Origin of the sequence: Rhizobium sp. Rhizsp82, from assembly GCF_047325115.1 — a bacterium.
Lineage (GTDB): Bacteria > Pseudomonadota > Alphaproteobacteria > Rhizobiales > Rhizobiaceae > Rhizobium.
The window spans coordinates 3,347,149-3,403,291 of sequence record NZ_CP168570.1; the positions used below are offsets into that span (position 1 = coordinate 3,347,149).

The window sequence follows — 56,143 nt, forward strand, 5'->3', positions numbered from 1 at the left end:
GCGGATCGCCGGAGCGAGCACCTCCTCGAATGTCCTGATGACGCCGAGCCCGGCAACGGCCGCCCCCACCTCCATCTCGATCGAATTTGCCACCAACGGCCCCGTCACCGAAAGCAATAGGCTCTCCTCGCCGCGGTCGAACTCCCAGGCAAACGGCGCCCGGCTGAGGAAGCGATGCCGGATGCAGTCATGATCGAGAAGATCGCGGGGATGCGACGGCATCCCGCACCTTTGGAGATAAGCCGGTGCAGCGGCGGTGATATAGCGCTGCCGCCGCGGACCGATCGGCACGGCGATCATGTCGCGTTCCAGCCGCTCGTCATAGCGGATCCCGGCATCATATCCGGCCGCCACCACGTCGATAAAATCGTCTTCGCCAAGCACTTCCAGTTTGATCTGCGGATAAAGCGCCAGAAACCGGCTGACGAGATCAGGCATGAACAGCCGCGCGGCGATCGTCGGCACATTGAGCCGCAGCGTGCCGGCCGGGCTGTCCTTGAAACTGTCGAGCTGGCCGAGCGCCGAAACCACCTCGCCGAGCGCCGGCGCCAGTCTCTCCAGCAACCGCTCGCCCGCTTCCGTCGGGGTCACACTGCGGGTCGTGCGGTTGAGCAGGCGTACGCCGAGCCGCTCCTCCAGCCGCCGCAGCGAGTCGCTCAGCGACGACGGCGAGACACCGCGCTTGCGGGCCGCAGCGCGAAAGCTCCGTTCCCTTGCAATGGCCGTGAAGGCATCCAGATCACTGAGGGGAAGATCGTCCATTGTGCGCTTTTCCGTACGGGCCGTTCGCAATCATCCGGATTATCGCACAGAGAGGCAAGGAATAGAAAGGGGCTGAAGACGCCGCTCCGGCGTCGGCAAGGAGACGAAGATGCAAACCTACCGCTTGGGAAAGACCGGCCCTGACGTATCCGCCATCGGCCTCGGCTGCATGGGCATGTCAGGCATGTATGGCCCCGCCGACCGCGCCGAAAGCATTGCCACCATCCACGCCGCCCTCGACGCAGGCATCAACCTGCTCGATACCGGCGATTTCTACGGCATGGGGCATAACGAGATGCTGATCGGCGAGGCCCTGAAGACCTGCAAGCGCGAGGAGCTGATCATCAGCGTCAAGACCGGTGCGCTGCGCGATCCGCTCGGCGCCTGGAACGGCTACGATTCCCGTCCGGCAGCGCTGAAAAATTTCATCGCCTATTCGCTCCAGCGCCTCGGCACCGATTATATCGACATCTACCGCCCTGCCCGCCTCGATCCCAATGTGCCGATCGAGGAAACCGTCGGCGCCATCGCCGACATGATCAAGGCCGGCTATGTCCGCCATATCGGCCTCTCCGAAGTCGGCGCCGAAACCATCCGCCGCGCCGCCGCCGTTCATCCGATCGCCGACCTGCAGATCGAATATTCGCTGATCTCCCGCGGCATCGAGGACGCGATCCTGCCCACCTGCCGCGCGCTCGGCATTTCGATCACCGCCTATGGCGTGCTGTCGCGCGGCCTCATCAGCGGACACTGGCAAAAAGGTCAGGACGGCGGCAAGGGCGATTTCCGCAGCGTCAGCCCGCGCTTCCAGGCCGCCAATATCGACCAGAACCTCGCCCTCGTCGAAGAGCTTCGCAAGATCGCCGCCGAGAAGCAGGCGAGCGTCGCACAGATCGCCATCGCCTGGGTCGCAGCTCAGGGCAAGGATATCGTCCCGCTCATCGGCGCCCGCCGCCGCGACCGGCTGACCGAAGCGCTGGGCTCAAGCGCCGTGCAGCTCAGCGCCGGGGATATGGCGGCAATCGAGCGCGCCGTCCCGAAGGATGCGGCGGCGGGTGCGCGTTATCCGGAAGCACAGCTGAAACATATGGACAGTGAACACTGAGGATAAGGCTCCGCTGCCGCACGGCGGCGGAGCTTTTTGATCAGACCGGGCCGCTGAAGGTATCGCAGGCCGAAACCTTGCCGGTATCGAAGCCCTGCTTGAACCATTTCACGCGCTGGGCGGAGGTGCCGTGGTTGAAGCTGTCAGGCACAACATAGCCCTGGCTGCGCTTCTGCAGCGTGTCGTCGCCGATCTGCTGGGCGGCATTCAGCGCATCCTCGAGATCGTCGGGATTGATATAGCCCTTGCGCTGCTCGAACTTGGCGAACACCCCGGCGAAGCAATCGGCCTGCAGCTCGACGCGCACCGACATCTTGTTGGCATCGACCTCGCTCATCCGCTGGCGGGCCTCGTTGAACTTCGGCAGCACGCCGAGAATGTTCTGGACGTGATGGCCGACCTCGTGGGCGATCACATAGGCCTCGGCGAATTCGCCCTTGGCGCCGAACTGCTGGCTGAGCTGGCGGAAGAAATCGGTGTCGAGATAGACCTTGCGGTCGACAGGGCAATAGAACGGCCCGGTCGCCGCCGATGCGGCACCGCAGCCCGAGCGCGTCGAGCCGGAGAACAGCACCAGCGCCGGCTTCTCGTAGGTCTGGCCGGAGGCCTGGAAGATCCCGGTCCAGGTATCCTCGGTATCGGCGAGCACGGTGCGCACGAAGGCGGTCATGTCGTCATTGGCAGGCGTACCGCGGCTCTGGGAATCGCTCTGCTCGTAGCCCGAGCCGCCGCTCATCGTGCCGTCCATCACCTGCATCAGGTCGATGCCCATCGCCTTGAAGATGAAATAGATGACGACGAGGAAGATGATCGTGCCGATCGACAGGCCGCCACCACCACGGCGCACGCCGCCGGACGGAAAGCTGAAACCGCCTCCGCGCCCGAAGGGATTTTGCCCGAGACCACCGCTCGAAGGGTCTCCGCGGCGATCCTCGATATTGTCCGACTGGCGGCGTCCCTTCCATTCCATCTGAACTCTCCCCGGCAACGCCGAACGCGTCTCTTTCGTTTGAGATTATATATCCGGCGCTTGGCCGAATTCCAGCGGCATCATGCAGCCCGCTGCACCCGCGCCGAAAGCACGATCGCCGCCGCCGCCGCAGCCACCAGCAGGCCGAAAACCAGCGCCACCATGTCATGCCCCGAGAATACCACCTCATTCATGATCCGGCCGGGGACCAGCGTGAATCCGCCCGCAATGATGATGCCGCCGAAATAGATCGACCGGACGATCCGCCGGTGTGTCGCGACGTCATGACGCCGCGCCGCCGCAATCGCCTGCCAGGCGCCGAAGATCGTCGCGGCCGAGAGCAGGTGAATGGGGCTGAAGCCGAAGAACATCTTGATCTCGTGAATGAAGAAGCTTGTCGCAGCCGTCACCACCATCAGCGCCATCCAGATCTTGCCGAGCAGCCGGTGAAGCGGCGTGCCCTTCCGGTGCAGCAGGATAAAGGCGCCGAGCAGCGCTGCCGGAATGACGGTCGCCACATGGATCTGAATGGCAGGCGATGCATCGAGCAAGGGTTCAAGGGTCATGCCTGGCTCCTCCTCCTGAATGGCCGATTGTCCCGAGCAATATCCACGGACGCAAGAGGCAAAACACCAGCGGCTTGACGGCCCCGCGCTTTTTGTCCCTGATGCCGGGTGGAGCGAGGAGAAGATCATGAAAGCGCTGCGTCTTGAAGCGACCGGCCGGCTGGCGGTCTGCGAGACCGGAAAACCGGTTCCCGGCCCCGGCGATGTCCTGGTGAAGGTCGAAGCCTGCGGCATCTGCGGCACCGACCGGCATCTCTATCACGGCGAGTTTCCGGCCCGCCCGCCGGTGATCCTCGGCCACGAATTCACCGGCATCGTCGAGGCGGTCGGCGCCGACGTCACCGGCTTCCGGCCCGGCATGCGCATCACCGGCGATCCCAACATCTCCTGCGGCCGCTGCCCGGAATGCCAGCGCGGCCGCGTCAATCTCTGCCGCAATCTCGAAGCGATCGGCATTCATCGCGATGGCGGCTTTGCCGATTACGTCTGTATCCCGGAGACTCAGGCCTTCGCCCTGCCCGACGCGCTCGATCCGCTCCACGGCGCCTTCTGCGAACCGCTCGCCTGCTGCATCCACGGCATCGACATGGCGGAGATCAAAACCGGAGATTCGGTCGTCGTCCTCGGCGGCGGCGTCATCGGCCTGCTCGCCGTGCAACTGGCGCGGCTGGCAGGTGCGACGCGCGTCGTGCTCGTCACCCGCAATGCGGACAAGCGCCGGATCGCCGAAGAACTCGGCGCCACCGCGACCGTCGATCCCTCCTCCGGCGATGTCATCGAGCTGATCGCCGGCGCTTCGGGCCTTCTTCCTGGCGGAGCCGACGTGGTGATCGAATGCGCCGGCGTGGCCGAGACGGTCGAGCAGACACCGCGACTCGCGAAAAAAGGCGGCACGGCACTCATTCTCGGCGTCATGCCGCAGGGCACCAAGGTCGCGATCGAGCCCTTCGACCTGCTGTTTCGCGAGATCCGGCTGCTGAGCTCCTTCGTCAACCCCTTCACCCATGCCCGCGCCGCCGATCTGATCGCCACCGGCGCCATCAAGGTAGAGCCGCTGATCACCCGCAAGATCGGCCTGGAGGAAGCCCTCGAGACCATCATCAACCCGGCCCCGAACGGCGAGATTCGAGCCCTCGTGATACCCGGTCTGTGAAGGCTTTCCGGAGAGACTGCGGATTCCTGTCGATTCCTTGAATTATGGGGTTCCGTTTCGGTTTCGCTTTGCCTATAAGCCGCTTCTAGCCTGAAAAGACCCTCAATGCGCGACCCGACCCGGTGATCTCCCACCCTGGCCGGTTTTTTGCGCAGCTAGAAAGTGGAAAAGCCGATGCCGAAGCGCCAAGATATCAAATCGATCCTCATCATCGGCGCGGGTCCGATCGTCATCGGCCAGGCATGCGAATTCGACTATTCCGGTACCCAGGCCTGCAAGGCGCTGAAGGAGGAAGGCTACCGCGTCATCCTCGTCAATTCCAATCCGGCAACGATCATGACCGACCCGGGTCTCGCCGACGCCACCTACGTCGAGCCGATCACCCCCGAAGTCGTCGCCAAGATCATCGCCAAGGAACGCCCGGACGCCCTGCTGCCGACCATGGGCGGCCAGACGGCGCTCAACACCGCGCTCTCCCTGAAGCGCATGGGCGTTCTCGACCGCTACAATGTCGAGATGATCGGCGCCAAGCCGGCCGCCATCGACAAGGCTGAAGACCGCGCCCTTTTCCGCGAAGCGATGGAGAAGATCGGCCTCGAAACCCCGCGCTCGATGCTGGCAAACGCCACCGACATCAAGGATGCCGACCGCAAGACGCATGAAGCCGAGCGCGCCAAGCTGCGCGAGAGCCTTTCCGGCCCCGATCTCGACAAGGCGCTCGACGAGCTGGAAAACCACTGGAACCTCGGCGAGACCGACCGCAAGCAGCGCTACATCAGCCACGCCATGGCGATTGCCGCCCAGGCGATCGACGTCGTCGGCCTGCCCGCCATCATCCGCCCGTCCTTTACCATGGGCGGCACCGGCGGCGGCATTGCCTACAACCGCTCGGAATTCTTCGAAATCATCGGCGGCGGCCTCGATGCCTCGCCGACCACCGAAGTGCTGATCGAGGAATCGGTTCTCGGCTGGAAGGAATATGAAATGGAAGTCGTCCGCGACAAGGCGGACAACTGCATCATCATCTGCTCGATCGAAAACATCGACCCGATGGGCGTCCACACCGGCGATTCGATCACCGTCGCCCCGGCGCTGACGCTGACCGACAAAGAATACCAGATGATGCGCAACGCCTCGATCGCGGTTCTCCGCGAGATCGGCGTCGAGACCGGCGGCTCGAACGTCCAGTTCGCCGTCAACCCGAAGGACGGACGCCTCGTCGTCATCGAAATGAACCCGCGCGTTTCGCGCTCGTCGGCGCTGGCTTCCAAGGCCACCGGCTTCCCGATCGCCAAGGTCGCCGCCAAGCTCGCCGTCGGCTACACGCTCGACGAACTCGACAACGACATCACCGGCGGTGCGACGCCGGCCTCGTTCGAACCGTCGATCGACTACGTCGTCACCAAGATCCCGCGCTTTGCCTTCGAAAAGTTCCCGGGCGCCTCGCCGATCCTGACGACGGCGATGAAGTCCGTCGGTGAAGTCATGGCGATCGGCCGCACCTTCGCAGAATCGCTGCAGAAGGCGCTACGCGGTCTCGAAACCGGCCTGACCGGCCTCGACGAAATCGAGATCCCCGGCGTTGAAGAAGGCGAATCGAGCCAGAACGCCGTGCGCGCCGCGATCGGCACTCCGACGCCCGACCGCCTGCGCATGGTCGCCCAGGCGCTGCGCCAGGGCATGAGCCCGGAAGACGTCCACGAAGGCTGCAAGATCGACCCGTGGTTCATCGCCCAGTTCAAGGCGATCGTCGACACCGAAGCCCGTATCCGCGAGCACGGCCTGCCGCAGGATGCCGCAAACCTGCGCAGCCTGAAGGCCATGGGCTTCTCCGACGCCCGCCTCGCAACGCTATCAGGCAAGCGCCCGAAGGAAGTTGCCGAGCTGCGCAACAGCCTGAATGTCCGCCCGGTCTTCAAGCGCATCGACACCTGCGCCGCCGAATTCGCCTCGCCGACCGCCTACATGTATTCGAGCTACGAAACGCCCTTCGTCGGCGCCGCGCGCTCCGAAGCCGAAGTCTCCGACCGCAAGAAGGTCGTCATTCTCGGCGGCGGTCCGAACCGTATCGGCCAGGGCATCGAGTTCGATTACTGCTGCTGCCATGCCGCGTTTGCTCTGCGCGACGCCGGCTATGAAGCGATCATGATCAACTGCAACCCGGAAACCGTGTCGACCGACTACGACACCTCCGATCGCCTCTACTTCGAGCCGCTGACAGCAGAAGACGTCATCGAGATCCTGCGCGCTGAGCAGGAAAAGGGCGAAGTCGTCGGCGTCATCGTCCAGTTCGGCGGCCAGACCCCGCTGAAGCTCGCCGAAGCGCTCGAAAAGAACGGCATCCCGATCCTCGGCACCGCGCCTGATATGATCGACCTTGCCGAAGACCGCGACCGCTTCCAGAAGCTGCTGATGAAGCTCGATCTCAACCAGCCGAACAACGGCATCGCCTACTCAGTCGAGCAGGCTCGCCTGGTCGCCACCGAAATCGGCTTCCCGCTGGTCGTCCGCCCGTCCTATGTTCTCGGCGGCCGCGCGATGCAGATCATCCACGCCGAAAGCCAGCTGCAGACCTACCTGCTGGATACGGTGCCGGAACTGGTGCCTGAAGACATCAAGCAGCGCTACCCGAACGACAAGACCGGCCAGATCAATACCCTGCTCGGCAAGAACCCGCTGCTCTTCGACAGCTACCTGTCGAACGCCATCGAAGTCGACGTCGATTGCCTCTCCGACGGCACCGACGCCTATGTCGCGGGCATCATGGAGCATATCGAGGAAGCCGGCATCCACTCCGGCGACTCTGCCTGCTCGCTGCCGCCACGCACGCTGTCGGCGGAAATGCTCGACGAGCTCGAGCGTCAGGCAAAGGCGATGGCCAAGGCGCTCAACGTCGTCGGCCTGATGAACGTGCAGTTCGCCATCAAGGACGGCACCGTCTACGTGCTCGAAGTCAACCCGCGCGCCTCGCGCACGGTGCCCTTCGTCGCCAAGACCATCGGCGCGCCAATCGCCAAGATCGCCGCCCGCGCCATGGCCGGCGAAAAGCTGGATGCGACCTTCGCCGCCTACGGCGAAAAGCCGGATCCGCGCAACCTTAAGCACATCGCCGTCAAGGAAGCCGTCTTCCCCTTCGCCCGCTTCCCGGGCGTCGATACGCTTCTCGGCCCGGAAATGCGCTCGACCGGCGAAGTCATCGGCCTCGACACTGATTTCGCGCTGGCCTTCGCCAAGTCGCAGCTCGGCGCCAGTGTCGAACTGCCGCGTGACGGCACGGTCTTCGTCTCGGTGCGCGATGCCGACAAGCAGCGCGTCCTGCCGGCGATCCGCATCCTGGTCGGTGAAGGCTTCAAGGTTCTGGCAACCGGCGGAACCGCCCGCTTCCTCGGCGAAAACGGCATCGAGGCGACGAAGATCAACAAGGTTCTTGAAGGACGTCCGCATATCGAGGACGCCATCCGCAACCGCCAGGTCCAGCTCGTCATCAACACGACCGACGGCAACAAGGCGATCTCGGATTCGAAGTCGCTTCGCCGCGCCACGCTGATGCAGAAGGTGCCCTACTACACGACGATGGCCGGCGCCGAAGCCGCCGCCCTCGCCATCAAGGCGCTCCGCGCCGGCAACCTCGAAGTCCGCCCGCTGCAGAGCTATTTCGCATAAGCATCACGGCCCGAAATTCTTAACGGGCTTTCTGCTATTCCTCGCCGCAGATAACATTGCGGCGGGGGAGCGCGCATGAGAAGCATAGCCATCCGGATCGTCAAAATCCTCGCCGGCGTCGCCGGTGCGCTGATCGGCGTGGCACTTCTTGTCTTCGCCGGCTTCTACGCCGCCTCGATCTGGCGCGAGAGCCTGCCGCCGGGCCGCAATGGCCAGGCCGGGCAATATCTTCAGGCCGATGGCCTCGACCTCCACTACAAGCAATGGGGACCACAGAGCGGTCCGGCGATCCTGTTAATCCCGGGCGCCATGGCATGGTCCGAAACCTGGGCGCCGATCGCCGAGCGGCTAGGCGCCAGTGGCTTCCGCGTCATCGCCCCCGACCTGCCGCCCTTCGGCTATTCCGAACGCCCCGCTTCCGGCGATTATTCGCGGCAGGCGCAGGCACGCCGCATCCTGGCCTTTGCCGATGCCGCAGGCCTCCAGCAATTCGTGCTGCTCGGCCATTCCTTCGGCGGCGGCGCGACGATGGAGACGGCGCTGATCGCGCCGGATCGCATTTCCGGTCTCGTTCTCCTGGATGTCGCCCTCGGCCTTGGCCGCCCGCCATCCAAACCGCCGCTGGCACCGCTCTTTGCCGCCCCCGGACTGCGGGAAGCGATCATGGCTGCGACCTTCACCAATCCGCTGATGATCGGTAAGGGGCTGCGCGATTTCGTGGCCGATGACGATGCCGTCGCGACGGCGGAACGGATCGAGGTCTACCGCCGCCCGCTCGTCGTCAAAGGCACGAGCCACGCCATTGCCGACTGGTTCGTCACCGGTCTCTTCGGTAACGAGGAAGCCTCCCGCGCCTTCAAGCCGGAGAATTACCAAAGCTTCCAGAAACCGGCCTTGCTGGTCTGGGGCAAGGAAGACAGCGTCACGCCGCTGGCGCAGGGCGAAGAGATCGCCCGCCTGCTGCCGAAGGCGCAACTCTCCGTTCTCGACGGCGTCAATCACATCCCGCAGATCGAGGCGCCGGAAAAGACCGCCAGCCTGATTGCCGCCTTCGTCTCCTCGCTACAGGCACCAGGCAGCAACTAAGGGCGCTTCAGCTCAGCCGAGTTCTTCGGCAAGCCCGATCAGCAGGCCTTCCGGCCCTCTGATATAGCAGAGCTTGTAGACGTCCTGATAGCGAACCACCTCGCCTACGAGCTCCGCACCGCGTGCGCGCAACCGCGTAAGCGTGTCATCGATATCATCGACGGTGAACATGGCGCGCAGATAGCCGAGTGCATTGACGGGCGCATTCCGGTGATCGGCGATCACCGCGGGCCGGATAAAGCGGGAAAGCTCGAGCCGGCTGTGGCCGTCAGGCGTGCGCATCATGGCAATCTCGACATGCTGATCGCCGAGCCCGGTGACCCGCCCCGCCCATTCGCCTTCGATCGTCGCCCGCCCTTCGAGATCGAGCCCGAGTTCGCGAAAGAAATCGATCGCCACATCGAGGTCCTCGACGACGATCCCGATATTGTCCATCCGCTTGAGCGCCATGCTTCCTGTCTCCTGATATGGTTGCAATCGAGAGGATATGCCTCGCCGGCCAGAGGACGTTTCAGATGCCCCTTAGCCGACAGCGGCAGCGACTTTTCCGCCACCCATCGATCGGAGCTACCATTGAATCAAAGATTCAGGCAGCGGAATCATTTTGCGAAATCCGGCGCATAAGCGACTGAATCTCCACCATATCCTGCTGGAACAGCGCCAGCTGCTCAGCCCTATCCCGCTCGTCCGAAAGCCGCAGCAGGTAGGACGGATGCACGGTGACGAAAAGCAGCCGTCCATTGGGCATCCGCATCGCCTGCCCCCTGATGTCGGTCAGCCGGTGCTTCGTCTCGGTCAGCGCCGCCAGCGCCGTCGCCCCCATCGCCACCATGATCTTCGGCTTTATGAGATCGATCTCCAACTTCAGCCACCAGCGGCAATGCTGTACCTCGCCCATATTCGGGCGCTGATGGATGCGCCGCTTGCCGCGCGGCTCGTATTTGAAATGCTTGACGGCATTGGTGACATAGAGGCTCGAACGGTCGATCCCCGCCGCCTCGATGGCCTGATCGAAGACCTTTCCCGCCGGGCCGACAAAGGGACGACCCGCGAGATCCTCCTGATCGCCCGGCTGCTCGCCGACGAAGACGATATCCGCATTCTCCGGCCCCTCGCCGAACACCGTCTGCGTCGCCTTCTCGTGCAGCGGACAGCGGGTGCAGACGGCAGCCTGCTCCCGCAACGCCTCCAGCGTGCCGGCAGGTGCAGGCTCTGGCAGGGGCTGGCTTCTCGCCGCCTGCTGCAGCCGGTCGTGGAAAGGCTGCGGCGTCGTCGCCTGGCGCTTCGCCATCTCGATCACCCGGCTTTCGGCATTGGCGACCAGCCCCGGAATGAGCTCCGCCTCCGGCAGGTTTTTCCAGTATTTCTTCGGCATCTCCGCCTGCATCGCCTTCACCTTCAGCCGCGCCGGGTTGAAGATATTGGCGTAATAGGTCCGCCAGAGCATATCGGCATCATCGGTCAGATCGGGCTTTTCGCAGGGCTCGTGGCTGGTCGTCAGCTTCACCCCGTCCCATCCGGCCGATCCCTTCGGCGTCAGGATGATCCAGTCCATATCGTTGAACCGCCGCTGGAAGAACGAGGCCTTGCGCACGACGATATGATGATCAGGCTCGAACCAGGCGAGAAACTTCCGCCGCCCGTTCATCGAGATACCGCTGCCGACCTCCTTGAAGCGAACGAAGGCGGTCATCTTGTGCGCGTCGCGGCGCACGCTTTTTTCCATCAGCCGCGCCCGCGAAACATCCTCGTCCGAGACGATATCGAGCAGCTTCCTGTCCGATTGCAGCCGCCACAAGAGCGTATAGAGCAGCGTGAAACGAACGGGATCGGTGTGGCAGATGACGGCAGAGGCAAGGTCGATGAAGGCCTGCGGCACGGTTAACTGTGATTTGCCCGATGGCTGCGGCGGCAGAACATCCTCTTCCCAGAACAGCTGCTTGTCGCCGCCCTTCTCCCGCCATTCGATTTCCCCGGGTGCAATGCCGGCGGCGGCGAGCGAGCGGGCGGCATCGCGCCACTCGGTAAAATCACCCCTGCCCTGCAGCGCCACCTTCAGCATCAGAGCAACTGCAGCTGTTCGGGTTTCGGCTCGAACATGGCGCGTAGATCCGGCCGGTCGATCAGCCGCTTCGGCGTCCAGCCCTCCGCCGTCACGAAGGCCTGCACCTTCTTGATCGACACGCCGAGCCGCGACAGATCCTCTATGCGTAGCTTGCGGAACCGGCGGCCGGACAGGATGCCCTTCACCGCCTTGGTTCCGAGGCCAGGCACGCGCAGCAGCAGCTCCTTGGCGGCCCTGTTGATATCGACGGGAAACTGGTCGCGATGGCCGAGTGCCCAGGCGAGCTTAGGATCGAGATCGAGATCCAGCATGCCGCCCTCCTGCGTCGCGGTGATCTCGTCGATACCGAAGCCATAGAAGCGATAGAGCCAGTCTGCCTGGTAGAGCCGGTGCTCGCGCATCAGCGGCGGCTTGATCAGCGGCAGGTTCCGCGACGAATCCGGGATCGGACTGAAGGCGGAATAATAGACGCGCCGCAGCCCGTAGCTGCCGTAGAGCCGCGCGCTGGTGCCGAGGATCGTCGCATCATTGGCGCCATCGGCCCCGACGATCATCTGTGTGCTCTGCCCGGCCGGCACGAAGCGCTTGCGCCGCTTGGTCTGCAGCGTCGGCTCGCCGGCCTCCTCGATCTTCAACCGGAGATCGCCCATCGAGCGGCGGATGCTCGACGGCTTCTTCTCCGGCGCCAGACGGGTGATGCCGTTGTCGGTCGGCAGCTCGATATTGAGCGACAGCCTATCGGCATAAAGCCCCGCCTCCTCGATCAGATGCGCCGACGCCTCGGGGATCGATTTCAGATGGATATAGCCGCGGAAATTATGGGTAACCCGCAGCTCACGCACCACCCGCACCATCTCCTCCATCGTATGGTCGGAGGAGCGGATGATGCCGGAGGATAAAAACAGCCCCTCGATGTAGTTGCGCCGGTAGAATTCCAGTGTCAGCCAGACCACCTCCTCTGGCGTGAAGCGGGCGCGCTCGACATTGCTCGACGAGCGGTTGATGCAGAAAGCACAATCATAGATGCAGAAATTGGTGAGCAGGATTTTCAGCAGCGAGATGCATCGTCCATCCGGCGCATAGGCATGGCAGATGCCGGATCCCTCGGTCGAGCCCAGCCCGCCGCTGGCGCCCGAATCGCGCTTCGTCGTACCGCTGGAAGCGCAGGAAGCATCGTATTTCGCGGCATCCGAAAGGATGGCCAATCGTTCATTCAGCGACTTCTTCATGGATTTGTTCACTATATGTTCTTTTGCTAAAAGTCAATGAAAGCCAGCGGATTTCTGCGCTAGATATCGCAACCATGAGCCGGGTCAGAAGCGCTGATACGAATTTTATGGAAATCGCCGGTAGCGATCTGCTATAAGCGAAGCAACTAGGATTGTTGGCACGGTTCCGAAGTTCTCTTCGGGACCTGTTTTCTTTTGTGTCACTGCCTACCTGTAGCGACACGAAGAATAAAGGACGGGAAAATGGTAGATAAGGTTCCGATGACGCAGGGTGGTTTCGTCAAGCTGCAGGAAGAACTGCGCTGGCGCCAGCAGGAAGAGCGTCCCCGCATCATCGAGGCGATCGCCGAAGCGCGCGCCCATGGCGACCTGTCGGAAAATGCAGAATACCATGCTGCCAAGGAAGCCCAGAGCCTCAACGAAGGCCGCATTGCCGAGCTCGAAGACCTGACGGCGCGCGCCGAAGTCATCGACCTCTCGAAGATGTCCGGCGACAAGATCAAGTTCGGCGCCAAGGTGAAGCTTGTCGACGAGGACACCGAGGAAGAAAAGACCTATCAGATCGTTGGCGACCAGGAAGCCGACGTGAAGGCCGGCCGCATCTCCATCTCCTCCCCGATCGCCCGCGCGCTGATCGGCAAGGAAGTCGGCGAATCCATCGAAGTCAACGCACCCGGTGGCTCCAAGGCCTACGAAATCCTCCAGATTTCCTGGGGCTGATCACCCGTGGCGCCAGACAGCCGCCCTGCCCGCATCGATATCCGTGACGTCGAGATCATCGCGCCGAATTTCAAGCGGCGCCTCTCCGGCGTCACGTCGACGATTATTCAGTTGATTCCCTATCAAGTGAAGCTCGGCGTCAAGATCGCCACATTAGGCCCCGGCCTGCCGGCGCACCTGCCGAGGCTGCGCTGGACGCAGCTTGCTGGCCTGTGGCGCCCCCCGATTGGCCATTCCCATCGTATCTGGCATGCTCGCCGCAACAACGAGATGGCATTCGGGCTCTTCCTAAAACGCGTCCTGCGGATGCGGCTCAAGCTGGTCTTTACGTCGGCGGCCCAACGCCGCCATACCGGCTATACGCGCTGGCTTATCCGCCAGATGGATCATGTGATCGCCACCAGCACCCGCTCGGGCTCCTTCCTCGAAGTCGGCCACACCGTCATCCAGCATGGCGTGGATCTGGAACTCTTCCATCCGCCGGAAACTGCAGAAGACACGATCGAAGCCACCGGCCTGCCCGGCAGGTACTTAGTCGGCTGCTTCGGTCGAGTCCGCCACCAAAAGGGCACCGACCTGTTCGTCAAGGCAATGATCGAGCTTCTGCCGAAATACCCGGATTGGACAGCGGTCATCTCCGGCCGCGTGACCCCGGAACATGCTGCATTTGCCGAAGGCCTTAAGTCCGCCATCGCCGCCGCAGGCCTTGTCAATCGTGTCGTCTTTCTTGGCGAAGTTCCCGACATCAAAGTGTGGTACCGCCGCCTTACCTTGTACGTGGCCCCCTCCCGCAACGAAGGATTCGGTCTGACCCCGCTTGAGGCCATGGCATCGCGGACAGCGGTTGTCGCAAGCGACGCTGGCGCTTATGCGGAGATGATCGAAGAAGGCGTCAATGGCAGTGTTGTTGCGGGAGGTGACGGCAATGGTCTAAGAAGAGCTATAGAGCCGTATCTCGGCGACCCCGAGCGCACAATTCTCGTTGGAAACACCGCCTTGGCACATGTCAAGGAAAACTTCGACATCAATCGCGAAGCAAGTGCGCTGAGAGCTATATACTCAAAGCACACTGCCTAGCCAGGCAGTTCCACGTCTATATTATTGTATATCTATGCCGTTTCGATCCAGAAATTCGATCATCGCAAGGTCCTCAACCGTTTTATGTTCGATATTCTCCACAGCCAATATTACCCGACTTCGATAATTCTCCGCCGTTCCTGGAGACGCGGGTCCCCGCGCCAGCTTCTCCTGAAGCTCTTCGTCGGACTTGCTGTAATAGTGGTTTAGCTGCAGATAGCGAGATGAGTAAAAGCTCGCCGATTTTCTGCCACGGCGCGTGTATTGGCGCCCCTCGTCATTTGCCGTATATTCCCCGAATTCGCGTGTCTCAAACCGATGCACGCTGACTTCGGTCACCTCGCAGGGGTCGACGATACACTTGAAGTTGCTTGCGTGTTTGACTTTGCTGAGTGGGTCTTCGCTGCGTATCGTGAAGTTCCGCAATATCGATCCCACGGGCCGGGTCTTGTGACCGCCCCTTCCAAACATATGCCAAGGCAATGAAATGTTCGGGAAACCGCCCGCTCCCACCAGCGCCTGCTCGACAGTCTTGCCCGTTTTTGGCAACAGAAATTCATCGACATCGATGAATGCCATCCAGCGGTAATTGGAACCGAAATTGAGAACGGCATGCGCGAAAGCGAGAACCTGGCCATTCAATTTCTTATGAAGCGCCGAGTCTTCCATCCGCGCGATCCATGGAATCAGTGTCAGTTGATCCGGCGTAAGGAGTGCACGAAGTACATCGCGCGTATCGTCCGAAGAGCCATCGTCATAGATGTGGAAATGCCGGACGCCCACGGCTAGGTGAAACTTTACCCAGTCGGAAATATAGCGCCCCTCGTTCTTGACCGTGGAAACGATTGCCACACCATGTCGATCTACGGCAGCCTTCGGTGGCGTGATCTTCAGAAATTTCGAATATGGCTTGCTGGTGCCGAAGATTCCCACGCTGTTCTCCTTTGATTTGGCGTCCACCTATCGGTGAACGCCAGAATATTCAACCCGCCTCTCCTGCCGCGCCTCTCAAGGCGAAGCTGTCGTTGTACGGCAGCCCGCACTGGTTCAGAGACGAAATCGGCGAAAAATTACAGACCTTGATGCATCGTTCGTCGGCCACTGCAACACCAAGCGCTACGTGGGCGAGAATCCGCTTTTCGGCCGCAGCTATGCCCGAATAGGCAGCATCGGCTGTCGTTTCGTAAAAGCGCGGGCTATTGGCATTGGAAATATCCACGCCGAAAAAGCCGATCGTCCCGACATCGCAGGCAACTGCAAACTGGAACGCCGTAACAGCAACGGAGCCGCCTTGAAACACGCCCCTTTCTGGTGAAAGCGAAAAGCCTGCATCATGGGCAGGTGAAAGTCTGACGAAATCGAGAGCAGCCAGCGCCCCGTCATCCCGACGTGCCCCTTCATACGGCTTTCGCACGTTGTCGATGAGAATAACAATACGATCATGAAACCAACCGGCATCTGCCTGGCAGATGGCGCGGATAGCCGCAACGGACAGAAGACATATGATCGACCTGTCGACAACCTTCAGCATGGGGAAATGACGCCACACGAAGCGCTCGTCTTCGACGGCGATCGCAAGCGGCGCTTTGATCTCCTTACTCGATAAGGACATGGCACCGTTCAAAAGTATTGCCGTGAAATCGGGGATCAAACGCAGATCGTTCAATTTGACGGAAGGACCGGACCCGACGATATGGAGCGCGTCTCCAGCTCTTTCTCGAAGCACGCTCAGTGGCTGAAGTTCACCGCATTTCTGCGACTTGTAAAAAATGCCACCTGGAACTGCCGGCCCGGGCTTTTCCAGCCTTAACCACGGAAACCATTCCTCGTAATGCCCCCGCGCGCGCCCCAGGAAACAGCGCGCAGCCAGTCGCAAGAGGGAGCGGAGCAAGGGACGATTCAATTGCTCCCCTCACACAGCAACGAGACCAAGTTTCTTCACCTGCCTGATCGTCAGCATAGTACGTACGGTATCCACATGCTCGTTAGCCGTCAGGACCTCGATGACAAAATCCTGGAACTTCGTAAGATTTTCGACGACACAATGCAGGAGGAAGTCACTGTCGCCGGACACCATCCAGGCCTGGCGGACGAGAGGCCATTCCGTCGTTGCCGCAGCAAATGCGCGAAGATTGGCTTCCGACTGGTGCTTCAGTCCCACCATGCAGAAGGCAACGAGGTCGAAACCTAGCTTGGGGCTGTTCAACATCGCCTGATAGCCCTCGATAATACCCGCGGTCTCAAGCTTGCGGACGCGTCGCAGGCACGGAGGGGCCGAGACCCCCACGCGATCGGCCAGCTCGACATTGGTTATGCGGCCGTTTCGCTGAAGTTCTCTTAGTATCTTGATATCAATTTCGTCTAACTCGACTCGCAAAAATTCGCCCTCGTTCTCAAAGCACCTTTATGTCACAGCGCGAAGCCACCGCAATAATGTTTCACCGGAAAGACAGATATTTCTCGAACCTTGGAAAAGCCATAGAGACAGAGATTGTTCCTGCAAATGAAATGGGCTAGATGCGGAAAATGACGCATAAACTCGAAAACTGCCGCATAATGTTTTGGCCTCAGCGCCTAGACGATACCGTCGCCAGCTACCGCATCCGGTGCGCTCAGGTGATGCGCGGCCTGAAAAAGGACGGCGTCGAAACGGAAATATACAGCGACACGTTTCGACGCTACTTTGAGTTCATCCCAAGAATACGTCCACCACACATAATTGTCCTGTCGAAAAGAACGAAAATTAGTTCGCTGGAGCGTGTCCTGCGATTGAAAGCGCGGTACGGAACCAAGCTTGTCCTCGACCTCAGCGACAATATTTTCTTCGCGGGCCAAAATGATGGCAACAAGACAAGAATTAAGCGCGCACGCCTGCCCCATCTCGTCAATGGTTTCGATGCGATCGTCACACCGTCCACCTATCTGCGCGACATCCTGGCCAAACACCTGCGGGCGGACATGGCCTTCCACGTAATCCCTGATGCAGTCGAGGAAGAGCCTAGCGACAGAGGAACAAAGGAAGCCAGCCAAAAGTTGGCGAAGCTCAACGAGCAACTGACAAGCGCAAACATCCCCGAAGGACGACGCCTCGTGTGGTACGGCGTCAGCGGCACTCAGGCTGCAAAAAATGGAATGTATGATGTGCAGGCCTATTGCGCGGCGCTCAAAGCCCACAATGATCAGCGGCCTCTATCACTGACGATCATCAGCGACAATGAGCAGCGCTTCAAGGATTTGTTCGCCGAGACCGGATTTCAATGCTTTTACCTTCCGTGGAATCTGCACACGTTTAACCCGGCGTTACGGTTTCACGATATCGCCGTTCTGCCCATCCGAACCAACGAGTACACGCTCGCAAAAAGCGCAAACCGCTTGACCTCTGCCTTTGCCAATGGCCTCGCCGCCTGCGCCAGCTTGATCCCGAGTTACGAGCCCTTTAGCGATGCCGCGGTCTTCGACGACTGGGACGAGGGGTTGGGAACGCTGATGGCAGACCCGAACGAGCGAGCCGTGCGGATTGCCAAAGCAGCAACGGTGATCAGCACTAGCTATACGCTTGCTGCCGTTTGCGACCAGTGGAGCGCGCTCTTCAAGCATCTGCACGAAAAACATTGATCGCGGTCCACGCTTTTTTGAACGCAGCGAGTGAAAGATAGTGCTTTCGCGTACCGGCATCTGCAAGGCGATGCGCCGTTCTTAAATTCCACGGTGCAGTCCCTTATATAAAGTGCGGCAATAGGCAAGAATGTTTCGCCCCTGCGGTGGATTCTTGCACAGCCAAGCGCAATGCCTTGTTGGTAATGCAAGGCTGCCCTTGAATAAAAGCACTGGACGTTCATAAATGTGCGGGGAACGCCAAACGGCCTCATTCGCTCTTTAGCCGCTGCGTCCCGCCAGTCGAAAGGAAATTAAAGACATGTCCGCCCGCCACACGAAGGTGCTCATCATCGGCTCCGGCCCTGCCGGCTATACGGCTGCCGTCTATGCGGCGCGCGCGATGCTGAAGCCGGTGCTGATCGCAGGCATGGAGCAAGGCGGCCAGCTGATGATCACGACCGATGTCGAGAATTATCCGGGCTTTGCCGATCCGATCCAGGGCCCGTGGCTGATGGACCAGATGCTGCAGCAGGCAAAGCATGTCGGCGCCGAAATCGTCAACGACCTCGTCACCGAAGTCGAGATGAACCAGCGCCCCTTCGTGGCACGCACCGATAGCGGCCAGGTGTGGACCGCCGATACGCTGATCATCGCCACCGGCGCCAAGGCGAAGTGGCTCGGCATCGAGAGCGAGCAGCATTTCCAGGGCTTCGGCGTTTCCGCCTGCGCCACCTGCGATGGCTTCTTCTATCGCAACAAGGACGTCATCGTCGTCGGCGGCGGCAACAGCGCCGTCGAGGAAGCACTTTATCTCTCGAATATCGCCAAGTCGGTGACGGTCGTGCACCGCCGCGACAGCTTCCGCTCGGAAAAGATCCTGCAGGAGCGCCTGTTCGCCAAGGAAAACGTCAAGATCCTCTGGAACACCGAGATCGCCGAAATCACCGGCACGCCGGCAAAGCCGCCGATGCCGCCGTCGGTCTCGGGCGTGCGCCTGCGCGACACCCGCACCGGCGCCATCTCCGAAAACACCATCGACGGCGTCTTCGTAGCCATCGGCCATGCGCCGGCCACCGAACTCTTCAAGGGCAAGCTGAAGCTCAAGGACAACGGCTATCTCTGGACCGCTCCCGACTCCACCGCCACAAGCGTAGAGGGCGTCTATGCTGCCGGTGACGTGACGGACGATACCTTCCGCCAGGCGATCACCGCCGCCGGCATGGGATGCATGGCCGCTCTCGAAGCCGAGCGTTATCTGACGGGCCACATGCCCGTCGCCGTGGCCGCGGAGTAAGCATGGCTATGAGGGGTGGGGGAATGCCATTGGATTGGGACAAGCTGCGTATCTTTCACGCAGCTGCCGAAGCGGGTTCGTTCACGCATGCGGCCGACAAGTTGCATCTGTCTCAATCCGCCATCAGCCGCCAGGTCAGCGCGCTGGAGCAGGATGTCGGCACCAAGCTGTTCCACCGCCATGCGCGCGGCCTGATCCTGACGGAACAGGGCGAATTGCTCTACCGCACCGCGCATGACGTGCTGCTGAAGCTCGAAACCGTGAAGATGCAACTGACGGAGACGACGGAAACGCCGTCCGGCAAGCTGCGCGTCACGACCACGGTCGGCCTCGGCCAGGGCTGGCTGACGGACAAGATCCAGGAGTTCATGCAGCTCTACCCGGATGTGCAAATCCAGCTGATCCTCGACAACGAGGAAGTCGACGTGAACATGCGTCACGCCGATTGCGCCATCCGCCTGCGCCAGCCGCAGCAGTCCGATCTCATCCAGCGCAAGCTCTTCACCGTGCATATGCACGTCTATGCCGCGCCCTCCTATATCAACCGCTACGGCGAGCCGCAGACGGTGGAGGATCTCGACAATCACCGGATCATCACCTTCGGCGAGCCGGCGCCGAACTACCTGCTCGACGTCAACTGGCTGGAGATTGCCGGCCGCTCGTCGGACAACAAGCGCATTCCGCATCTGCAGATCAACAGCCAGACCTCGATCAAGCGCGCCTGCCTCCTCGGCATGGGCGTCGCCTGCATGCCGGACTATATCGTCGGCCGCGACCCGGGTCTGATCCAGCTGGCGATCAATGCCGATGTCCCCTCTTTCGATACTTATTTCTGCTATCCGGACGAGATCAAGAATGCCGCGAAGCTGAAGGCTTTCCGCGATTTCATCGTCACCAAGGCCAGAAACTGGAACTTCTGAGCGGGCTCGACAGACGCGAATTGTGGAATGAATTGCAGACTATGCAACCACTGCATGACTGACATGCACAAAAGAGGGGTTGCCGTTTGCACATTAAAACACCATATCGCACTTAGCTGATGCACATGGTGGCTTTTCCTCCCAGTTCCACCGCATTAGCTGTTCCCCTCTGGAGGTTTTTGACCTTCACACCTTAAAAGGGCCCCGAGCTTTCGGCGGCCCTCTTTTTTTGCCCAAATTCGCTGCGGCGCAGCATAATTTGTGCAGTGCATAGCAGGCATGCACAAAAATGCATTGCAACCTGCCCAATAAACCACCATATCGCACATAGCTGATGCATTTCGTGGTTCTCTCCCAGTGCCACCGCGTTAGCTGTTCCCCTCTGGAGGTTTATTGACCTTCACACCTTTAAAGGGCCCCGGCTTTCCGGTGGCCCTCTTTTTTTGCTTAAAATTTAATCAGAGAAATATCGTGCAACGGCTCACACCGTCGCCTCTTGCATATCGGCACACAGCGATCCATATATCGAGAAAGTTCGATTTAAGGATCGAGAACAGGCGATGGACAAGGACGAAATCCTCAAGGCACTTTCACATCCGACCCGGATGGAAATCCTCAACTGGCTGAAAAATCCGGAGGCGCATTTCGCCTCTCAGGAGCATCCGCTGGATATGGGCGTCTGCGCCAGCCAGTTCGAGCGCTGCGGCCTGTCGCAGTCGACGGTCTCCTCGCATCTCGGCACGCTGCACCGCGCCGGTCTCGTCACCACGCGCCGCGTCGGCCAGTGGATCTTCTACAAGCGAAACGAAGAAACCATCGCTGCCTTCCTGAAGCAGCTCTCCCAGGATCTTTGATATGCCCCTCGCCCTCCTCGTCCTCGCCTTGAGCTCCTTTGCGATAGGCACCACGGAATTCGTCATCATGGGTCTGCTGCCGGAAGTGGCGGCAGACCTCTCCGTCACCATTCCGCAGGCCGGCTGGCTCGTCACCGGCTACGCGCTGGCAGTGGCGATCGGCGCGCCTGTCATGGCGGTCTCGACCGCCAAGCTGAAGCGGCGCACGGCGCTGATCGCGCTGATGGCCTTCTTCATCGCCGGCAACCTGCTCTGCGCCATCGCCCCGAATTACTGGGTGCTGATGTTTGCCCGCGTCGTCACCGCCCTTTGCCACGGCGCCTTCTTCGGCATCGGCTCGGTGGTTGCAGCCGGTCTCGTCAGTGAGGACCGCAAGGCCCGCGCCGTCGCCCTGATGTTCACCGGCCTGACGCTGGCAAATGTTCTCGGCGTCCCGCTGGGCACCGCGATCGGCCAGGCCTATGGCTGGCGCTCCACCTTCGGTGTCGTCACCGTCATCGGCGTCATCACCATCATCGGCCTGATCGCCATCCTGCCGAAGGACAAGCAGGAGAAGCAGAGCAGCCTGCTTGCCGAAATCTCGGCGCTGCGCAACGGCCGCCTGTGGCTGGCGCTGTCGACCACGGTGTTCTTCTCGGCCTCGATGTTTGCGCTCTTCACCTATATCGCCCCGCTGCTGCGCGATGTCACCGGCCTGTCGCCGGAAGGCGTTACCTGGACCCTGTTCCTGATCGGCATCGGCCTCACCGTCGGCAACCTGATCGGCGGCAAGCTCGCCGACTGGAAGCTTGGCGTGACACTGGCCGGTGTCTTTGCCGCAATCGCCGTCACCTCTGTCATCTTCAGCTTCACCAGTCGCTTCTTCATCCCGGCCGAAATCACCCTGCTCGTCTGGGCGATCGCCACCTTTGCCGCCGTTCCCGCACTGCAGGTCGGCGTCGTCAGCTTCGGCAAGGATGCGCCAAACCTGGTCTCGACCATCAATATCGGCGCCTTCAACACCGGCAACGCACTCGGCGCCTGGGCCGGAGGCATGGTGATCGAGAGTGGCTTCGAGCTCACCCGCGTACCCCTCGCAGCCGCCCTCATGGCCATCATCGGCCTCGGCGCGACCGCCCTCACCTATCTTTCGGCCCGGGGCAAGACGGCCCCCGCCCCGGCCGCGTGATCCCCGCCAGAAAAGGAAAGACTTATGACCAAGCTTTTTGAACCGACACAGGTTGGCGACATCGCCGTCAAGAACCGCATCGTCATGGCTCCGCTGACCCGCAACCGCTCGCCGGGCGCTGTGCCGAACGACCTGAATGTCGAATATTACCGCCAGCGCGCCAGCGCCGGCCTGATCATCACCGAGGCAACCCCGATCACCCATCAGGGCCAGGGTTATGCCGATGTTCCCGGCCTCTATACGAAGGAAGCGCTCGATGGCTGGAAGCGCGTCACCGACGCCGTCCATGCCGGCGGCGGCAAGATCGTCGTCCAGATGTGGCATGTCGGCCGTATCTCGCACACCACGTTGCAGCCAAATGGCGGCAAGCCGGTCTCCTCGACCAACCGCGCCGCCAAGGGCAAGACCTACCTCGTCAATCCTGACGGCACCGGCACCTTCGCCGAGACTTCCGAGCCTCGCGCCTTGGAAACCTCCGAAATCCCCGGCATCATCGAGGATTATCGCAAGGCTGCCCGCGCTGCCATCGACGCCGGCTTTGACGGCGTCGAAATCCACGGCGCCAATGGTTATCTGCTCGACCAGTTCATGCGCGACGGCATCAACGACCGCACCGACCAGTATGGCGGCTCGATCGAAAACCGCACCCGCCTGACCTTTGAAGTCGTGGAAGCCGTCACCAGGGAAATCGGCGCCGGCCGCACCGCCATCCGCCTGTCGCCGGTCACGCCGTCGAACGACAGCTACGATTCGAACCCGCAGGCCGTCTTCACCCACGTGGTCGAGGGACTGGCGAAATACGATCTCGCCTATATCCATATCGTCGAAGGCCAGACCGGCGGCGAACGCGACTACAAGGGCGGCACCAACCCCTCCTTCGACTATGCAGCGCTGCGCGCCGCTTATGAAAAGGCCGGCGGCAAGGCAAGCTGGATGGTCAATAACGGCTACGACCGCGACATGGCGATCGCCGCCGCCGAAACCGGCCGCGCCGACCTCGTCGCCTTCGGCAAGCCCTTCATCGCCAACCCGGATCTCGTCGAGCGCCTGCAGAAGAACCTGCCCCTCAACGCCGGCGACCAGGCCACCTTCTACGGCGGCGGCGCCAAGGGCTACACGGACTACCCGCTGATCGACAAGGTCGCGTAAGGACTGAGTGGAAACTGAGAAATCCCGCCCAAGAGGCGGGATTTCTTTTGGGGCAGCCGGCAGCAGGCACCTACCCCCGCCTCCCTCATTCCTGTGCTTGTCACAGGAATCCAGCCACGGCGCGTCTGCGCCGTGAATGACTCGTAAGGCCGAAAGTCTCCCGCGCCCCAGGACTGGGGCGCACTGGATTCCTGTGACATCCCGTGGGCGCGACCATAAGGGCACAGGAATGAGGAAAGTGGATGGGCTGCCCCTTCAAACCGACACTCCTGCCCCTACCTTCCACCCCATGTTCGAACCCTACCTCTCCCGCTGGTCCCTCACGCCGGACGGCCGGCCGATCGTCACCCCTAGCAGCAAGCTCCTGCCCGTCCTCTGGCGCGGCAAGCCGGCCATGCTGAAGATGTCGGAGGACGAGGCGGAGCGGGCCGGTGGCGCGTTGCTGGACTGGTGGGATGGCAAGGGTGCGGCGCGCGTCTATGCCCATGACAGCCACGCCGTTCTGATGGAGCGCTCGCTCAGCCCGCAGTCGCTGCTCAGGATGGCGCATGGTGAGCAGGACGACGAGGCGACGCGGATTATCTGCCGGACCGTCAACGCTCTCCACGCCCCGCGCCAAAAGCCTTTGCCGGCGCTGATCCCGCTGGATCGATGGTTCCGCGAACTGGCGCCCGCGGCAGCGGCCCATGGCGGCACGCTTGCCGATTGCGACCGCATTGCCCGGGCATTGCTGGCCAAGCCGCAGGCTGCGGCAGTCCTCCACGGCGACATCCATCACAGCAATATCCTCGATTTCGGCGAGGACGGCTGGCTGGTAATCGATCCCAAGGGGCTCTATGGCGAGCGTGGCTTCGATTTCGCCAACACCTTTGCCAACGAGGACCTGGCGACGATCGCCGCTCCCGGCCGGCTACAGCGCCAGTTGCCGATCGTCTCGGCGGAAACCGCCCTCGAACCCCGCCGCCTGCTGCAATGGATCGTCGCCTATTCCGGCCTGTCGGCCGCATGGTTTATGGGCGACGGCTCGAAGGAGAGCGCCGATCTGCAGCTGACGGTCGCCCGCATCGCGCTTGGGGAACTCGGCTAGCCCACGATCGCCTCGCGATTGGTGAGCAGTCCCGCGGTCTTCGGCAGGCAGCCGAGCGCCACCAGCGAGGCACGCACCGCTTCATCGATCGGCGTCTGCGGCTCGCGACCGAGCTCGGCGACCAGCTTGGCATTGGACATGCGCAGCGGCTCTTTCCAGAGGTAGCGCATTTCCTTCACCTCCCGCATGACGGTGACAAAGGGTGCCGCCAGCGGCACGATCCACCAGGGAAAGGCTGCTATCTTCGCTCGCCCGCCGGAGACACGCCTGATGGCCTCGACCATCTGCTGGCCATCGCGATCCCATAAGCCGTCCATGTGATAGACGGCGAAATCGGGCAGGCTAGTGGCGCGCTCGACAAGCGCCACCATCGTCTCCGCCACATCGGGCAGATAGGCCCACTGATGACCAATGCCATCGCGTGCCGGGTTCTTCAGCGTCCGGACCGGCTTGCCCGGCGTGACGATCTGCGAGAACCAGCTGTTGCCGGTCGTGCCCAGGCCGAAGAAATCACCGGCGCGGACGATGATCACACCGGTCCCCTGCTCCGCCGCCCGCTTCAGCCGCTTTTCCATCTCGACACGGATCGCTCCCTTCTTCGTCACCGGGTTCTGCGGGCTGTCTTCGCGCAGGACAGGAAAGGCATCCGGCCCGAAATTATAGACCGTCCCCGGCAGGACGATGCGGGCGCCAACCGAGCGCGCCGCCGCGATCGTATTGTCGAGCATCGGCAGCACCAGCTTTTCCCAGTCGCGATAGCCGGGCGGGTTCACCGCATGGATGATCAGAACCGTACCCTCCGCGGCCGCGCGGACATCGCTGGCATCCATCGCATCGCCCTGCACCCATTCGACTTCAGGCATGCGCTGCGATGCAGCCTTCGCATTGCGGTTCAGCGCCCGCACCTGCCATCCGCGCTGCATCAGCTTGCGGGCAACGGCGCCACCGATACCGCCCGTGGCGCCAAGAACGAGAGCTGTCTTCCGATCCTCTGTCATCTCAATCTCCTTGATGATGACGCGATCATGCGCCCGTCGCGCGATAAACGAAATTGACGAAATACGTGCATCATCTATACATAAATCAATGAGCGAAGAACCAAGCTGGGATCTCTACCGCACCTTTCTGACCGTGCTGGCACACGGCTCGCTTTCGGCTGCCGCCCGTGAACTCGGCCTGACCCAGCCGACCATCGGCCGCCATATCGACGCTCTTGAACAGGCCGTCGGCGCCGAGCTGTTTACCCGCTCACAAAGCGGCCTGCTGCCGACGGATGCCGCACAATTGCTCGCGCCCTTCGCGCAGACCATGGCCGCAAGCTCCTCGGCCCTCTTGCGCGCCGCCTCCGGCCATCGCGACCGGATCGACGGAACGGTGAGGATCAGCGCCAGCGAAGTGATCGCCGTCGAGGTCCTGCCGCCGATCCTCGCCGCCCTTCAGGATCGCCACCCCGAGCTCGAGATCGAGCTCTCGGCCTCCGATACTGTCGAGGACCTGCTCAATCGCGAGGCCGATATCGCCGTACGGATGATGGAGCCGCAACAGGATGCGCTCGTCGTCAGGCGGATCGGCGACATCCCGATCGGCTGCTACGCCCATCACGCCTATTTGGAAAAGCACGGCACGCCGCAAACGCTGGAAGATATCAAGACGCATCGCCTGATCGGCTTCGACCGTCAGACCGCCTATGTGCGCACGATGGTGAAACGCTTCCCGGTGGCCGAAGGCATCGCCTTTTCGCTGCGCACCGACAGCTATCTTGCGCAGCTCGCCGCCATCCGCGCCGGCGCGGGCATCGGCATGTGTCAGACGGGTCTTGGGGATGCCGATCCGAACCTCAGGCGCGTTCTTCCCGGCGTCATGGACATGCATATCGGCACGTGGGTCGCCATGCATGAAAATCTGAAGACGTCGCCGCGCTGCCGCGTGGCCTTCGATGCCTTGGTCGAGGGTTTGAAGCTTTATCTGGACAGCTGTGCCATCACGCGCGCCCGGTGACGCGCGGTCAGATATTGGATTGGATCGAAGTCAGGCGCCGGGCGATGCCTCGGCCCCAGGGCTTTTCCTGAACAGGCCGTCGACCACTTCGGTCTCCGGACGGTCGCCGCCCTCGGCATATTCCTCGTGCCACTTGCCCTTATCGTCCTGCCAGCTGATCTCGGCGGAATCGCCGCCGACCTGCTGCTCGGCAGCAACAATGCGCGCAGCTTCCAGCGCTTCGGCATGTGACGGGAAGGCCTCGGAATAGACGTTGCCCAAGCGGTACGCCCAGCCTCCGTCATGCGGCACAACCTCATAAACCACCTTGACCATGCACCTCTCCTCTTTGTTTTCTTGGACGCGGCGAAAAGCTTCCGGAGATCAATCCGGCGGATCGCGGGCGATGAAACAAGATACGAGGCACGCCGCGATGTCTGTCCGGCTGACCGATTTGGGCAGTATTCCATTAAATCGGACATAGCGCAAATTTGGCGTGTAGTGGCCCCGGCTTGATTAGCGATATCATCGGCTTAGATTGTTCTGGTGAATCAATTCCGGAGCCTAGCGTGACCCTCGCCGCACGACTGAGAGACGAAAAATTCCTGGTCATCGCGGTGATTGTCGCCGCCGTCGCCTATGGCCTCGAGCACAGCATCCTGGAAATGGGCCGCGGTGCGGCGTTGATCGCCGCCGCAGCACTCGTCGGCACGATCGTGCTCGCCTCCATCCGCGTCGCCCACCATGCCGAGATCCTCGCCGTCAAGGTCGGCGATCCCTACGGCACGATGATCCTGACGCTGTCGGCCGTCCTCGTCGAGGTCATCATACTCGCCATCATGATGTCAGGCGAAAGCTCGCCGACGCTGGTGCGCGACACGATCTATTCGGCGCTGATGCTGGATATCAACGGCATCCTCGGCCTCGCCGCCCTGCTCGGTGGCCTCAAGCACGGCGAGCAGCCCTATAACGACAATTCCGGCAAGACCTACGGCGTGATGATCCTGACGGCGATCGGCATTTCGATGATCGTTCCCGAATTCGTGCCCGACGACAAATGGCACTATTATTCCGGCTTCACGATCATCGCCATGATCGCGCTCTACGGCCTCTTCCTGCGCATGCAGGTCGGCCAGCACAGCTATTTCTTCAGCTACAGCTATCCGCGCGCCGAGCGGAAAGGCAACGCACCGGACGAGCACCACACCGACGAACCGGCATCGGCGTCGATCATCACCATCCTGATCGGCGTCGTCATCATCGGCGCGCTCGCCGAATTCATGTCGGCCTTCATGACCGAGGGCCTGCGCGACACCGGCGCCCCGATCGCGCTGACCGCCATCGTCGTCGCCGCAATCTCCGCCGCCCCCGAAATCCTGACGGCGCTCCGCGCCGCGCTGAAGAACCGCATGCAGGCAACGGTCAACATCGCCATGGGCGCCTCGCTCTCGACGGTGATCCTGACGGTCCCGGTCATGGAGGCCATCGCCCTCTACACCGGCCAGCCCTTCGTCATGGCCATGACCCCGGTCCAGACGGTGATGGTCGCCATCACCCTGATTGCCGCCGCCATCAACCTCAACGACGGCGAAACCAACGCCATCGAGGGAATGACGCATTTCATTCTGTTCGCAACGTTCCTGATGCTGTCGGCGCTGGGGCTATAGAGGCGAATTCAGAATTTGAAAGCATGTGGATGATCCGCCAATGCGCGATCCACTGTTAGCAGCTTCAAGTTTTCGATCTGACACTGAGACAGCAGAAGTCGGTCGAAAGGATCGCGGGTACTCGGCTCGGGTTCAGCTGCGGTAATCACGTGGCCGACCTCGATGCCCAGCAGCGAAAGCCCCATCTCATCAAGCGACCGCGCTATCTCGTCGAGAGGCATGCCCGGGTCGAGCTTTCCCAATCTCGTCTTGATGGCAATTTCCCATAGGCTGGCAATGCTCGCGAAGCCCACAGTTTCCTGATCTACCAGCAGCTCGGGGACATCGGGAAAGCGTTCACCGACATCTCCACGCAGGATCGCCAAGATCATATGGGTGTCGAGCAGCAGCCTCATATTTAGGGCAAAGGCCGAATGAGAAAGTCTTCAGGCAATGGGTCGTCGAAATCATCGGCGATAAAAGGCACGGGATTGGTAATGCCCTTCGACTTCAAATAAGCCTGCCCCGCCGCGAGATCCAAACCGCCGCGCGGCTTGTGCGGCACCAGATCGAAAACCGGCCGTCCATTGCGGGTGACGACGATCGTCTCGCCCTCTTCCACCTCACGGGCAAGTTCGGTCAGCCGGTTTTTGGCATCTCTGATCGATACGGTTTTCATGAGACCAATGTAGCTACATGTGGCCACATCGTCAAATCGGCAAACAAAAAGCCCGCCGTCTCCGGCGGGCTTCGGTATTCCAACTGTAAAACTATCGCTTACTTGCAAGCGCCGCAGAAGCGCTGGATACGGCGGCAAGCTTCTTCCAGCAGGTCTTCGGAGGTTGCGTAGGAGATGCGGAAGTTCGGGCCGAGGCCGAAGGCCGAGCCGTGGACGACGGCAACGCCTTCGCTCTCCAGCAGCTCGGTGACGAAGTCTTCGTCGGTTTCGATGACCTTGCCCGACGGAGCGGTCTTGCCGATTAGGCCCTTGCAGGACGGATAGACGTAGAAGGCGCCTTCCGGAACCGGGCAGGAAATGCCCTTGGCCTGGTTGAGCATAGAGACGACGAGATCGCGGCGTCCTTCGAAGATCTTCTTGTTGGCCGGGATGAAGTCCTGCGGACCGTTCAGTGCTTCGACGGCGGCCCACTGGGCGATCGAGGTCGTGCCCGAGGTCTGCTGGCCCTGGATCATGTCCATCGCCTTGATCAGCTGCAGCGGGCCGGCTGCATAGCCGATGCGCCAGCCGGTCATGGCATAGGCCTTGGAGACGCCGTTCATCGTCAGCGTGCGGTCGTAGAGCGACGGCTCGACTTCGACAGGCGTCGCGAACTTGAAGTCGCCATAGGTCAGGTGCTCGTACATGTCGTCGGTCAGAACCCAGACATGCGGATGCTTGACGAGAACGTCGGTCAGCGCCTTCAGCTCGTCATGCGTATAGGCAGCGCCCGACGGGTTGGACGGCGAGTTGAACATGAACCACTTGGTCTTCGGCGTGATTGCCTTTTCGAGGTCGGCGGCCTGGAGCTTGAAGTTGTTCTCCTGGGTCGTCGCGACGAACACGGGCGTGCCGCCGCAAAGGGCTACGATCTCGGGATAGGAAACCCAGTACGGCGTCGGGATGACGACTTCATCGCCGGCGTTCAGCGTCGCCATGAAGGCGTTGAAGAGGATGTGCTTGCCGCCGGTACCGACGATCGTCTGCTCCCACGTATAGTCGAGATTGTTCTCGCGCTTGAACTTCGCGGCAATCGCCTTGCGCAGTTCCGGGATACCGGAGATCGGCGTGTACTTCGTCTCGCCGCGGCGGATCGCGTCGATCGCCGCTTCCTTGATATTGTCAGGCGTATCGAAATCCGGTTCGCCAGCGCCGAGGCCGATCACGTCGCGTCCTTTGGCTTTCAGCTCGCGCGCTTTCTGAGCGACGGCGATGGTGGCTGAAGGCTTCACACGGGAAAGAGCATCGGCAAGGAAGGCCATGATATCGGTCCTATACGGTTGAAAGGGGCAGAAAGCCGGGACCGGAATTCTGCGCTAAGGTCTATGTCCAATGTAGACAGGCATTTCAAGGGCAAAGGCGCGATGGCGCCGATGATTCTTATTGATCAATTGCCGCACCTGAAAGCCGTGCCGGAATCGTCTTTGCAGCGATGCGCTGAATCACTTTGCGAAGAACTTGAATCGATTTCTGAAGTCATCCGGATTTACCCCTTAAAATCAGAAACTTCCACGTTTCGGGCCTTTGCCGCAAATAAGCCGCAACAAATGCCGCGGCACGCCGCAATTCGGTCGTGAGCCCGCCGGGATCGAAGCCTCAATCTGGATCATCCGAAGTTGGTTATTGAGGGTATGCCAATGTTTCTGGAAGACGAGTTTGCCACCGAGCGGCTCCGCGCCAGCCGTGTGTCCTTTTCATTTCTGATCGCGTTCACCACATTTTTCGCATCGCTGATGATGGCCGCAGGCCTGGTGTCCGCCGCCCGCGCCGAAGAGGCGCAGCCGCAGAAGGTCGAGCAGCTCGCAGGCCTCGTTCGCCCGAACGACGTCAACAGCGGCTCGCTGCTCTTCCCGTCGAAGGAGCCCGGCTTCTTCATCGAGGCGCCACGGCTGAAGACCGACGTCCAGATGGACGTCTCCGGCCCCGTTGCCCGCGTCAAGGTCACCCAGCGTTTCCAGAACCCGAGCAAGGGCTGGGTCGAAGGCACATACGTCTTCCCGCTGCCGGAAAATTCCGCCGTCGACGAACTGAAGATGCAGATCGGCGACCGCTTCATCGAGGGCCAGATCAAGCCGCGCCAGGAAGCACGCGAGATCTACGAACAGGCCAAGGCCGAAGGCAAAAAGGCGGCCCTTCTCGAACAGCAGCGCCCGAACATCTTCACCAACCAGGTCGCCAATATCGGCCCCGGCGAAACCATCGTTGTCCAGATCGAATATCAGCAGACCGTGCACCAGTCGGGCGGCGAGTTCTCGCTGCGCTTCCCGATGGTCGTCGCACCCCGCTACAATCCGGCCCCCGTGGTCCAGACCGTCGAGTTCAACAACGGCGCCGGTTTCGCGGTCCCGTCCGATCCGGTGCCGAACCGCGAGAAGATCGAAGCGCCGGTGCTCGATCCGCGCGAAAACGCCAGGATCAATCCGGTGGCGCTGACCGTGAACCTCAAGGCAGGCTTTCCGCTCGGCGACGTAAAATCCGCCTTCCACGATGTCGATATCAAGCAGGACGGCGACCAGAACCGCGTCATCAGCCTGAAGGGTGACTCTGTCCCGGCAGACAAGGATTTCGAGCTCACCTGGAAGGCTGCCCCCGGCAAGACGCCGAGCGCCGGCCTCTTCCGCGAAGTCCTGAACGGCAAGACCTATCTGCTCGCCTTCGTCACCCCGCCCGCAACGCCTGACGCTTCCACGGCGCCGCTGAAGCGCGAAGTCGTCTTCGTCATCGACAATTCCGGATCGATGTCCGGCGAGTCGATCGCCCAGGCAAAGGAAAGCCTGGCCCTGGCGATCTCCAGGCTCGGTCCCGACGACCGCTTCAACGTCATCCGTTTCGACGACACGATGACCGATTACTTCGGCGGCCTCGTCGGCGCGACACCTGACAATCGCGAGAAAGCGATCGCCTATGTACGCGGCCTTACCGCCGATGGCGGCACCGAGATGCTGCCGGCGCTCGAGGATGCGCTGCGCAATCAGGGCTCGGTTGCCAATGGCGCGCTCCGCCAGGTGGTCTTCCTCACGGATGGCGCAATCGGCAACGAGCAGCAGCTGTTCATGGAGATCACCAACAACCGCAGCGATGCCCGTGTCTTCACCGTGGGCATCGGCTCGGCGCCGAATTCCTACTTCATGACCAAGGCCGCCGAGCTCGGCCGCGGCACCTTCACCCATATCGGCTCGACCGATCAGGTGGCCTCACGCATGGGCGAACTCTTCACCAAGTTGCAGAACCCGGCCATGACCGATATCGCCGCCACTTTCGACGGCGTGCAGGCAAGCGACATCACGCCGAACCCGATGCCCGACCTCTATACCGGCGAGCCTGTGGTCCTGACCGCCGAACTGCCGACGGACAAACCATCAGGCAAGCTGCAGATATCAGGCAAGACCGGCGCCCAGCCCTGGCGCGTCGAGATGGATATCGCCAATGCCGCCGACGGCAAGGGCCTCTCCAAGCTGTGGGCGCGCCGCAAGATCGACGATCTTGAAGCCCGCTCCTATGAGCGCCAGGACCCGGCAGCACTCGACAAGGATGTCGAGGCGATCGCCATGGCCCACCATCTCGTCTCCCGCGTCACCAGCCTCGTCGCCGTCGACGTCACGCCGTCGCGTCCCGATGGCCAGCCGGTCAGCTCGACCAAGCTGCCGCTCAACCTGCCCGACGGCTGGGACTTCGATAAGGTGATGGGCGAACCCGCCCCTGCCCCGGCTGGCAACGCACCGGATCACGCCATGGCAAAGCCGCAGATGGAATTTGCCGCCGTCGCCAACCAGATGGCCGCTGCCCCGACACCGGGTGCAGCAAACCTGATCGCCCAGCGCTCGGCATCGGTAAAGCTGCCGCAGACGGCAACCCTTGCCGACCGGCAGATCATGCAGGGCCTGACCATGCTGCTCGCAGCCCTGGCCGCTGCAGGTGGCTTTGCGATCTGGCGCCGCCGCATCCGCGGCGCCTTCCTGGCGGGAGGCCGCTGATGCCCGGCGCACAACGCGGAAGCTGGAACGAGGAAGCGGGCGAGTTCGAACCGCTTCCGAGCTATCTGGAGCTGATGATGGCGAATGCCGCAGCGACGGCGTTTGAGATCGACGCGCCCCGGAAAAGCCTCCTCGCCCGCCTGTCGGCGATGGAGAAGGTGATCGCAGTCGCCATCCTCGGCCTCGGGCTCTACGGCACTGCGCTGATGACCAGCGGCTTCTACATGAAGGGCAAGGCAGAACTCTCGCAAGTGCTGCTGAAGCGCGCCTTCGCCGCCGAGCTGCGCGGCGAGGATGCCAAGCCCTGGCCCTGGGCCGATTTCACCACAGAGGCCGAAGTCAGCGCCCCGCGCCTCGGCAAGACGGCGATCGTGCTCTCAGGCGCCACCGGCGAAGCCCTCGCCTTCGGCCCGGCCTGGCTCAGCAACACGCCGCAGCCCGGTGAAGAAGGCACCTCCGTCATCGCCGCCCACCGCGACACGCATTTCCGCTGGCTGAAGGATGTGCGCGCCGGAGACGATATCGAGATCACCCGCCGCGACGGCTCCGTCCTGACCTTCAAGGCAACAGATGCCCGTGTCGCCCGCTGGGATGAAAGCGGCATCGACGCCGCGTCAGAGGGCCGCCACCTCGTGCTGACGACCTGCTGGCCGTTCGACGCCACCGAGCGCGGCCCGATGCGCTACATCGTCGAAGCCGAACTGGTCGACAGGATCCAGACCGGCACCGTTCAACCCGGCAACACAAAGCCGTTATCCGGGAGTTAATGAGGTTGAAGCGATCGCCCCCGCGCGCCACCTACCCGCCTGGATGGTAGAACGGGGAGATCATGAACATGCTCAAGGGATTGCGCATCGCTTTGGCGGCAGGCGCCGCATTTGCAACAGCCGGCGCGGCATTCGCCGCCGACAGGGTGCAGACCAAGAAAGTGACGGTCAGCGTCGATACGCTGGCAACCGGGCTCGATCATCCCTGGGCGGTCGAGGTCATGCCCGACGGCGCCTATCTCGTCACCGAACGCCCCGGCAATATCAGGATCATCCGCGACGGCAAGGCATCAGAGCCGCTCGGCGGCGTGCCCGAGGTCAGCGCCCGCGGCCAAGGCGGCCTGATGGATGTGGCGCTCGCCCCGGATTTCGCCCAAAGCCGCATCCTCTATCTCACCGCCGCGATTGCCAATGCCAAGGGATCGGGCACGGAAGCCTTCTCTGCAAAGCTCTCGGCCGACGAGAGCAGGCTTGAGGACGTGAAGCCGATCTTCACCATGGCGAAGTTCACCGGCGGCAACATCCAGTACGGCTCGCGGATCGCCATCGCCGGCGATGGCGGCCTGTTCATCAGCGTCGGCGACCGCGGCAGCCGCGACCGCTCGCAGGATTTCAAGGACGACGCCGGCTCGATCATCCATGTGAATGCCGATGGCAGCATCCCCGCCGATAATCCCTTCCGCGACGGCGCTAAGGCGCTCCCCGAAATCTGGTCGAAGGGCCACCGCAACCCGCAGGGCATCGCCTTCGACAGCGCCGATGGCAAGCTCTACACCGTCGAGCACGGCGCCCGCGGTGGCGACGAGATCAACCTGATCGAGCCGGGCAAGAACTATGGCTGGCCCGTCATCACATATGGCCGCGACTATTCCGGCGCCAAGATCGGCGAAGGAACGGAAAAGGCCGGACTGGAGCAACCCCTCCACTACTGGGATCCCTCGATCGCGCCGGGCGCCATCGCCGTCTATCGCGGCAAGATGTTCCCGGAATGGGACGGCGACATGCTGGTGGCCGCGCTGAAGTTCCAGCTGCTGTCGCGCATGCAGCGCGACGAAAGCGGCAAGTTCACCGCCGAGGAACGTCTGTTCGAGGGCAATTACGGCCGCATCCGCGACGTGACCGTGGCTCCAGATGGCGCATTGCTGATGGTCACCGACGAAAGCGACGGCGCGCTGCTGCGCGTCTCCCGCGCCGCCGATCAGGACGGCTGATCGCAGATTGGAAATTTCAGTCCGCAGTATCAGCCCCGGCTGATGCGTTCATTCACGCTTGCTGAAACAAAACCCAGCTGCTAACCACGGCCATCACACCGTGCTCCCCGCAATCGAGGAATGACATGACTCGCGTTCAGGCGAACCTGTTGCTGTTGCTTGCTGCTGCCATCTGGGGCGGCGGCTTCGTGGCGCAGTCGACAGCGATGAAGGAACTCAGCCCGTTCTGGTTCATCGGCCTGCGTTTCGCCGTTGCGACGGCCGCCGTCCTGCCCTTCGTTCTGCTCGAGCGCCGCAAGGCTGCCGTCAAGACCAGCAGGCGCCATCTCGGCCTCTACCTGGCGATCGGCCTTGCCCTCTTCGGTGGCGCCGCGACCCAGCAGGTCGGCCTGCAGACGACGTCGGTCACCAATTCGAGCTTCATCACCGGCCTCTACGTGGTCTTCGTACCGGTCATCGCCGTGCTCTTCCTGCGCCGCCCGCCGCACTGGATCATCTGGCCGGGCGCCGTCATGGCAATCGCCGGCATCTACCTTCTGTCGGGCGGACATTTGTCGGCTCTGACGGTCGGCGATGGCCTGACCGTCATCTGCGCCGGCTTCTGGGCGATCCAGATCACGCTGGCAGGAACGACCGTCAAGGAAACCGGCCGCCCCCTGGCCCTGTCGGCCACACAGTTTGCCATCACCTCTCTGCTCGCTCTCATCGTCGCCGCGATGTTCGAACCCGTCAGCCTCGACGCCATCATGGGCGCAGCACCCGAGATCCTCTATGTCGGCGTTTTCTCCTCTGGCGTCGCCTTCGTGCTGCAGATCATCGGCCAGCGATATACGACACCCTCGCAGGCGGCGATCTTCCTGTCGTCGGAGGCGCTGTTCGGTTCCTCGCTCGCCGCATTGATCCTTGGCGAGACAATCCCCCCAGTCGGCTATATCGGCTGTGCGCTGATGTTTAGCGCTATGCTTGTAGTCGAGGTGGTGCCCGAACTGTCGCGACGCCGCGCCCAAGCGGTCTGAAACCGCATCCACGGCACATCGCCGGAATGATTCGGAATTTTTTTTGGGTGGGTCTGAAGACCCGCTCACGTTGTGTTTTTGGGAAAATCTGCTCACAAATTATATTGCAGACGATACAAAACGTTAATCATGCACCCGCACGGAGCGATTTTTTGCGTTTTGGCGCAAATAGGACACCCGCAGCGACTGTGCTCCTGAGGACACGTTAAAAAACTTTTGCTTGCCAATTCCCAATAATCACAGCAATCTCGCGGCGTTCGGGCATTTTGCGAGCATGGGAAGTCCTTAAGAAAGTGCGCGCCGGAAACGCTAATATTCCGGTCAGCCGGTCTCACAAGATGGGGAATAATCCCACCAAGAGACAGGCCGAGGTAGAGGGGACCTTTTTCTCGAAATTCAAGAACTGCCTGCTAGCGCTCCGGAAGGGGCATAATTGATGCTGCCCGTGTGGATGGCGGGCAGAGAGAAAAGGACCTGACGCATGGCCGAGACTGGCACTGTAAAATTCTTCAATACCGACAAAGGCTTCGGCTTTATCAAGCCGGATAAGGGTGGCGCCGATATCTTTGTACACATTTCTGCCGTTCAGGCTTCCGGCCTCGCCGGACTGACGGAAAACCAGAAGGTAAGCTTCGACACGGAGCCGGATCGCCGCGGCAAGGGACCGAAGGCCGTCAATCTTCAGATTGCTGGCTGAGCCCAAACAAGGCCGTCGAATTCGAGTTGAAGCCCGGCAGAAATGCCGGGTTTTGTTATTCAGCATCCGTTCAGATAGCCGCCACTATCGTCTCAACATCACGGCGCAGGAACCCGCAGCCGTCCTGAAGAGTTTTAAAGGCAGCACTTCCCGCTGTCTTGGAGAGTAGGACAAGATCATGAACACGATCGCAAAGACACTTCTTCTGACGGCCGCAGCCGCCGCTCTCAGCCTTTCCGCTGTCAGCGAAGCTTCCGCCGACAGCTGGCGCCATCACCACAATAACGACGCCTGGGTCGGCGGTGCCGTTGGCCTCGCAACCGGCCTCGTTGTCGGCTCGGCAATCGCGAACGCCAACCAGCCGCGCTACTATTATGATGAGCCGCGCTACGCAGAACCGGTTTACGAGCCGGAATACGAAGCCGTACCGGTCTACCGCGCTCCCCCGCGTTACTACGCACCGGTCCGCGCCGGCATCGAGCCCTGGACGCCGCAGTGGCAGCGTTACTGCTCGTACCGCTACCGCACCTTCGATCCGGGCACCGGCACCTTCATCGGCAACGATGGCCGCGAGCACTTCTGCACCGCCGGCTGATCGCCGCCCGATCCGATATAATGAAAGCGCCGCTCATCGAGCGGCGCTTTTCGTTTGTCAAATGCCCTGCAGGAACGGGTTGTTGCGCCGCTCGTCGCCGATCCGGCTCCCCGGCCCGTGACCGCAGATGAAGCCGACATCGTCCCCCAGCGGCAGCACCTTGTCGCGGATCGACGCCATCAGCTGGTCGTGATCCCCGCCCGGCAGATCGGTGCGCCCGATCGAACCGTTGAACAGCACATCGCCGAGATGCGCGAAATTCTGCGCGCGATTGACGTAGATCACATGCCCGGGCGCATGACCCGGCGTGTGATAGACCTCGAACTCGTGATTGCCGAACGACACCTTGTCGCCGTCTTCCAGCCAGCGGTCCGGCTCGACATTCTTGAGACCGGTGATCCCGTACTTCTGCTGCTGCGTCTCGATCCGCTGCAGCAGCGGCAGGTCGTCCTTGTGCGGACCGACAATATCGATCCCCAGCGCCGCCTTGAGATCCTTGGCGCCGCCGGCATGGTCGAGATGGCCATGCGTCAGCCAGATTTCCTTGATCTTGAAGCCGTTCTCCTCGACCACCTTGACGATCGTCTCGACGTCGCCGCCGGGATCGACCACTACCCCCTCCTTGGTGTCAGGATCGAAAAGCACGGTGCAATTCTGCTGAAACGGTGTCACCGGAATGATTCCGGCCTGTAGCATACCCATTGGCGCCTCTTATGTTCTCTACCCGCCCCTATAGTCTGAATGGCGAGTGACGAAAGCAAGTTTTTATCCGCGCCTCACACCTAAGAGACAGGCTGTAACAACAGTTTATGACGGCGAAACGCGCCTTCCGTTTCAATTTTTCCTTTGAGAATCAAACACCTGCGAGAAACTCCCGGCATGGTGGAAACAATAGGCTTACGCCTTTTGGAACCGGATGGTGAACGGTGCGTTTCCAGCCCGGTAAACAAGGAGAAATGCAAATGACCATGACGAGAAACATTTTCCTGGCAGGCGCCGTGCTTGTTGCAAGCGCGGGCTTTGCGCATGCGGAAATGGCCGCCACGGCCATCAACGATCTCAATGTCCGCGCCGGTCCCGGCCCGCAATACCCTTCCGTCGGCATCGCCACCCGCGGCTCGTCGGCCTATCTCGACGGCTGCATCCAGGGCAGCCGCTGGTGCCGCGTCGATGTTAACGGCGTCCGCGGCTGGGTCTATGCCGAATATCTGCAGGTCCAGCATGAAGGCGCCCCTGTCGTCGTCGAGCAGAACCAGACGAGCCTCGGCGTCCCCGTCGTGACCTACGAGACGACGGCGAGCGTCGTTCCCGCCGAGCCGCAGCCCGGCCCCGGTGACGAGCTGCTCGGCCCGGTCGGAGACGTCGATGCGATCACGCCGCCGGCCGAAGTCCGCACCTATATCGACACCACGCCGGCGCAGACCGTGCAGCTCGGCGGTGATGTCGTCGTCGGTGCAGAGGTTCCGGCTGACGTGACCTTCCAGGAAGTCCCGAATTACGAATATCGCTACACCCGCATCAACGACCGCTCGGTGCTGGTCGATCCCGGCACCCGCCGCATCGTCTACGTCTATAACTGAGGCGGATGAGCGATCCGGAATGAAACAGAAAAGGCGGCCGCCTGGCCGCCTTTTCGCATTTCTGTGGACAAGTTTACTGCGAGGCGACTGTCTATCCACCGGCTCCCCGTACACCCAGCCTGTTGATTGTTGTCCCGATTGCGTTTTATCCACTGACGCACTGGGGAAAAATATGCGTTGTATTGGGAAGCGGAGACTGGCCGGGTTCGGGCGAAGACGAGCCTCGGCCCGAGCTCTGCAAGGTCCGGGAGCGCCGAGAGCGGCCCGGAACGCATGGGATGAGAAAGGGAAATGACGTGGCGCCACGACAGACCAGCGCGAAAGCGGCCAAGCCTGAGCCGCTGTCCACGCCGATGGAAAACAGCGGCATCATCGACTTCGAAATCATCGAGCTGTTCTTCTTCGCCTATCGCGATTTCGTCTCCGATCCGGACGCCATCCTTGAAAAAAGCGGCTTCGGACGCGCCCATCACCGGGTGGTACACTTTGTTAACCGTGAACCCGGCATGACCGTTGCTGATCTTCTGGATACATTGAAGATTACCAAACAGAGCCTCGCCCGAGTGCTCAAACAACTGATCGATTCAGGCTATATTAGACAAGTCGCGGGCCCGGAAGACCGGCGCCAGCGCAAGCTTTATCCGACAAAGACGGGGCGCGAACTGGCGCTTGCTCTGGCGGAGCCGCAATCGCGCCGCATTGAGAGGGCATTCGACAATGCTTCTCTTGAAACGCGCGAGAGCGTGAAGGCATTTCTGAGGGGCATGCGGGACAGGCAAACAGCGAAAGCGGACTGAATGGCGGGAAAGACAATCATTTCTGATGATGCGGCGCATCTGCTTGTCGTCGACGACGACACGCGCATCCGTGCACTGCTCAACCGTTACCTCACCGAGAACGGCTTCCGGGTGACCGTTGCCGCCGATGGCGCCGAGGCACAGCGCAAGCTCACCGGGCTCGATTTCGACCTGATCATCATGGACGTGATGATGCCCGGCGAATCCGGCATCGACGTGACGCGCGGATTGCGGGCGATCAAGAACGTTCCGATCATCATGCTGACAGCGCTGGCAGAGTCGGACAATCGCATCGCCGGCCTGGAAGCGGGCGCCGACGACTATCTGTCGAAGCCCTTCGATCCGCGCGAGCTGGTGCTGCGCGTCAACAACATCCTGCGCCGCAACGCCTCGGATGCGCCGAAGATCGAGCAGATCATGTTCGGCCCCTACACCTTCTCGCTGACCCGCAAGGAGCTGAAGAAGGCGGCCGAAGTGATCCGGCTGACGGATCGCGAGCAGGAAATCATGCTGCTCTTTGCCCGGCGCGCCGGCGATACCATCCCGCGCCACGAGCTGATCGGCGACGACGTCGATGTCGGCGAACGCACGATCGACGTGCAGATCAACCGTCTGCGCCGCAAGATCGAGGATGATCCGGCAAATCCTGTCTGGCTCCAGACGGTTCGTGGTATAGGATACAGGCTGAGCATCGATTGATGCTCCGGACGTCAGGATCGCGACAGAGATGGTGACATTCGAAAGCCTGCGGCGCGAAGAGCGCTTGCCCGCCACCGGTTGGAAGTGGTTCACGCGCTTTCTGCGCCGCCGCCTGCCGACGGGCATCTATGTCCGCTCGCTGCTGATCATCATCATGCCGATGCTGCTTTTGCAATCGGTCGTCGCCGCCGTGTTCATGGAACGCCACTGGCAGATGGTCACGCAACGCCTGTCGATGGCCGTCACGCAGGACATCGCCGCGATCATCCAGATCATCGACACCTATCCTCAGGATGCCGACTATACGGCCATCACCAAGATCGCCCGCGAGCAGATGAAGCTGCAGATCTCGATCGAGCCGGACGGCGACCTGCCGCCGCCGCGTGAAAAGCCGTTCTTCTCGATCCTCGACGGCATCCTCTCCGATGAGCTCAATGACCAGATCAAGCGCCCCTTCTGGATCGATACGCTCGGCGATTCCAGTCTCGTCGAAATCCGCATCAAGCTGAATGACAAGATTCTGCGGGTGCTGACCAAGCGCAATCAGACCTACGCCTCCAACACCCATATTTTCATCGTCTGGATGGTCGGCGCCTCGCTGGTGCTGATCGGCGTCTCGATTCTCTTCCTGCGCGGCCAGATAAGGCCGATCCAGGCGCTGGCGGCCGCTGCCGAGAGTTTCGGCAAGGGCCAGAAGGCCGAGAATTTCTATCCGCGTGGCGCCGACGAAGTCCGCCGCGCCGGTCTCGCCTTCATCCTGATGCGTGAACGCATCGAACGGCAGATCGAGCAGCGCACGGCGATGCTCACAGGCGTCAGCCACGACCTGCGCACGATCCTCACCCGCTTCAAATTGCAGCTGGCGCTCGCCGGCAACAATCCCGACCTGCAGGGCATGGCCGACGACGTCAACGACATGCAATCGATGCTGGAAGCCTACATGGCCTTCGCCCGCAGCGAGATCGAAGAGGATGTCGGCGAACTCAAGATCAGCGAGATGCTCGCCAAGATCGAGACCGATTTTGCCTTGCACGAAAAGAGCTTCAGCTATTCGATCGAAGGCGATGACGAGATCGTCGTGCGCCCCAACGCCTTCACCCGGCTGGTCACCAATCTCGCATCGAACGCCCGCCGCTATGCCAACTCGCTGAATATCGAGGCCAAGCATGGCTCCAAATGGCTGACGCTGACCTTCGATGACGACGGCCCCGGCATTCCCGAAAAGAACCGCGAAGACGTCTTCAAGCCGTTCTTCCGCCTCGACGAAGCCCGCAACCTCGACGACTCAGGCACAGGGCTCGGCCTCGCCATCGCCCGCGACATCGCTCGCAGTCACGGCGGCAACGTCACGCTCTCCGACAGCCCGCTCGGCGGCCTGCGCGCCGTCATCCGCGTTCCCGCGTGAGTGTTCGATGAGCATTTTCGAGAAAATGACCTGGCTCAACCCGCCGCCCTCGGCCGAAGTCCGCGACGGCGCGCTGCACGCCCGCTCCGGCGAGAAGACCGATTTCTGGCAAGGCACCTATTACGGCTTCCACCGCGACGACGGCCATTTCCTGCATCAGCAGCGCGAGGGCGATTTCACCGCCGAAGTCACCTTCTCCGGCCGCTACGAGGCGCTCTACGATCAGGCCGGCCTGATGATCCGCGCCGATGAACGCCGTTGGATGAAATGCGGGATCGAATATACCGACGGTGCCATAAATTTCAGCACCGTCGTTACCAACGGCAATTCCGACTGGTCCGCCTTCCGCATCGACCACGACTTCGCGCAGATCTCGGCCCGCGTCACCCGCAACGGCGACGCCCTCTTCATCCAGTACCGCACCGATGTCATGAAAGATTGGCGCATGGCGCGCCTCGCCTGGTTCGATCCCGCGATCGAAACCCTGATGGTCGGCCCCGCCTTCTGCTCCCCGCAACGCGCCGGCTTCGAGGCAACCTTCCATTCCTTCACGCTGACCGATCCGGTCTCGCGCGATATTCACTGATCACATCAACTTCTTGCCGTTGGGCACCGGCTTGTCCGTTGCCGCCAGCACGATCGCGCCGGCTTCGTCCTCGAAGCCGAGGGTCAGCACTTCCGAGCGGAAGGGGCCGATCTGGCGGGGCGGGAAGTTGACGACGCCGAGGACCTGGCGGCCGACGAGGTTGTCGAGATTATAGTGCACGGTGATCTGCGCCGAGGACTTCTTGACGCCGATCTCGGGGCCGAAGTCGATCAGCAGCTTGATCGCCGGCTTGCGCGCTTCCGGAAAAGGCGATGCCTCGATGACCGTGCCGACACGGATGTCGACGCGCTCGAAATCGGCATAGGTGATTTCGTCAGCCATGATCCGCCTCAGCCCGCCAGTTCCTGGGCGCGCGTGCGCGCGGCCTCGAGAGCCTCATCAAACAGCGGCTGCATCCCCTTTTCCGCCATCAGCACGGCAAGTGCGGCAGCGGTCGTGCCGCCGGGAGAGGTGACGTTCTGGCGAAGCTTGGAAGCGTCGTCGGGGGACTGGTGGAGAAGTTCACCAGCCCCCGCGACCGTTTCCCGTGCAAGACGCATGGCGAGGTCCGCCTGCAGGCCAAGTTTACGGCCTGCCTCAGCCATGCACTCGACGAGATAAAACACGTAAGCAGGGCCGCTGCCCGACAGCGCCGTAACGGAATCAATGTCGGACTCGGCCGGAACCCACTCAACAGGACCGGATACGCGAAGAAGAGAATGAACGCGGTCGCGCTGTTCGGCGCTGACCTTCGCATTGGCAAAAGCACCGGTGACGCCGCGGCCGACCATGGCAGGCGTATTCGGCATGGCGCGAACCATCGCGGCCTCGCCGAGATGCTTCTCGAGGAAACCGAGCGTCTTGCCGGCAGCGACCGAAACCACGACCGTATTCGGCCCGACCGCATGCTTCACCGGCGGCAGAACGGCTTCCATCACCTGCGGCTTGACCGCGATGAACAGGACACCGGCCTTGAGACCGGCAGGCGCCGCCGTCACATGCGTCGCCCCCGCATCCTCGATCGTCTTCATCATCGCCGGCGACGGGCCGGGATCGACGACGACCACGGAGGAACCGGGGACGCCGTTCTTCAGCCAGCCGGAGAGCATCGCGCCCCCCATATTACCGGCACCGATGAGAACGATAGGATCTGCAGAGACGCTGGACATGATGGATTACGCTTCGCCGACGGTTTCGAAAAGAACGGCTTCCATCGCCTTAGCGGCATCGAGGCCGGACCAGATGACGAACTGGAATGCCTGATAATAGGCTTCGCAGGTATCGAGCGCGCTCGAAAGCAGCACTTCGACCTGACGGTTGGTGGGCTCGGCGCCGCCTGCGAGCAGCAGCGACTGGCGGAAGATGATCACGTCTTCCTGGCGCCACAGGTCGAAATGGCCCATCAGCACCTGGCCATTGATGGCAGCCAGCAGCTTGGTGACTTCGTTGACGCGATTTTCCGGCACCTTGATATCGAAGGCGCAACCGAGATGAAGAGCTTCAAACTCTTCCATCCAGGAAAAGGAGATGTGGTAATCGGCCCACTTCCCCTCGACCGTCATCGCGATCTCGTCCTCGCCTGACCGTTCAAATGCCCAGTCATTATTGGCGGCGACGTACTCGATCATATCGACCGGGTTCGACTGACGCTCGAATTCCAATTCCATCAGGCTCATGCAGCACCTTCTTGACCGGGAATGAATGCGACTGACTTGGGTCTACACAACACAAGAAAAGACACACGCAAATACCGGAACACCAATTCGATGACCCTTGAACCGCAACCCAGGCTTAACGCAGAAAACCTGCCTGGAGCTTACCGCCGTCCGGTTCGAATCATCATTTAAAATCAGTGTATAATCAGACCGGCGACAAGCCAGCCCCCGGTTGCCTTATTTCCCGAAAGGTACTGTGGACAGCTTCTCGAAATCGGATTCAGGAGGGGGATATAAATGACTCTGCCCATTGGCTTTTTTGGCAGTGTCCACAGGTGGATAAAGGCACCTGATTTTTTGGTCTGAGATGCGGCGTGTCGCAAATGCGCCACACCACATCTTGTAGCAAAACGGGAATTACTTCTTCTTGGCGGCTAGCTGCGCTTCGAGAGCGGCGACTCGTGCCAGCAGCGCATCGTTTTCGTCGCGCGCCTTGATCGCCATCTCGCGTACGGCCTCGAATTCCTCGCGCTTGACGACATCCATGCTGTTCAGCCAGCGCTCGGCCTGCGCGCTGAAGGCCGTCTCGACCTCCTTGCGCACGCCCTGGGCAGCACCGGCTGCATCGGTCATCAGCTTTGCGAATTCGTCCATGATGCGGTTTGCTCCAGTCGTCATGGCGGTTTTCTCCTTCGCACGACATGTTTCTTCAGGCTCGAAGCCTCTGAAATTGAGGTAGGGCTTCGCCGTTAAGGATGCAAGCGCTTTGCTCTGGATAAGAGCCCGCCTCGCCCTGCCCTGCCTCACAATCGACTTGACCGCCTCGTATCGCAACGCCATGGTCCGCGCACATCAACGGGTGGGAAAGCCTTGCCGACTGCAGCCAATCTCATGGCAATCATGCCATTTCCGGATATCGATCCGATCGCCTTTTCGATCGGGCCGCTCGCTATTCACTGGTATGGCCTGGCCTATGTCGTCGGCATCATGCTCGGCTGGTTCTATGCGCGCCGCCTCGCCGGCAATGACAGCCTCTGGCCGGCAAACGCCTCGCCGATCACCAAGACCCAGCTCGACGACTTCGTGGTCTGGGCTGCCCTTGGCATCGTGCTGGGCGGCCGCATCGGCTATATCCTCTTCTATGATATGCCGGCGGTGATTGAGAGCCCGATCCGCGCCATCCAGATCTGGAACGGCGGCATGTCCTTCCACGGCGGCATCACCGGCACGACGCTCGCCATGATCCTCTTTGCCCGCAAGAACAACATCCCGATCTGGAGCCTGTTCGACATCGTCGCCGGTGTCGTGCCGATCGGCCTGTTCTTCGGCCGCATCGCCAATTTCATCAATGGCGAACTCTGGGGCCGTCTCGCGGATGTGCCCTGGGCAGTTGTCTTCCCGAGCGGCGGTCCCTTTGCCCGTCATCCGAGCCAGCTCTATGAAGCCGGTCTCGAAGGCATCGTGCTGCTCTCGGTTCTGGCGCTTCTGATCTACGGCTTCCGCGCCCTGAAATCGCCGGGCCTCATTTCCGGCGTCTTCGTCTGCGGCTATGCGCTGTCGCGTATCTTCGTGGAATTCTTCCGCGAGCCGGATGCGCAGCTTGGCTATCTGCTCGGCACAGGCTGGCTGACCATGGGGATGGTGCTGTCCTTCCCGATGATCCTGCTCGGCCTCTGGGCGATCGTGCGCGCCCGCCGCCAGGTCGCGCTGCAGAACTAACGCAGACCGGACGTGACCACCATGACCACCGCACTCGGTGAAAAGATCAAGGCGATCATCCAGGCGAACGGCCCGATCAGCGTGACCGATTACTTCTCGCTGTGCCTCGCCGATCCCGAACACGGCTATTATCGCGTCCGCGAGCCCTTCGGCCGCTCCGGCGATTTCGTCACTGCGCCTGAGGTCAGCCAGCTCTTCGGTGAGATGATCGGTGTCTTCATCGTCCACGCCTGGCAGCAGCACGGCACACCGGCTGGTGTCCGCCTCGTCGAGATCGGCCCCGGCCGCGGCACGATGATGTCGGACATGCTGCGCGTCATCGCCCGCCTCGCCCCTCCGCTCTTCGAGAACATGAGCGTGCATCTGGTCGAGACCAGCGAGCGCCTGCGCGACGTCCAGAGCCAGACGCTGGAAGCCCATGAGGGCAAGATCACGTGGCACAACGACTTCGACGAAGTACCGCCTGGTTTCACGCTGATTGCGGCCAACGAACTCTTCGACGCCATCCCGATCCGCCAGTTCGTCAAGACCCAGACCGGTTTTCGCGAGCGCATGGTCGGCCTCGGCGCCGATGACGAACTCGTCTTCGCGGCGGGCGTCGCCACCATCGACCCCACCCTCCTCCCGGATGGCGCCCAGTCAATGCCGGCGGGTACGCTTTTCGAATTTTCGCCCGCGCGCCAGTCGGTGATGCTCGCTATCTGCGAGCGTCTCAAGGCTTTCGGCGGCACCGCGCTTGCGATCGACTACGGCCACCTCGTCAGCGGCTTCGGCGATACGCTGCAGGCCGTGCGCATGCATGAATTCGATCCGCCGCTTGCCAATCCCGGTGAGGCCGACCTGACGAGCCATGTGGATTTCGAGCATCTTGCCCGCACCGCCGTCGGCGCCGGACTGCATCTGAACGGCGCGCTGCATCAGGGCGATCTCCTCGTCGGCCTCGGTATTCTCGACCGCGCCGCCGCGCTCGGCCGCGACCGCGAACCGCGAACGCAGCAGATCATCCAGAGCGCGGTGGACCGCCTGGCAGGCTCCGGCGAGGGCCGGATGGGCGAGCTTTTCAAGGCGATGGCGGTCTCCTATCCCGCCGTCGATCTCATGCCGTTCCGTCCGGTGGATTGACAGAGCGCGCCGCCCTGCGCCAACATCCGGCGCAATCAACAATGCTTCACCGGACGATCCGGTGAACAATGAACCCGTTCTAAACACCCCGGAATCACTGATGCAAAACGCGGCTTCACCCGCACCGATCGAAAGCGCGCTGCTGCAACAGGCGGCGGGCGACGCGATCCGTCATGGCTACTTCACCCGCGAAGGCGGCGTCTCAGAAGGCCTCTATCGCGGCCTCAATGTCGGCCTCGGCTCAAATGACGACCGCGACCGCGTCAACGAGAACCGCAGGCGTGTCGCCGCCTGGTTCGGCCAGCCGCTCGAAAAACTGGCGACCGTCCACCAGATCCATTCGCCCGATGCCGTGACCGTCGATGGCAATTACGACGGCGACCGCCCGCAGGCCGATGCGCTCGTCACCGCCACGCCCGGCATCGTGCTCGGCGTGCTTGCCGCCGATTGCGGACCGATCCTGTTTGCCGACCCGGAAAACAAGGTTATCGGCGCCGCCCATGCCGGCTGGAAGGGCGCGCTGACCGGCGTGCTCGAAAACACGATCATTGCCATGGAGAAACTGGGCGCAAGGCGCGAGGCGATCGTCGCATGCCTGGGACCATCGATCAGCCAGACGAGCTACGAAGTCGGCCCGGAATTCGTCGAGCGTTTTGTCACACAGGATGCTGCCTACGCGCAGTATTTTATCCCGTCGGAAAAGCCCGGACATTCGATGTTCGATCTTCCGGGCCTCACCGTCGCTCGGTTGACGAAGGCAGGCGTTCGCGCCGAGAGCGTCGGGCTTTGCACCTATCCGGATAGCGAGCGCTTTTTCTCGTACCGCCGCACCACCCACAACAACGAGCCGGATTACGGCCGCCAGATTTCAGCGATAAGCATCAGGGAGATTTGAGACAATGGCACTGCACTTCGAACGGAGCGAATTCGCAAGCCGCCTCGCCCGCGTCACCGACCAGATGCGCGAGGAGAAGCTCGACGCCCTCCTCATCTTCGCGCAGGAAAGCATGTACTGGCTGACCGGTTACGACACCTTCGGCTACTGCTTCTTCCAGACGCTGGTCGTCAAGGCGGATGGAACGATGGCGCTGATCACCCGCTCGGCCGATCTTCGCCAGGCCAAGCACACCTCGATCCTCGAAAACATCCATGTCTGGGTCGACCGCGTCAACGCCGACCCGACGCTCGACCTCAAGAACCTGCTGGTCGAGATGGACCTGCTCGGCGCCCGCATCGGCGTCGAATACGACACGCACGGCATGACCGGCCGCGTCGCCCGCCTGCTCGATGCCCAGCTTGCGAGCTTCGGCCAGATCAGCGACGCCTCCTATCTCGTCAGCCGCCTGCGCCTGATCAAGAGCCCGGCCGAAGTCGCCTATGTGGAACGTGCCGCCGCACTCGCCGACGATGCGCTCGACCAGGCAATCCGCCTCACCAAGCCAGGCGCCGACGAAGCCGACATTCTGGCCGCGATGCAGGGCGCCGTCTTCAGCGGCGGCGGCGACTATCCGGCCAATGAATACATCATCGGCTCCGGCGCCGACGCCCTGCTCTGCCGCTACAAGGCCGGCCGCCGCAAGCTCGATGCCAACGACCAGCTGACGATCGAATGGGCAGGCACCTACGCCCACTATCACGTAGCGATGATGCGCACGATCGTCGTCGGCGAGCCGACCCACCGCCACCGCGAGCTCTACAGCGCCTGCCTCGAAAACCTGCAGGCGATCGAAACCGTGCTGAAGCCCGGCCACACCTTCGGCGATGTCTTCGACATGCATGCCAAGATCATGGACGAGCGCGGCCTTGCCCGCCACCGCCTGAACGCCTGCGGCTACTCGCTCGGCGCCCGCTTCTCGCCGTCCTGGATGGAGCACCAGATGTTCCATGTCGGCAATCCGCAGCCGATCGAGCCGAACATGTCGCTCTTCGTCCACATGATCATCGCCGATTCCGACAGCGGAACCGCCATGACGCTCGGCCAGACCTACCTGACGACAACAGAGGGTCCGCGCACCCTGTCGCGTCATTCGCTGGACTTCCTCAGCGCCTGAGAGACTTCACCGGCAAGAATCCGGAATTGACACAAGACCATCCCCGCCCGCATAAACCTGGGCGGGGCTGATGCAAATGACGGAAGGAAAGCTGGAAGGATGACGCGATCGTTGACTGCGCCAGCACTTCTTGCATGCTTCGCCAGCCTGCTCGCCGCCTGCAACACGACCGATGCGATGACGCCGCTCGTCGATATCGGCGATTCCTCGATGCCGCCGCGCTCTTCGCCGGTCACCCAGCGCGAAGTCGAGCGCATGGCTGGATCGCAATCCCGCCAGGCCTTTGCCGCCGAACCGCAGGAAGGCTACCACCCCGCCTATAACCAGGCCTACCGCCCCGGCCCCGGCGCACCGCCGACGACCATGCAGGCGCAGGCCGATGCAATGTCGGCGCGGCCGCAAGCCTACCGCGCCCCGGAGGCCGTCGAGAGCGAGCCGCTCTCCAATGCCGAGGCCGAAGAACAGGACATGGGCGACCAGGCGCCGCCGCCGCACCGCCAGCAACAGCAGCCGCAACAGCAAGAGGCGCAACAGGTCGCCGCCATCGATCCGGTGGAGTCGGGCTCGACCCGTGGCAATACCGTCCGCTTCCTGCCGATCATCGGCGCCCCCGTTCAGGCCGTCACGCCGCTCTCGCGCCAGCTCGGCTCCGAGGCGCGTTCGCACGGCCTGTCAATCAAGAGCTCCACCGACAACAGCAGCGACTATATTCTCAAGGGCTATCTCTCCGCCTTCACCGACGAAGGCAATGTGACGGTGACCTATGTCTGGGATGTGCTCGACAGCAGCGGCGGCCGCCTGCACCGCATTCAGGGCGAGGAGAAGGTCCCCTCTGCCGCTCAGGACCCCTGGGCCGGCGTTCCGGCCTCGGTCATGCAGCAGATCGGCACCAAAACCATCGCCGAATTCAACGCCTGGCGCCAATCGCAGGGCGGTTAGCAACAAGGTTTTTACAAATATCAAGCCCTGTGTCGCCTTTACGCTTGCATTCAGAAGCAAGCTGGCTAAAAAGCGCGGCTATCAGCAGACAATAGGCGGGCCAAAATGAAGGTTTTCGCAGGCAATTCGAACCGGCATCTCGCCGAAGCGATCTGCACCTATCTCAATGTGTCCTTGGGCAAGGCCAGCGTAAGAAGATTTGCCGACCAGGAAATCTTCGTCGAAGTTCAGGAGAACGTCCGCGGTGAGGACGTCTTCCTCGTCCAGTCGACGTCCTTCCCGACGAACGACCACCTGATGGAATTGCTGATCATGATCGACGCGATGCGCCGGTCTTCGGCACGCCGCATCACGGCCGTCCTTCCCTATTTCGGCTACGCCCGCCAGGATCGCCGCGCCTCCGGCCGCACACCGATCTCGGCAAAGCTCGTCGCCAACCTGATTACCGAAGCCGGCGCCGATCGCGTTCTGACGCTCGACCTGCATGCCGGCCAGATCCAGGGCTTTTTCGATATCCCGACCGACAACCTCTATGCGGTTCCGGTTCTGACGCGCGACATCAAGGCCAATTACGACACCAGCAACGTCACCGTCGTATCGCCTGACGTCGGTGGCGTCGTGCGCGCCCGCGCGCTGGCAAAGCGCCTCGACTGTCTGCTGGCGATCGTGGACAAGCGCCGCGACCGCCCCGGCGAATCCGAAGTCATGAACATCATCGGCGACGTCGAAGGCAAGGATTGCATCCTGATCGACGATATCGTCGACTCCGGCGGCACGCTCTGCAACGCCGCCGATGCCCTGCTCGCCCAGGGCGCGGCCAGCGTTACGGCCTACATCACCCACGGCGTCCTCTCCGGCGGTGCGGTCACCCGCATCACCTCGTCGAAGCTGCGCGAACTCGTGATCACCGACTCCATCCAGCCGACGACGGCTGTGCAGTCGGCCCACAATATCCGCGTCATCACGACCGCCAACCTGATCGGCGAAGCCATCAATCGCACGAGCCAGGAAGAGTCGGTTTCGAGCCTCTTCGACTGACGGTTCCATTCCCAATCAAATCGAAGCGGTGAAGTTGCATTTTGCGGCTTCATCGCTTTTGCCGTTTCGGCTAGTTTCGCCCCGTTGTGATTTGTTTTCGCACGGGGGAGCAGTTTTGACGAAAATCCGAAATCATCTGAAGACTGGCAAGCGGCTGGCGCTGGTGGCGCTCATTCCGCTACTGGCGGCCTGCACCGTCGAGGTCGATCAGGGCTATTCGCGGCCGCCACCGCGTCCGCGCCCGCCCGAGCCTCAGATGTGCACCATGGAATATGCGCCCGTCTGCGGTGAGCGCGGCGGCCGCACCCAGACCTTCGGCAATGCCTGCCAGGCCCGCAATAGCGGCTTCCGGATCGTCGGCCGCGGCGAATGCCGCCGCGAGCCCCCGCCCTTCCCGCGTCCGGAGCCCGATCGCCCCGGTCGTCCGGATTGGCCAGGTAGCCCAGGCGGCCCGGGCGGCCCCGGCAGGCCCGACCGTCCGGACCGCCCCGAGCGTCCGGGTGGCATCTGCACCCGCGAATACCGTCCGGTCTGCGGCGAACGCGGCCGCCAGCAGCAGACCTTCCCGAACGCCTGCGAGGCAGGCAATGCCGGCTTCCGCATCATCGGCGGCGGCGAGTGCCGCCGGTAAGTCATCCGATCTCAAAGAAGAAAGGCCCGCTCTTAAGCGGGCCTTTTGTTTGATCAGGGCTTGGTCTCTTCGGAGGGCGTTGCCTCATCCGAAGGCGCCGTCTCGTCAGATGGTGCCGCGTCATCGGAAGGAGCGGCGTCGTCCCCGGGAGCAGCTTCGTCGGAAGGCGCAGCGCCTTCGTCAGCCGCCGGAGCATCCGGTCCCTTGATCTGCTGGCCGTTGACGCTGACGGAGCCATCGCTCGCGACATCGACATCCCAGCGCTGGGCGCCATCCGCATCCGGCTTGGCAAAGCCCTTGATCATCATCAGGCCGAAGGAGGCCTGGTTGAGATCCGGGTTGGTCTTTGCCAGCTCCTGAACTGCCGCGATGGTCTTGTCGTAGTCGCGCGCCACGATCGAGGCGTGCAGCTTGTAGTCCTTCTGCGTATCGACGCGGCCCTCGAGCTCGCCGGACATCTCGACGTCATAGACGCCGGACTTGGCGCTGATTTTCGGGAAATCGACCTTCAGGATACCGCCCGGGAACAGCTTCTCGGCGGCCTGCTGGCCGGCCTTCTCGGTGTCACCCGCAGCCTTGCTGAAATCGACCTTCATGAACTCGTCGCCGAAGGCTGCGAAATCCATGCCGGGAACGCCGAACTGGATATCGAGCGCCTGCGGCAGGAAGGCCGTGTAGCCGGGCGGGATCAGAGCGCTGTCAAGCTTGACGTCGGCCGCATCCATGGCGACGCCGATGCGCGTCGCATTGCTCGGGCCATCGACCGTAAAGTGGTAGCCGAAGGACTTGGCGCCACCGCTGCCGACGGCGCTGGTGACGGCGAGATTGTTGAGCGTGATCGTCTCTTCAAGCGAGGTCAGCAGCGGGAAGGCCTTGCCTAGCATCTCCTTGAGCTTGGTTTCGCTCTCCTTGCTCAGTTCCTTCTGATCGGCGTGATCGAGAACGAAGAGCACCATCTCCTTCAGGTCCTTGGCAGCGATGCCATTGACCTTGGCATTGAAATCCAGGCTGTCGGCCGAAAACTGGATCGGCGGCATATCCTTGCTGCTCACCTGCTCCGCGAAGGTGCCGAACCGGCCGTTGGCGGCAAAGTCCAGGCGCCCGGCCATCGCGCTGTCGGCGGAGCTCAGCTTGTAGACCATGTCGGCGAAGCTGGCGTTGACGGATTCCGTATCGGTCGTGGAGCTGAACTTCAGATCCTTGGCGCTGAAATCACCCGAGCGCAGGTAGCTGATCGCCGGGTCGAAGACGGAAGTGAAATCCATCTGGGCGATCGAATAGGTGAAATCGGAGCGCTTGTCGTCCGGACCCTTGAAATGGCCGGTGACGTTGAAGTTGTTGTTGCCTTCGAGGTTCCACAGGCCGCTGTCCTGCGGCGTCGCGAACATCGTGAACGGCGTCAGGCCCTTGATCTCGAAATCCTGTTTCTTGACCTTGTCCAGGAGCTTGGCGAAATCGTAGGTGATCTCGTAGCGCGAGCCTGCCGGCTTGACCGTCACAGGCTGCTTCTTGGCGATATCGCCGGGCAGAAGATGGTTCAGATTGTCACGGATCGCATTGGCGCCATCCTGGCTGATATCCGCCGCCGACGCCCCCGTAGCCAAAGCCAGAACAATGGCGCTCGTAGCCGTGATAAGCCTGTGACGCATCTCGATAAACTCCCGTTGCCGCATGAAGGCGCGCATGTGAGATTGCCGCAGGCAAGATGTCAAGCCAGCCTCATCTGCGGGTTGATATTTTCTGCTCAGGCGGCCGCTGCGGGCTTGATGTCATCCACAATAACAACCTCAGGCTGAGGCTCCGCGACCTTGGCGAGCGCTTCGGCGCCGACGATGGTCTCGATGCCGGCGCGCGGCACCGGCTTGCCGAACAGGAAGCCCTGCACCTGCAGGCACCCTTCCCGGCGCAGGAAGTCGATGTGATCTTCGTTCTCGACGCCTTCGGCGAGAACCGGAATGTCGAGACTTGCCGCCAGGATCAGCGTCGAGCGGACGATCGCCGCCGACTGCTTGTTGGTGACGACGCCATCGACGAAGGCCCGGTCGATCTTGATCTTATCGAACGGGAAGCTCTGCAGCGTCGAAAGCGACGAGTAGCCTGTGCCATAATCGTCCATTGCAACCTTGATGCCGAGCGCCTTCAGGCGGCGGATCGCGTGCAGCGCATGCTGGTGGTCGGCGATGATGCCGGATTCGGTGATCTCGATCTCCAGCCGCGATGCCGGCAGACCGGTCTGCAGCAGGATTTCATGGACGATCTGCGGCAGGCGGTGATCGCTCAACTGCTGCGGCGCGACGTTGACGGCGATCCGGAGCGGGTTCGTCCAGGTCGCAGCCTCGGCGCAGGCGCTGCGCAGCACCCATTCGCCGAGCTCCAGAATGAAGCCGTTGCGCTCGGCGATCGGAATGAATTCCATCGGCGGGATATAGCCGCGCACCGGATGCTTCCAGCGCAGCAGCACCTCGAAGCCGACGACTTCGCGCGTCATCGTGTCGTTCTGCTGTTGATAGAAGAGCTCGAACTCGCCGCGCTTCAGGCCATCGCGCATTTCCATCGCCAGCGCATTCCGCTCGCGCGAGATCTGGTCCATGGAGGCATCGTAGAAGCAGATGCTGTTGCTCGAGGTCGATTTCGCCCGGTACATGGCGATATCGGCCTGCGACAGGAGATCATCGATCGTACCCGCCTGCCCCGGGAAAGTGGAGATGCCAATGCTGGTGCCGACGGAAAGCGTCTGCCCCTCCCAGGAAACCGGTTCGGCGATGACATCGATGATCCGCTGTGCCAGCGCGGTGGCATCGGCGCGGATGAAATACTTGCTCATGACCGCCACGAATTCGTCGCCGCCGACGCGGGCCACGAACAGCATGTCATTGCTCAGATGCATCAGCCGGTCCGCAACCGCGCGCAAGACGGCATCGCCGGCCGCATGGCCGTGAACGTCGTTGATTTCCTTGAAGCGGTCGAGATCGAAGGACAACACCGCAATATTCGCAGTCATGTCCTTCGGGCGCTTGGTCAGCGCCGTGACATGCTCGTTGAAGGCCGCACGGTTCGGCAGGTTGGTCAGCGGATCGTGCAGCGACAGATGACGGTAGCGCTCGACGGCCGCCTGGCTGGTCTGCAGGTCGATGACATAGGTGGAGGCACCAAGCGCCAGGATGACCACCATGACGGCCAGAACCAGGCCGGTCATGATGCCGACCGAGATCAGCTCGCCGGTGACCGGGATGGCGCTGTCGGGAACGATCGTCAGCCCGGCCATGCCGGTGAAATGCGTCAGCACGATCGCCAGGATCAGCGCCAGCGCCGAACCATGCTTGCAGAAACGGGTGACCGGCCGGGCGACGCGATTGGTGGCGATCGCACCGAAGATCGCCGCCGCAATCAGCGACGCCACGACATAGGGCTCGCTCCAGACCATGTGGCCGGCAACCTTGTAACCGGCGATCCCGACATAATGCATGCAGGCGATGCCGAGACCGACGATCGCGCCGCCCGCTTCGATGAGCGCGCTCTTCGGCGTCAGCGCCGCGATCGAAAAGCCGATAACGCTGGCGGCAATACCGATAAACAGCGACAGCAGGGTCAGTTCCGGCTCATAGCCGTTGGTCGCCGGCGACTGATAGCCCAGCATGGCGACGAAATGCGTGGTCCAGATCGTCGAGCCGCCAACGAAGCCCGAGAGGAACAGCCAGTTATACTTCTGCAATCCCTCGGTCCGGCGTACCCGGCTGAAAAGCCGCATCGTCAGCACTGAGCCCAGCAGGCAGATCACCGTCGCAAAGACGAGATGCGGCAGGCTATGTTCGACTGTGATGCAGGAAATGATACGCAACATGGAAGTGACCGAGATTGAAACCGTGATCACCTATAGATATTCGCATGGTAGGATTCATTAATTGGCTTTTGGAATGCGATTCCTTGGTTAAACAAACGTCAGATTTTACAACCACGCCAAAGAAAGCCACAACTACAAGGGCAAGAGGCTTCTGTGCCCTGCCCAGCTTGCGTTTCCGCCGCACATAGACTATAGCGCACGCGTCCGCACAGACACCCTTGGAGGCAATGCGGATGAGGCCGCCGAAAGGCACCTCCAGTTCCTGCCCGGCAGATGCCGGATTTGAACTCTCCATATAACCTCGAAAGGAAATGCCATGAGCCACGACACTTACGAGCTCAAGGCCGAGGCGCGCGAACGGGTTGGTAAGGGGTCCGCCCGTGAACTTCGCCGCAACGGTTTGATTCCCGCTGTCATCTACGGTGACAAGCAGGCCCCGATTTCTATTACGCTCAACACCAACGAGGTGACGAAGCGTATCCATGCCGGCGGTTTCATGACCACGGTTGCCACGATCGACGTCGGCGGCAAGAAGTACCAGGTTCTCCCGAAGGACTACCAGCTCGACCCGGTTCGTGACTTCACGATGCACGTGGACTTCCTCCGCGTTTCCGGCAACACGCAGGTTACCGTCGAGATCCCGGTTCACTTCATCAACGAAGAGAAGTCCCAGGGTCTCAAGATCGGTGGCGTTCTCAACATCGTTCGTCACGAAGTCGAAGTTCACTGCCCGGCAAACGCGATCCCGGAATTCTTCAATGTCGACCTGAGCGGCAAGAAGATCGGCGACAGCATCCATATCTCGGAAGTGACCCTTCCGAAGGGCGTTACCACGGTTATCGACCGTGACTTCACGATCGCCACCATCGTTGCTCCGGCAGCTGGCGTCGAAGAAGCCGCCGAAGAAGGCGACGCTGAAGCCTGATACGCTTCCTATCAATTTGTAAAGCATAAGGCCCGCTTTCCACCCGGAAGGCGGGCCTTTTCATTTGCTGGCTACAACCGTTTCAGCAA

At 61.8% G+C, this 56,143-nt stretch carries 56 protein-coding genes (1 of these 56 cut by a window edge); 35 read left to right on the plus strand and 21 right to left on the minus strand.

Annotation, left to right across the window (positions count from 1 at the left end):
* Positions 1-762, minus strand: partial view of a LysR family transcriptional regulator gene (locus ACEN84_RS21670; protein WP_413709877.1) — the 5' portion only. Its footprint begins 144 nt before the window's first position; the window shows 762 of its 906 coding nt (coding positions 1-762); it begins with the start codon at positions 760-762; its stop codon lies off the left edge, out of view.
* Between the two features lie 109 nt (positions 763-871).
* On the opposite strand from ACEN84_RS21670, the gene ACEN84_RS21675 reads away from it, so the two are divergent.
* On the plus strand, positions 872-1,867 hold the full coding sequence (locus ACEN84_RS21675; protein WP_413709878.1) for an aldo/keto reductase: 996 nt from the start codon (positions 872-874) through the stop codon (positions 1,865-1,867).
* A 40-nt stretch (positions 1,868-1,907) separates the two neighbouring features.
* On the opposite strand, the gene ACEN84_RS21680 is transcribed toward ACEN84_RS21675, so the two are convergent.
* Together ACEN84_RS21680 and ACEN84_RS21685 are read right to left on the minus strand one after the other, a co-directional pair.
* The gene (locus tag ACEN84_RS21680) at positions 1,908-2,837 is read right to left on the minus strand and encodes a neutral zinc metallopeptidase (RefSeq protein WP_112715685.1); all 930 of its coding nucleotides are present in this window, start codon (positions 2,835-2,837) and stop codon (positions 1,908-1,910) included.
* 80 nt (positions 2,838-2,917) lie between these two features.
* Entirely contained in the window at positions 2,918-3,403 is a 486-nt protein-coding gene (locus ACEN84_RS21685; protein ID WP_413709879.1) for a DUF2306 domain-containing protein, read from the minus strand.
* Positions 3,404-3,530: 127 nt separating this feature from the next.
* Here ACEN84_RS21685 and ACEN84_RS21690 point away from each other — a divergent pair, with 127 nt between their 5' ends.
* From ACEN84_RS21690 to ACEN84_RS21700, 3 genes are all read left to right on the plus strand, one after another.
* Positions 3,531-4,556 (plus strand): zinc-dependent alcohol dehydrogenase family protein, encoded by a 1,026-nt coding sequence (locus tag ACEN84_RS21690; protein WP_413709880.1) that lies wholly within the window; start codon positions 3,531-3,533, stop codon positions 4,554-4,556.
* A gap of 174 nt (positions 4,557-4,730) precedes the next feature.
* Positions 4,731-8,219, plus strand: coding sequence for a carbamoyl-phosphate synthase large subunit (gene carB, locus ACEN84_RS21695; RefSeq protein ID WP_413709881.1), 3,489 nt, complete (start codon positions 4,731-4,733; stop codon positions 8,217-8,219).
* A gap of 75 nt (positions 8,220-8,294) precedes the next feature.
* The gene (locus ACEN84_RS21700) at positions 8,295-9,305 is read left to right on the plus strand and encodes an alpha/beta fold hydrolase (RefSeq protein WP_413709882.1); all 1,011 of its coding nucleotides are present in this window, start codon (positions 8,295-8,297) and stop codon (positions 9,303-9,305) included.
* Between the two features lie 12 nt (positions 9,306-9,317).
* Here ACEN84_RS21700 and ACEN84_RS21705 read toward each other — a convergent pair whose 3' ends face one another.
* From ACEN84_RS21705 to ACEN84_RS21715, 3 genes are all read right to left on the minus strand, one after another.
* The gene (locus tag ACEN84_RS21705) at positions 9,318-9,755 is read right to left on the minus strand and encodes a VOC family protein (protein ID WP_413709883.1); all 438 of its coding nucleotides are present in this window, start codon (positions 9,753-9,755) and stop codon (positions 9,318-9,320) included.
* 136 nt (positions 9,756-9,891) lie between these two features.
* Positions 9,892-11,367: a UdgX family uracil-DNA binding protein gene (locus ACEN84_RS21710; protein ID WP_413709884.1), complete on the minus strand. Its 1,476-nt coding sequence runs from the start codon at positions 11,365-11,367 to the stop codon at positions 9,892-9,894.
* On the minus strand, positions 11,367-12,599 hold the full coding sequence (locus ACEN84_RS21715) for a putative DNA modification/repair radical SAM protein (RefSeq protein ID WP_413709885.1): 1,233 nt from the start codon (positions 12,597-12,599) through the stop codon (positions 11,367-11,369). The genes ACEN84_RS21710 and ACEN84_RS21715 overlap by 1 nt, the downstream gene beginning before the upstream one ends.
* Before the next feature lie 243 nt (positions 12,600-12,842).
* Between ACEN84_RS21715 and greA the strand changes: the two genes are divergently transcribed.
* Both greA and ACEN84_RS21725 read left to right on the plus strand, forming a co-directional pair.
* Complete coding sequence (gene greA / locus ACEN84_RS21720) at positions 12,843-13,319, plus strand: transcription elongation factor GreA (RefSeq protein ID WP_112715701.1); 477 nt, start codon at positions 12,843-12,845, stop codon at positions 13,317-13,319.
* Positions 13,320-13,358: 39 nt separating this feature from the next.
* Entirely contained in the window at positions 13,359-14,396 is a 1,038-nt protein-coding gene (locus tag ACEN84_RS21725) for a glycosyltransferase family 4 protein (RefSeq protein ID WP_413711336.1), read from the plus strand.
* Positions 14,397-14,417: 21 nt separating this feature from the next.
* Here the strand turns inward: ACEN84_RS21725 and ACEN84_RS21730 are convergent, their stop codons facing one another.
* From ACEN84_RS21730 to ACEN84_RS21740, 3 genes are read right to left on the minus strand one after another with little or no spacing between them, the layout of a single operon-like run.
* Positions 14,418-15,323: a glycosyltransferase family 92 protein gene (locus ACEN84_RS21730; RefSeq protein WP_413711337.1), complete on the minus strand. Its 906-nt coding sequence runs from the start codon at positions 15,321-15,323 to the stop codon at positions 14,418-14,420.
* Between the two features lie 55 nt (positions 15,324-15,378).
* Positions 15,379-16,299: a glycosyl transferase gene (locus ACEN84_RS21735; protein ID WP_413709886.1), complete on the minus strand. Its 921-nt coding sequence runs from the start codon at positions 16,297-16,299 to the stop codon at positions 15,379-15,381.
* Positions 16,300-16,308: 9 nt separating this feature from the next.
* A complete protein-coding gene (locus tag ACEN84_RS21740; protein WP_413709887.1) occupies positions 16,309-16,773 on the minus strand; it encodes an Lrp/AsnC family transcriptional regulator in 465 nt (154 codons plus the stop codon).
* 149 nt (positions 16,774-16,922) lie between these two features.
* Here ACEN84_RS21740 and ACEN84_RS21745 point away from each other — a divergent pair, with 149 nt between their 5' ends.
* From ACEN84_RS21745 to ACEN84_RS21775, 7 genes are all read left to right on the plus strand, one after another.
* Complete coding sequence (locus ACEN84_RS21745) at positions 16,923-18,011, plus strand: hypothetical protein (protein ID WP_413709888.1); 1,089 nt, start codon at positions 16,923-16,925, stop codon at positions 18,009-18,011.
* A 301-nt stretch (positions 18,012-18,312) separates the two neighbouring features.
* Entirely contained in the window at positions 18,313-19,287 is a 975-nt protein-coding gene (trxB, locus tag ACEN84_RS21750; RefSeq protein WP_112715711.1) for a thioredoxin-disulfide reductase, read from the plus strand.
* A gap of 23 nt (positions 19,288-19,310) precedes the next feature.
* Positions 19,311-20,207: a LysR family transcriptional regulator VtlR gene (locus ACEN84_RS21755; RefSeq protein WP_112386304.1), complete on the plus strand. Its 897-nt coding sequence runs from the start codon at positions 19,311-19,313 to the stop codon at positions 20,205-20,207.
* Positions 20,208-20,767: 560 nt separating this feature from the next.
* Positions 20,768-21,061: an ArsR/SmtB family transcription factor gene (locus ACEN84_RS21760; protein WP_112715713.1), complete on the plus strand. Its 294-nt coding sequence runs from the start codon at positions 20,768-20,770 to the stop codon at positions 21,059-21,061.
* 1 nt (position 21,062) lies between these two features.
* Positions 21,063-22,229, plus strand: coding sequence for an MFS transporter (locus tag ACEN84_RS21765; protein ID WP_112715715.1), 1,167 nt, complete (start codon positions 21,063-21,065; stop codon positions 22,227-22,229).
* Between the two features lie 24 nt (positions 22,230-22,253).
* Entirely contained in the window at positions 22,254-23,378 is a 1,125-nt protein-coding gene (locus tag ACEN84_RS21770; protein WP_413709889.1) for an alkene reductase, read from the plus strand.
* A gap of 289 nt (positions 23,379-23,667) precedes the next feature.
* The gene (locus ACEN84_RS21775; RefSeq protein WP_413709890.1) at positions 23,668-24,465 is read left to right on the plus strand and encodes an aminoglycoside phosphotransferase family protein; all 798 of its coding nucleotides are present in this window, start codon (positions 23,668-23,670) and stop codon (positions 24,463-24,465) included.
* Here the strand turns inward: ACEN84_RS21775 and ACEN84_RS21780 are convergent.
* The gene (locus tag ACEN84_RS21780) at positions 24,462-25,463 is read right to left on the minus strand and encodes an SDR family NAD(P)-dependent oxidoreductase (RefSeq protein WP_413709891.1); all 1,002 of its coding nucleotides are present in this window, start codon (positions 25,461-25,463) and stop codon (positions 24,462-24,464) included. The genes ACEN84_RS21775 and ACEN84_RS21780 overlap by 4 nt on opposite strands.
* A gap of 88 nt (positions 25,464-25,551) precedes the next feature.
* Here ACEN84_RS21780 and ACEN84_RS21785 point away from each other — a divergent pair, with 88 nt between their 5' ends.
* On the plus strand, positions 25,552-26,463 hold the full coding sequence (locus ACEN84_RS21785; RefSeq protein WP_413709892.1) for a LysR family transcriptional regulator: 912 nt from the start codon (positions 25,552-25,554) through the stop codon (positions 26,461-26,463).
* Between the two features lie 30 nt (positions 26,464-26,493).
* Here the strand turns inward: ACEN84_RS21785 and ACEN84_RS21790 are convergent, their stop codons facing one another.
* A complete protein-coding gene (locus tag ACEN84_RS21790) occupies positions 26,494-26,778 on the minus strand; it encodes a DUF2188 domain-containing protein (RefSeq protein ID WP_112719298.1) in 285 nt (94 codons plus the stop codon).
* A 233-nt stretch (positions 26,779-27,011) separates the two neighbouring features.
* Here ACEN84_RS21790 and ACEN84_RS21795 point away from each other — a divergent pair, with 233 nt between their 5' ends.
* A complete protein-coding gene (locus ACEN84_RS21795) occupies positions 27,012-28,109 on the plus strand; it encodes a calcium:proton antiporter (protein ID WP_413709893.1) in 1,098 nt (365 codons plus the stop codon).
* An 8-nt stretch (positions 28,110-28,117) separates the two neighbouring features.
* Here the strand turns inward: ACEN84_RS21795 and ACEN84_RS21800 are convergent, their stop codons facing one another.
* The 3 genes from ACEN84_RS21800 to ACEN84_RS21810 all read right to left on the minus strand — a co-directional run bounded on the left by ACEN84_RS21800 (position 28,118) and on the right by ACEN84_RS21810 (position 30,068).
* Positions 28,118-28,504: a type II toxin-antitoxin system VapC family toxin gene (locus tag ACEN84_RS21800; RefSeq protein WP_413709894.1), complete on the minus strand. Its 387-nt coding sequence runs from the start codon at positions 28,502-28,504 to the stop codon at positions 28,118-28,120.
* Positions 28,505-28,506: 2 nt separating this feature from the next.
* The gene (locus ACEN84_RS21805) at positions 28,507-28,767 is read right to left on the minus strand and encodes a type II toxin-antitoxin system Phd/YefM family antitoxin (protein WP_130277858.1); all 261 of its coding nucleotides are present in this window, start codon (positions 28,765-28,767) and stop codon (positions 28,507-28,509) included.
* 98 nt (positions 28,768-28,865) lie between these two features.
* Positions 28,866-30,068, minus strand: a complete 1,203-nt coding sequence (locus ACEN84_RS21810; protein WP_112719302.1) for a pyridoxal phosphate-dependent aminotransferase — start codon at positions 30,066-30,068, stop codon at positions 28,866-28,868.
* 63 nt (positions 30,069-30,131) lie between these two features.
* Between ACEN84_RS21810 and ACEN84_RS21815 the strand changes: the two genes are divergently transcribed.
* The 7 genes from ACEN84_RS21815 to ACEN84_RS21845 all read left to right on the plus strand — a co-directional run bounded on the left by ACEN84_RS21815 (position 30,132) and on the right by ACEN84_RS21845 (position 37,066).
* Positions 30,132-30,383: a hypothetical protein gene (locus tag ACEN84_RS21815; protein WP_130277856.1), complete on the plus strand. Its 252-nt coding sequence runs from the start codon at positions 30,132-30,134 to the stop codon at positions 30,381-30,383.
* Between the two features lie 60 nt (positions 30,384-30,443).
* Positions 30,444-32,780 carry a marine proteobacterial sortase target protein gene (locus ACEN84_RS21820; RefSeq protein ID WP_413709895.1) on the plus strand — a complete coding sequence of 779 codons (2,337 nt, stop codon included), beginning with the start codon at positions 30,444-30,446 and terminating at the stop codon, positions 32,778-32,780.
* Complete coding sequence (locus ACEN84_RS21825; RefSeq protein ID WP_413709896.1) at positions 32,780-33,547, plus strand: class GN sortase; 768 nt, start codon at positions 32,780-32,782, stop codon at positions 33,545-33,547. Before ACEN84_RS21820 ends, ACEN84_RS21825 begins: the two co-directional genes overlap by 1 nt.
* Positions 33,548-33,615: 68 nt before the next feature.
* Entirely contained in the window at positions 33,616-34,758 is a 1,143-nt protein-coding gene (locus ACEN84_RS21830) for a PQQ-dependent sugar dehydrogenase (protein WP_413711338.1), read from the plus strand.
* Positions 34,759-34,883: 125 nt separating this feature from the next.
* Positions 34,884-35,774, plus strand: a complete 891-nt coding sequence (locus tag ACEN84_RS21835; protein ID WP_199627053.1) for a DMT family transporter — start codon at positions 34,884-34,886, stop codon at positions 35,772-35,774.
* 481 nt (positions 35,775-36,255) lie between these two features.
* Positions 36,256-36,471, plus strand: coding sequence for a cold-shock protein (locus tag ACEN84_RS21840; RefSeq protein ID WP_007534130.1), 216 nt, complete (start codon positions 36,256-36,258; stop codon positions 36,469-36,471).
* Between the two features lie 178 nt (positions 36,472-36,649).
* Positions 36,650-37,066, plus strand: a complete 417-nt coding sequence (locus ACEN84_RS21845; protein ID WP_112719306.1) for a BA14K family protein — start codon at positions 36,650-36,652, stop codon at positions 37,064-37,066.
* 57 nt (positions 37,067-37,123) lie between these two features.
* On the opposite strand, the gene ACEN84_RS21850 is transcribed toward ACEN84_RS21845, so the two are convergent.
* Positions 37,124-37,768: an MBL fold metallo-hydrolase gene (locus ACEN84_RS21850; protein WP_112719307.1), complete on the minus strand. Its 645-nt coding sequence runs from the start codon at positions 37,766-37,768 to the stop codon at positions 37,124-37,126.
* 260 nt (positions 37,769-38,028) lie between these two features.
* On the opposite strand from ACEN84_RS21850, the gene ACEN84_RS21855 reads away from it, so the two are divergent.
* From ACEN84_RS21855 to ACEN84_RS21875, 5 genes are all read left to right on the plus strand, one after another.
* The gene (locus ACEN84_RS21855; RefSeq protein ID WP_413709897.1) at positions 38,029-38,646 is read left to right on the plus strand and encodes a DUF1236 domain-containing protein; all 618 of its coding nucleotides are present in this window, start codon (positions 38,029-38,031) and stop codon (positions 38,644-38,646) included.
* 278 nt (positions 38,647-38,924) lie between these two features.
* Positions 38,925-39,443, plus strand: coding sequence for a MarR family winged helix-turn-helix transcriptional regulator (locus tag ACEN84_RS21860; RefSeq protein ID WP_112719309.1), 519 nt, complete (start codon positions 38,925-38,927; stop codon positions 39,441-39,443).
* Positions 39,444-40,142, plus strand: a complete 699-nt coding sequence (locus tag ACEN84_RS21865) for a response regulator (RefSeq protein ID WP_199627055.1) — start codon at positions 39,444-39,446, stop codon at positions 40,140-40,142. It abuts the gene before it with no gap.
* Between the two features lie 28 nt (positions 40,143-40,170).
* Positions 40,171-41,547 (plus strand): ATP-binding protein, encoded by a 1,377-nt coding sequence (locus ACEN84_RS21870; RefSeq protein WP_413709898.1) that lies wholly within the window; start codon positions 40,171-40,173, stop codon positions 41,545-41,547.
* Between the two features lie 7 nt (positions 41,548-41,554).
* On the plus strand, positions 41,555-42,133 hold the full coding sequence (locus ACEN84_RS21875) for a DUF1349 domain-containing protein (RefSeq protein WP_413709899.1): 579 nt from the start codon (positions 41,555-41,557) through the stop codon (positions 42,131-42,133).
* On the opposite strand, the gene ACEN84_RS21880 is transcribed toward ACEN84_RS21875, so the two are convergent.
* From ACEN84_RS21880 to ACEN84_RS21895, 4 genes are all read right to left on the minus strand, one after another.
* Positions 42,134-42,475 (minus strand): tRNA-binding protein, encoded by a 342-nt coding sequence (locus tag ACEN84_RS21880; protein ID WP_112386281.1) that lies wholly within the window; start codon positions 42,473-42,475, stop codon positions 42,134-42,136.
* 8 nt (positions 42,476-42,483) lie between these two features.
* Entirely contained in the window at positions 42,484-43,302 is an 819-nt protein-coding gene (gene proC / locus ACEN84_RS21885; RefSeq protein ID WP_413709900.1) for a pyrroline-5-carboxylate reductase, read from the minus strand.
* Positions 43,303-43,308: 6 nt separating this feature from the next.
* Positions 43,309-43,809 carry a YbjN domain-containing protein gene (locus tag ACEN84_RS21890; protein WP_112719315.1) on the minus strand — a complete coding sequence of 167 codons (501 nt, stop codon included), beginning with the start codon at positions 43,807-43,809 and terminating at the stop codon, positions 43,309-43,311.
* A 396-nt stretch (positions 43,810-44,205) separates the two neighbouring features.
* Positions 44,206-44,466: an accessory factor UbiK family protein gene (locus tag ACEN84_RS21895; protein ID WP_112719316.1), complete on the minus strand. Its 261-nt coding sequence runs from the start codon at positions 44,464-44,466 to the stop codon at positions 44,206-44,208.
* Positions 44,467-44,658: 192 nt separating this feature from the next.
* Between ACEN84_RS21895 and lgt the strand changes: the two genes are divergently transcribed.
* From lgt to ACEN84_RS21930, 7 genes are all read left to right on the plus strand, one after another.
* A complete protein-coding gene (lgt, locus tag ACEN84_RS21900; RefSeq protein ID WP_199627063.1) occupies positions 44,659-45,507 on the plus strand; it encodes a prolipoprotein diacylglyceryl transferase in 849 nt (282 codons plus the stop codon).
* A gap of 21 nt (positions 45,508-45,528) precedes the next feature.
* The gene (locus ACEN84_RS21905; RefSeq protein WP_413711339.1) at positions 45,529-46,629 is read left to right on the plus strand and encodes a class I SAM-dependent methyltransferase; all 1,101 of its coding nucleotides are present in this window, start codon (positions 45,529-45,531) and stop codon (positions 46,627-46,629) included.
* A gap of 100 nt (positions 46,630-46,729) precedes the next feature.
* Positions 46,730-47,524: a peptidoglycan editing factor PgeF gene (gene pgeF, locus ACEN84_RS21910; RefSeq protein WP_413709901.1), complete on the plus strand. Its 795-nt coding sequence runs from the start codon at positions 46,730-46,732 to the stop codon at positions 47,522-47,524.
* A 4-nt stretch (positions 47,525-47,528) separates the two neighbouring features.
* A complete protein-coding gene (locus ACEN84_RS21915) occupies positions 47,529-48,680 on the plus strand; it encodes a M24 family metallopeptidase (protein WP_112719320.1) in 1,152 nt (383 codons plus the stop codon).
* Between the two features lie 99 nt (positions 48,681-48,779).
* The gene (locus ACEN84_RS21920; protein ID WP_112719321.1) at positions 48,780-49,619 is read left to right on the plus strand and encodes a hypothetical protein; all 840 of its coding nucleotides are present in this window, start codon (positions 48,780-48,782) and stop codon (positions 49,617-49,619) included.
* A gap of 105 nt (positions 49,620-49,724) precedes the next feature.
* A complete protein-coding gene (locus tag ACEN84_RS21925; RefSeq protein WP_112719322.1) occupies positions 49,725-50,657 on the plus strand; it encodes a ribose-phosphate pyrophosphokinase in 933 nt (310 codons plus the stop codon).
* A gap of 124 nt (positions 50,658-50,781) precedes the next feature.
* Positions 50,782-51,288 (plus strand): Kazal-type serine protease inhibitor family protein, encoded by a 507-nt coding sequence (locus ACEN84_RS21930; protein ID WP_413711340.1) that lies wholly within the window; start codon positions 50,782-50,784, stop codon positions 51,286-51,288.
* A 53-nt stretch (positions 51,289-51,341) separates the two neighbouring features.
* Here ACEN84_RS21930 and ACEN84_RS21935 read toward each other — a convergent pair whose 3' ends face one another.
* Both ACEN84_RS21935 and ACEN84_RS21940 read right to left on the minus strand, forming a co-directional pair.
* Complete coding sequence (locus ACEN84_RS21935; protein WP_413709902.1) at positions 51,342-52,937, minus strand: hypothetical protein; 1,596 nt, start codon at positions 52,935-52,937, stop codon at positions 51,342-51,344.
* 95 nt (positions 52,938-53,032) lie between these two features.
* Positions 53,033-55,129, minus strand: coding sequence for a putative bifunctional diguanylate cyclase/phosphodiesterase (locus ACEN84_RS21940; RefSeq protein ID WP_413709903.1), 2,097 nt, complete (start codon positions 55,127-55,129; stop codon positions 53,033-53,035).
* A gap of 316 nt (positions 55,130-55,445) precedes the next feature.
* On the opposite strand from ACEN84_RS21940, the gene ACEN84_RS21945 reads away from it, so the two are divergent.
* Positions 55,446-56,054 carry a 50S ribosomal protein L25/general stress protein Ctc gene (locus ACEN84_RS21945; RefSeq protein WP_112719325.1) on the plus strand — a complete coding sequence of 203 codons (609 nt, stop codon included), beginning with the start codon at positions 55,446-55,448 and terminating at the stop codon, positions 56,052-56,054.
* Positions 56,055-56,143 lie beyond the last annotated feature (89 nt).

Excerpts from the sequence above, each read along its gene's own strand:
- ACEN84_RS21715 (WP_413709885.1), bottom strand. The coding sequence starts at position 12,599 with ATGAAGAAGTCGCTGAATGAACGATTGGCCATCCTTTCGGATGCCGCG.
- ACEN84_RS21830 (WP_413711338.1), top strand. The coding sequence starts at position 33,616 with ATGCTCAAGGGATTGCGCATCGCTTTGGCGGCAGGCGCCGCATTTGCA.
- ACEN84_RS21705 (WP_413709883.1), bottom strand. The coding sequence starts at position 9,755 with ATGGCGCTCAAGCGGATGGACAATATCGGGATCGTCGTCGAGGACCTC.
- ACEN84_RS21920 (WP_112719321.1), top strand. The coding sequence starts at position 48,780 with ATGACGCGATCGTTGACTGCGCCAGCACTTCTTGCATGCTTCGCCAGC.
- ACEN84_RS21940 (WP_413709903.1), bottom strand. The coding sequence starts at position 55,129 with ATGTTGCGTATCATTTCCTGCATCACAGTCGAACATAGCCTGCCGCAT.
- ACEN84_RS21845 (WP_112719306.1), top strand. The coding sequence starts at position 36,650 with ATGAACACGATCGCAAAGACACTTCTTCTGACGGCCGCAGCCGCCGCT.
- ACEN84_RS21825 (WP_413709896.1), top strand. The coding sequence starts at position 32,780 with ATGCCCGGCGCACAACGCGGAAGCTGGAACGAGGAAGCGGGCGAGTTC.
- ACEN84_RS21815 (WP_130277856.1), top strand. The coding sequence starts at position 30,132 with ATGTCCAATGTAGACAGGCATTTCAAGGGCAAAGGCGCGATGGCGCCG.
- ACEN84_RS21925 (WP_112719322.1), top strand. The coding sequence starts at position 49,725 with ATGAAGGTTTTCGCAGGCAATTCGAACCGGCATCTCGCCGAAGCGATC.
- greA (WP_112715701.1), top strand. The coding sequence starts at position 12,843 with ATGGTAGATAAGGTTCCGATGACGCAGGGTGGTTTCGTCAAGCTGCAG.
- ACEN84_RS21805 (WP_130277858.1), bottom strand. The coding sequence starts at position 28,767 with ATGAAAACCGTATCGATCAGAGATGCCAAAAACCGGCTGACCGAACTT.
- ACEN84_RS21875 (WP_413709899.1), top strand. The coding sequence starts at position 41,555 with ATGAGCATTTTCGAGAAAATGACCTGGCTCAACCCGCCGCCCTCGGCC.
- ACEN84_RS21765 (WP_112715715.1), top strand. The coding sequence starts at position 21,063 with ATGCCCCTCGCCCTCCTCGTCCTCGCCTTGAGCTCCTTTGCGATAGGC.
- ACEN84_RS21935 (WP_413709902.1), bottom strand. The coding sequence starts at position 52,937 with ATGCGTCACAGGCTTATCACGGCTACGAGCGCCATTGTTCTGGCTTTG.
- ACEN84_RS21785 (WP_413709892.1), top strand. The coding sequence starts at position 25,552 with ATGAGCGAAGAACCAAGCTGGGATCTCTACCGCACCTTTCTGACCGTG.
- ACEN84_RS21755 (WP_112386304.1), top strand. The coding sequence starts at position 19,311 with ATGCCATTGGATTGGGACAAGCTGCGTATCTTTCACGCAGCTGCCGAA.
- ACEN84_RS21810 (WP_112719302.1), bottom strand. The coding sequence starts at position 30,068 with ATGGCCTTCCTTGCCGATGCTCTTTCCCGTGTGAAGCCTTCAGCCACC.
- ACEN84_RS21680 (WP_112715685.1), bottom strand. The coding sequence starts at position 2,837 with ATGGAATGGAAGGGACGCCGCCAGTCGGACAATATCGAGGATCGCCGC.
- proC (WP_413709900.1), bottom strand. The coding sequence starts at position 43,302 with ATGTCCAGCGTCTCTGCAGATCCTATCGTTCTCATCGGTGCCGGTAAT.
- ACEN84_RS21685 (WP_413709879.1), bottom strand. The coding sequence starts at position 3,403 with ATGACCCTTGAACCCTTGCTCGATGCATCGCCTGCCATTCAGATCCAT.
- trxB (WP_112715711.1), top strand. The coding sequence starts at position 18,313 with ATGTCCGCCCGCCACACGAAGGTGCTCATCATCGGCTCCGGCCCTGCC.
- ACEN84_RS21770 (WP_413709889.1), top strand. The coding sequence starts at position 22,254 with ATGACCAAGCTTTTTGAACCGACACAGGTTGGCGACATCGCCGTCAAG.
- ACEN84_RS21820 (WP_413709895.1), top strand. The coding sequence starts at position 30,444 with ATGTTTCTGGAAGACGAGTTTGCCACCGAGCGGCTCCGCGCCAGCCGT.
- ACEN84_RS21690 (WP_413709880.1), top strand. The coding sequence starts at position 3,531 with ATGAAAGCGCTGCGTCTTGAAGCGACCGGCCGGCTGGCGGTCTGCGAG.
- ACEN84_RS21780 (WP_413709891.1), bottom strand. The coding sequence starts at position 25,463 with ATGACAGAGGATCGGAAGACAGCTCTCGTTCTTGGCGCCACGGGCGGT.
- ACEN84_RS21790 (WP_112719298.1), bottom strand. The coding sequence starts at position 26,778 with ATGGTCAAGGTGGTTTATGAGGTTGTGCCGCATGACGGAGGCTGGGCG.
- ACEN84_RS21710 (WP_413709884.1), bottom strand. The coding sequence starts at position 11,367 with ATGCTGAAGGTGGCGCTGCAGGGCAGGGGTGATTTTACCGAGTGGCGC.
- carB (WP_413709881.1), top strand. The coding sequence starts at position 4,731 with ATGCCGAAGCGCCAAGATATCAAATCGATCCTCATCATCGGCGCGGGT.
- ACEN84_RS21945 (WP_112719325.1), top strand. The coding sequence starts at position 55,446 with ATGAGCCACGACACTTACGAGCTCAAGGCCGAGGCGCGCGAACGGGTT.
- ACEN84_RS21915 (WP_112719320.1), top strand. The coding sequence starts at position 47,529 with ATGGCACTGCACTTCGAACGGAGCGAATTCGCAAGCCGCCTCGCCCGC.
- ACEN84_RS21895 (WP_112719316.1), bottom strand. The coding sequence starts at position 44,466 with ATGACGACTGGAGCAAACCGCATCATGGACGAATTCGCAAAGCTGATG.
- ACEN84_RS21775 (WP_413709890.1), top strand. The coding sequence starts at position 23,668 with ATGTTCGAACCCTACCTCTCCCGCTGGTCCCTCACGCCGGACGGCCGG.
- ACEN84_RS21890 (WP_112719315.1), bottom strand. The coding sequence starts at position 43,809 with ATGAGCCTGATGGAATTGGAATTCGAGCGTCAGTCGAACCCGGTCGAT.
- ACEN84_RS21850 (WP_112719307.1), bottom strand. The coding sequence starts at position 37,768 with ATGGGTATGCTACAGGCCGGAATCATTCCGGTGACACCGTTTCAGCAG.
- ACEN84_RS21870 (WP_413709898.1), top strand. The coding sequence starts at position 40,171 with ATGGTGACATTCGAAAGCCTGCGGCGCGAAGAGCGCTTGCCCGCCACC.
- ACEN84_RS21855 (WP_413709897.1), top strand. The coding sequence starts at position 38,029 with ATGACCATGACGAGAAACATTTTCCTGGCAGGCGCCGTGCTTGTTGCA.
- ACEN84_RS21880 (WP_112386281.1), bottom strand. The coding sequence starts at position 42,475 with ATGGCTGACGAAATCACCTATGCCGATTTCGAGCGCGTCGACATCCGT.
- ACEN84_RS21905 (WP_413711339.1), top strand. The coding sequence starts at position 45,529 with ATGACCACCGCACTCGGTGAAAAGATCAAGGCGATCATCCAGGCGAAC.
- ACEN84_RS21800 (WP_413709894.1), bottom strand. The coding sequence starts at position 28,504 with ATGAGGCTGCTGCTCGACACCCATATGATCTTGGCGATCCTGCGTGGA.
- ACEN84_RS21760 (WP_112715713.1), top strand. The coding sequence starts at position 20,768 with ATGGACAAGGACGAAATCCTCAAGGCACTTTCACATCCGACCCGGATG.
- ACEN84_RS21700 (WP_413709882.1), top strand. The coding sequence starts at position 8,295 with ATGAGAAGCATAGCCATCCGGATCGTCAAAATCCTCGCCGGCGTCGCC.
- ACEN84_RS21675 (WP_413709878.1), top strand. The coding sequence starts at position 872 with ATGCAAACCTACCGCTTGGGAAAGACCGGCCCTGACGTATCCGCCATC.
- ACEN84_RS21745 (WP_413709888.1), top strand. The coding sequence starts at position 16,923 with ATGACGCATAAACTCGAAAACTGCCGCATAATGTTTTGGCCTCAGCGC.
- ACEN84_RS21865 (WP_199627055.1), top strand. The coding sequence starts at position 39,444 with ATGGCGGGAAAGACAATCATTTCTGATGATGCGGCGCATCTGCTTGTC.
- ACEN84_RS21835 (WP_199627053.1), top strand. The coding sequence starts at position 34,884 with ATGACTCGCGTTCAGGCGAACCTGTTGCTGTTGCTTGCTGCTGCCATC.
- ACEN84_RS21840 (WP_007534130.1), top strand. The coding sequence starts at position 36,256 with ATGGCCGAGACTGGCACTGTAAAATTCTTCAATACCGACAAAGGCTTC.
- pgeF (WP_413709901.1), top strand. The coding sequence starts at position 46,730 with ATGCAAAACGCGGCTTCACCCGCACCGATCGAAAGCGCGCTGCTGCAA.
- ACEN84_RS21860 (WP_112719309.1), top strand. The coding sequence starts at position 38,925 with ATGAGAAAGGGAAATGACGTGGCGCCACGACAGACCAGCGCGAAAGCG.